Annotated in this window: 41 protein-coding genes (1 of these 41 only partly in view); 35 read left to right on the forward strand and 6 right to left on the reverse strand. The window is 65.8% G+C overall.

Features of this window, described 5'->3' with window-relative positions:
• The 4 genes from ACIPPQ_RS04815 to ACIPPQ_RS04830 form a co-directional block, all read left to right on the forward strand.
• Positions 1-113 carry the 3' end of a response regulator gene (locus tag ACIPPQ_RS04815; RefSeq protein WP_446543044.1) on the forward strand. The gene continues 610 nt to the left of window position 1, outside the view, so 113 of the gene's 723 nt are visible here — the last part of the coding sequence; its start codon lies off the left edge, out of view; its stop codon occupies positions 111-113.
• A 90-nt stretch (positions 114-203) separates the two neighbouring features.
• Positions 204-353 carry a hypothetical protein gene (locus ACIPPQ_RS04820; protein ID WP_446543045.1) on the forward strand — a complete coding sequence of 50 codons (150 nt, stop codon included), beginning with the start codon at positions 204-206 and terminating at the stop codon, positions 351-353.
• Positions 354-471: 118 nt separating this feature from the next.
• Positions 472-774 (forward strand): hypothetical protein, encoded by a 303-nt coding sequence (locus ACIPPQ_RS04825; RefSeq protein WP_446543046.1) that lies wholly within the window; start codon positions 472-474, stop codon positions 772-774.
• A 132-nt stretch (positions 775-906) separates the two neighbouring features.
• The gene (locus ACIPPQ_RS04830; protein WP_446543047.1) at positions 907-1,728 is read left to right on the forward strand and encodes a TorF family putative porin; all 822 of its coding nucleotides are present in this window, start codon (positions 907-909) and stop codon (positions 1,726-1,728) included.
• A 50-nt stretch (positions 1,729-1,778) separates the two neighbouring features.
• Here the strand turns inward: ACIPPQ_RS04830 and ACIPPQ_RS04835 are convergent, their stop codons facing one another.
• A complete protein-coding gene (locus tag ACIPPQ_RS04835; protein WP_446543048.1) occupies positions 1,779-2,261 on the reverse strand; it encodes an Lrp/AsnC family transcriptional regulator in 483 nt (160 codons plus the stop codon).
• 189 nt (positions 2,262-2,450) lie between these two features.
• Between ACIPPQ_RS04835 and phhA the strand changes: the two genes are divergently transcribed.
• From phhA to ACIPPQ_RS04980, 29 genes are all read left to right on the forward strand, one after another.
• Positions 2,451-3,332 (forward strand): phenylalanine 4-monooxygenase, encoded by an 882-nt coding sequence (gene phhA / locus ACIPPQ_RS04840; RefSeq protein WP_446543049.1) that lies wholly within the window; start codon positions 2,451-2,453, stop codon positions 3,330-3,332.
• Positions 3,329-4,234 carry a tryptophan 2,3-dioxygenase gene (locus tag ACIPPQ_RS04845; protein ID WP_446543050.1) on the forward strand — a complete coding sequence of 302 codons (906 nt, stop codon included), beginning with the start codon at positions 3,329-3,331 and terminating at the stop codon, positions 4,232-4,234. Before phhA ends, ACIPPQ_RS04845 begins: the two co-directional genes overlap by 4 nt.
• Entirely contained in the window at positions 4,231-4,860 is a 630-nt protein-coding gene (kynB, locus tag ACIPPQ_RS04850; RefSeq protein ID WP_446543051.1) for an arylformamidase, read from the forward strand. Before ACIPPQ_RS04845 ends, kynB begins: the two co-directional genes overlap by 4 nt.
• A complete protein-coding gene (gene kynU / locus ACIPPQ_RS04855) occupies positions 4,857-6,098 on the forward strand; it encodes a kynureninase (RefSeq protein WP_446543052.1) in 1,242 nt (413 codons plus the stop codon). Before kynB ends, kynU begins: the two co-directional genes overlap by 4 nt.
• Entirely contained in the window at positions 6,095-7,108 is a 1,014-nt protein-coding gene (locus tag ACIPPQ_RS04860; RefSeq protein WP_446543053.1) for a carbon-nitrogen hydrolase family protein, read from the forward strand. The genes kynU and ACIPPQ_RS04860 overlap by 4 nt, the downstream gene beginning before the upstream one ends.
• A complete protein-coding gene (locus tag ACIPPQ_RS04865; RefSeq protein WP_446543054.1) occupies positions 7,105-8,241 on the forward strand; it encodes a cupin domain-containing protein in 1,137 nt (378 codons plus the stop codon). Before ACIPPQ_RS04860 ends, ACIPPQ_RS04865 begins: the two co-directional genes overlap by 4 nt.
• Positions 8,242-8,260: 19 nt before the next feature.
• Positions 8,261-9,169 carry a fumarylacetoacetate hydrolase family protein gene (locus tag ACIPPQ_RS04870; protein ID WP_446543055.1) on the forward strand — a complete coding sequence of 303 codons (909 nt, stop codon included), beginning with the start codon at positions 8,261-8,263 and terminating at the stop codon, positions 9,167-9,169.
• Between the two features lie 10 nt (positions 9,170-9,179).
• Positions 9,180-9,932, forward strand: coding sequence for a maleate cis-trans isomerase family protein (locus tag ACIPPQ_RS04875; RefSeq protein ID WP_446543056.1), 753 nt, complete (start codon positions 9,180-9,182; stop codon positions 9,930-9,932).
• Positions 9,933-10,160: 228 nt separating this feature from the next.
• The gene (locus tag ACIPPQ_RS04880; RefSeq protein ID WP_446543057.1) at positions 10,161-13,139 is read left to right on the forward strand and encodes a DUF2339 domain-containing protein; all 2,979 of its coding nucleotides are present in this window, start codon (positions 10,161-10,163) and stop codon (positions 13,137-13,139) included.
• Positions 13,140-13,464: 325 nt separating this feature from the next.
• The gene (locus ACIPPQ_RS04885; RefSeq protein WP_446543058.1) at positions 13,465-15,525 is read left to right on the forward strand and encodes a phage tail sheath family protein; all 2,061 of its coding nucleotides are present in this window, start codon (positions 13,465-13,467) and stop codon (positions 15,523-15,525) included.
• A 16-nt stretch (positions 15,526-15,541) separates the two neighbouring features.
• Positions 15,542-16,063 (forward strand): phage tail protein, encoded by a 522-nt coding sequence (locus ACIPPQ_RS04890; RefSeq protein ID WP_327455554.1) that lies wholly within the window; start codon positions 15,542-15,544, stop codon positions 16,061-16,063.
• A 7-nt stretch (positions 16,064-16,070) separates the two neighbouring features.
• Positions 16,071-16,832 carry a hypothetical protein gene (locus ACIPPQ_RS04895; RefSeq protein ID WP_446543059.1) on the forward strand — a complete coding sequence of 254 codons (762 nt, stop codon included), beginning with the start codon at positions 16,071-16,073 and terminating at the stop codon, positions 16,830-16,832.
• A complete protein-coding gene (locus ACIPPQ_RS04900) occupies positions 16,829-17,632 on the forward strand; it encodes a hypothetical protein (RefSeq protein ID WP_446543060.1) in 804 nt (267 codons plus the stop codon). The genes ACIPPQ_RS04895 and ACIPPQ_RS04900 overlap by 4 nt, the downstream gene beginning before the upstream one ends.
• Positions 17,629-18,369, forward strand: a complete 741-nt coding sequence (locus ACIPPQ_RS04905; protein WP_446543061.1) for a DUF4255 domain-containing protein — start codon at positions 17,629-17,631, stop codon at positions 18,367-18,369. The genes ACIPPQ_RS04900 and ACIPPQ_RS04905 overlap by 4 nt, the downstream gene beginning before the upstream one ends.
• Positions 18,369-20,285 (forward strand): ATP-binding protein, encoded by a 1,917-nt coding sequence (locus ACIPPQ_RS04910; RefSeq protein WP_446543062.1) that lies wholly within the window; start codon positions 18,369-18,371, stop codon positions 20,283-20,285. The genes ACIPPQ_RS04905 and ACIPPQ_RS04910 overlap by 1 nt, the downstream gene beginning before the upstream one ends.
• Positions 20,282-20,521 carry a hypothetical protein gene (locus ACIPPQ_RS04915; RefSeq protein ID WP_446543063.1) on the forward strand — a complete coding sequence of 80 codons (240 nt, stop codon included), beginning with the start codon at positions 20,282-20,284 and terminating at the stop codon, positions 20,519-20,521. The genes ACIPPQ_RS04910 and ACIPPQ_RS04915 overlap by 4 nt, the downstream gene beginning before the upstream one ends.
• On the forward strand, positions 20,518-23,910 hold the full coding sequence (locus tag ACIPPQ_RS04920; protein WP_446543064.1) for an eCIS core domain-containing protein: 3,393 nt from the start codon (positions 20,518-20,520) through the stop codon (positions 23,908-23,910). The genes ACIPPQ_RS04915 and ACIPPQ_RS04920 overlap by 4 nt, the downstream gene beginning before the upstream one ends.
• 10 nt (positions 23,911-23,920) lie before the next feature.
• The gene (locus tag ACIPPQ_RS04925; RefSeq protein ID WP_446543065.1) at positions 23,921-24,577 is read left to right on the forward strand and encodes a hypothetical protein; all 657 of its coding nucleotides are present in this window, start codon (positions 23,921-23,923) and stop codon (positions 24,575-24,577) included.
• Positions 24,574-24,894: a hypothetical protein gene (locus tag ACIPPQ_RS04930; RefSeq protein WP_446543066.1), complete on the forward strand. Its 321-nt coding sequence runs from the start codon at positions 24,574-24,576 to the stop codon at positions 24,892-24,894. Before ACIPPQ_RS04925 ends, ACIPPQ_RS04930 begins: the two co-directional genes overlap by 4 nt.
• A complete protein-coding gene (locus ACIPPQ_RS04935) occupies positions 24,881-25,999 on the forward strand; it encodes a hypothetical protein (protein WP_446543067.1) in 1,119 nt (372 codons plus the stop codon). The genes ACIPPQ_RS04930 and ACIPPQ_RS04935 overlap by 14 nt, the downstream gene beginning before the upstream one ends.
• On the forward strand, positions 25,996-26,511 hold the full coding sequence (locus ACIPPQ_RS04940; RefSeq protein WP_446543068.1) for a phage baseplate assembly protein V: 516 nt from the start codon (positions 25,996-25,998) through the stop codon (positions 26,509-26,511). Before ACIPPQ_RS04935 ends, ACIPPQ_RS04940 begins: the two co-directional genes overlap by 4 nt.
• A 19-nt stretch (positions 26,512-26,530) precedes the next feature.
• Positions 26,531-26,866, forward strand: a complete 336-nt coding sequence (locus ACIPPQ_RS04945; RefSeq protein ID WP_446543069.1) for a hypothetical protein — start codon at positions 26,531-26,533, stop codon at positions 26,864-26,866.
• Positions 26,863-27,237, forward strand: coding sequence for a GPW/gp25 family protein (locus ACIPPQ_RS04950; protein ID WP_446543070.1), 375 nt, complete (start codon positions 26,863-26,865; stop codon positions 27,235-27,237). The genes ACIPPQ_RS04945 and ACIPPQ_RS04950 overlap by 4 nt, the downstream gene beginning before the upstream one ends.
• Entirely contained in the window at positions 27,234-29,714 is a 2,481-nt protein-coding gene (locus ACIPPQ_RS04955; protein WP_446543071.1) for a baseplate J/gp47 family protein, read from the forward strand. Before ACIPPQ_RS04950 ends, ACIPPQ_RS04955 begins: the two co-directional genes overlap by 4 nt.
• Positions 29,711-32,323 carry a baseplate J/gp47 family protein gene (locus tag ACIPPQ_RS04960; protein WP_446543072.1) on the forward strand — a complete coding sequence of 871 codons (2,613 nt, stop codon included), beginning with the start codon at positions 29,711-29,713 and terminating at the stop codon, positions 32,321-32,323. Before ACIPPQ_RS04955 ends, ACIPPQ_RS04960 begins: the two co-directional genes overlap by 4 nt.
• On the forward strand, positions 32,320-34,734 hold the full coding sequence (locus ACIPPQ_RS04965) for a hypothetical protein (RefSeq protein ID WP_446543073.1): 2,415 nt from the start codon (positions 32,320-32,322) through the stop codon (positions 34,732-34,734). The genes ACIPPQ_RS04960 and ACIPPQ_RS04965 overlap by 4 nt, the downstream gene beginning before the upstream one ends.
• Positions 34,731-38,294: a DUF6519 domain-containing protein gene (locus ACIPPQ_RS04970; protein ID WP_446543074.1), complete on the forward strand. Its 3,564-nt coding sequence runs from the start codon at positions 34,731-34,733 to the stop codon at positions 38,292-38,294. Before ACIPPQ_RS04965 ends, ACIPPQ_RS04970 begins: the two co-directional genes overlap by 4 nt.
• Positions 38,295-38,652: 358 nt before the next feature.
• Positions 38,653-39,321 (forward strand): helix-turn-helix domain-containing protein, encoded by a 669-nt coding sequence (locus ACIPPQ_RS04975; protein WP_446543075.1) that lies wholly within the window; start codon positions 38,653-38,655, stop codon positions 39,319-39,321.
• A gap of 114 nt (positions 39,322-39,435) precedes the next feature.
• Positions 39,436-39,876, forward strand: coding sequence for a hypothetical protein (locus tag ACIPPQ_RS04980; protein WP_446543076.1), 441 nt, complete (start codon positions 39,436-39,438; stop codon positions 39,874-39,876).
• A gap of 20 nt (positions 39,877-39,896) precedes the next feature.
• Here the strand turns inward: ACIPPQ_RS04980 and ACIPPQ_RS04985 are convergent, their stop codons facing one another.
• From ACIPPQ_RS04985 to ACIPPQ_RS05005, 5 genes are all read right to left on the reverse strand, one after another.
• Positions 39,897-40,853 carry a hypothetical protein gene (locus ACIPPQ_RS04985; protein ID WP_446543077.1) on the reverse strand — a complete coding sequence of 319 codons (957 nt, stop codon included), beginning with the start codon at positions 40,851-40,853 and terminating at the stop codon, positions 39,897-39,899.
• A complete protein-coding gene (locus tag ACIPPQ_RS04990) occupies positions 40,850-43,324 on the reverse strand; it encodes a fimbria/pilus outer membrane usher protein (protein WP_446543078.1) in 2,475 nt (824 codons plus the stop codon). Before ACIPPQ_RS04990 ends, ACIPPQ_RS04985 begins: the two co-directional genes overlap by 4 nt.
• Before the next feature lie 50 nt (positions 43,325-43,374).
• The gene (locus ACIPPQ_RS04995; protein WP_446543079.1) at positions 43,375-44,154 is read right to left on the reverse strand and encodes a molecular chaperone; all 780 of its coding nucleotides are present in this window, start codon (positions 44,152-44,154) and stop codon (positions 43,375-43,377) included.
• 57 nt (positions 44,155-44,211) lie between these two features.
• Positions 44,212-44,829 carry a hypothetical protein gene (locus tag ACIPPQ_RS05000; RefSeq protein ID WP_446543080.1) on the reverse strand — a complete coding sequence of 206 codons (618 nt, stop codon included), beginning with the start codon at positions 44,827-44,829 and terminating at the stop codon, positions 44,212-44,214.
• A gap of 163 nt (positions 44,830-44,992) precedes the next feature.
• Entirely contained in the window at positions 44,993-45,508 is a 516-nt protein-coding gene (locus tag ACIPPQ_RS05005; protein ID WP_446543081.1) for a hypothetical protein, read from the reverse strand.
• Between the two features lie 466 nt (positions 45,509-45,974).
• Between ACIPPQ_RS05005 and ACIPPQ_RS05010 the strand changes: the two genes are divergently transcribed.
• Both ACIPPQ_RS05010 and ACIPPQ_RS05015 read left to right on the forward strand, forming a co-directional pair.
• The gene (locus ACIPPQ_RS05010; protein WP_446543082.1) at positions 45,975-47,306 is read left to right on the forward strand and encodes a phosphotransferase family protein; all 1,332 of its coding nucleotides are present in this window, start codon (positions 45,975-45,977) and stop codon (positions 47,304-47,306) included.
• A gap of 19 nt (positions 47,307-47,325) precedes the next feature.
• On the forward strand, positions 47,326-47,977 hold a 652-nt coding region (locus ACIPPQ_RS05015), incomplete at its 3' end, for an acyl-CoA dehydrogenase family protein (protein ID WP_446543083.1).

Here is a 47,977-nt window from a genome sequence, read left to right on the forward strand (position 1 = left end):
AGAAGCTGGAAACCGACCCGCAGCAGCCGCGGATCATCTGCAACGAGCTGGGTATCGGCTATCGTTTGCGGCTCGGCGGCGACAGCCTCGTCGAAAGCGGCGAGGCGCACTGAGGGGTGATTGGCCCGAACATACGCAATTCCTATGCGAACGAACGTGTCCCGCTCTCGAATTCAAATGGCCGGCGCGCCTAAATACCGGCCATGATTCACAAGGATATCGAGCAACCGGCATCGCCGCGCGTGCGCGACCGCATCGTCGACTGGCTTGGCGCGCAGGGGCCGTCGATCCTCACCATCTATATGTGCGGCGCCGTCGCGCTGGTCGCGTTCGTCGCCGATACGATGCGCTGATGCCTGCCGTCTGCACGGCGTGCGCGATCATATGCAATCTCAATGTGGCGGCCCGGTTCCCGATCTCGATTTCCTATGCGCGGATGAATAGTTGAGCGGCCTCCTAAGGAGGTTTGAGATGAAGAAATGGCATGAAACGGCCGCCGCCAACCTCGGCTTGCGGGCCGGCGGCCTCGTCCTTCTCGCTATCTGCTGGTCGATCGTCGTCCGGCTTCACCCCGTGCCGCCGGGCGCGGCGGCGCGCGACGCGACGTCGCTGCTGATGCTGTTGTCGGCGATAGCCTTCCTCTGCGGCAGCGCCGGGAGCGCGCTCCTGTTGGTCGGGCCGGGCCTGTGGGAAACGGTCGAGGTTTCGGAACGCTGGCGGCGCCTGCCCGCGCAGGACCGCGAATGGCGGACGTCGCGCGAATGGGATCGGTAGAGGGCCGGCGGCCATAGTGCAAACACTATGCAATCGGGCCACTGCCCCTCTCGATTTTCAATGCGTTGCCGATCTAGTGGGGCCGCCTCGCGAGCCTCCGCCGTCCCGGCGAGGCGTTTTCAAGAGGATAATATGAAGAACATCATCTCGGCCGCCGCGCTCGCGGCAGGACTGTTGCCCGTCGCCGCCGCGGCGCAGGAAGAGGCCGACAAGCCGGCAGTCACTTTGTCGGGGTCGGCGACGCTGGCCTCGGACTATCGTTTTCGCGGGGTGTCGCAATCGGACAAGGAAATGGCAGCGCAGGGCGGCCTGACCGTGTCTCATGAAAGCGGCGCCTATGCCGGCGTCTGGGCGTCGAACCTTGCAGGCTGGGGCACTTTTGGCGGTGCCAATATGGAACTCGACCTGATCGCCGGCTACAAGGCCGCGCTTGCGGACAATGCGACCCTCGACGTCGGGCTCGTCTGGTATATGTATCCGGGCGGCGCCGATGAATCCGATTTTGCCGAGCCCTATGTCAAGCTGACCGGGACGACGGGACCCGCGACGCTGACCGCCGGCGTCGCCTATGCGCCCAAGCAATATGCGTTGGCCAATGTGTCGGCGGCACCGGACAGCCGCGGGCAGAGCGAGGACAATCTCTATCTCTGGGGCGACGGCGCGTTCGCGATCGGCGGTACTCCGTTCACTGCAAAGGCACATATCGGCTATTCGGACGGCAACCCCGGCCTTGGCCCCAACGGCACGAGCGTCGCGCCTACCGGCCGCTATTGGGACTGGTCGGTCGGCATGGATGCGACCTGGCGCAACCTCACGCTCAATATCTCCTACGTCGACACCGATATCGGCAAGGCGGAGGCCGCACGCCTGCAGCCCAACTTCAGCAAGGGGGGCGACGGCAGCGGCTCGATCGCCGACGCGGCGGTCGTCGCCAGCGTCACCGCGGCCTTCTGATCGCGGCCGGTCCGGGCAGTTTTCGCTGTCCGGGCCGGGGCCGCTTCGGGTCAGGCGAAGGGCGGCGCGCGGCCCTCGGTCGTGCGTCCCCATTCGGCGAGATGGCCGTGCCGCTTGATCGTCTTGAGGCACACCACCGTCTTCAACCGCTGGACGCCGGGCAGCTTCGACAGATTGTGGCGAAGCAATTCGTCGAGATGGTCGGCCGACCGGGCGAAAATCTTGAGCATATAGTCGCTCTCGCCCGCGGTCGTGTGGCATTCGACGACGGCCGGATGCGCGAGCACCGCCGCCTCGAATTCGGTGTGCGCATCGAAGCGGATCTGGACCTCGACGAAGCTTTGCACCGCGAGGCCGACCGCGATCGGGTCGATCCGCGCGGCATAGCCGTCGATGACGCCGCCCTCCTCGAGGTTCTTCACGCGCGACCAGCACGGCGACTTGGACAGGCCCACCTGTTCGCCAAGGTCGGCGTAGGATTGCCGCCCGTCGCGTTCGAGCGCGGCGACGATCTTCCAGTCGAGCTTGTCCATGCGTTCCGTCCTGAATCAGGTTTTTGCGAAAATACGATCCATGAACTCTAGTTGGAAGAACATTATTCTGCAAATTGATAATAGTGCAGAACGAATTAAGAAATCCGGCGCCTCGCCACTGCGAAATCCGCACAATGTTTGCGCGCGTCCGCGTTACATTCGTGGCCGAAGATTTGGAGAGAGAGACCGGTGGCGGCGACACATATTTTCGATGCACCGCCTGACGGTGTGGCGGCCGATTGGACGATGCCGCAAAACTGGCGTGCGTTCACCGCCGAACAGCATGAGACATGGCGAACCCTGTTCGACCAGCAGTCGGCGGCGATTACAGGCTATGCATGCCGGTCGTTCCTCGAAGGCCTCGACATTCTCCGCAAGCTGAAGCCGGGCGTCCCCGATTTTGCCGAACTTAACACGCTGCTGAAACCGGCGACCGGGTGGGAAGTCGTCGCCGTTCCCGGCTGGATCCCGAACGAGCCCTTTTTCGAGCATCTGGCGAACAAGCGTTTCCCGGCTGCCAATTTCGTCCGCCCGCCCGAGCAGGTCGCGTACAGCGAAGAGCCCGATATGTTTCATGACATATTCGGCCATATCCCGATGCTCACCGATCCGGCCTTTTCGGACTTTCTGGTGGCCTATGGTCAGGCGGGGCTGCGCGCAGAAAAGCTCGGCGCATCCGAATTTCTCGGACGGCTGTGGCTGTATACCGTCGAATTCGGCCTCGTCGTCGAGGACGGCGAACTGCGTGCGTTCGGCGGCGGGCTCATGTCGAGCTTCGCCGAAACGCTCTGCGCGCTGACCTCCCCCGAACCGCGCCGCATCTGGCTCGACATCGAGCGTGTGATGCGGACCAAATATCATTTCGACCAATATCAGCAGACCTATTTCGTCGTCGCGGGCTTCGAGGAATTGCTGCGCGCGACCGAGGAGACCGACTTCGCCAGCGTCTACCGGAAGATCGCGGGGGACACTGCGCTCGAACCCGGAGATGCCTGGCGCGGCGATGTCGTCTATGAAGGACGCCTGCCACCCGCGCGGCCGGGACCGGCAAATCGGGAGGCGGCACGATGATCAGGCAGACGCGCGACGGCGGCACCGACATTTTCGAGACCGAGATCGACGGCGAAACGATCCAGTGGGACAATGGCCTGACCTATGCGCGGCACCTGCAGACGGCGCAATTGCTGTCGGCGCAGGTGCCCGTGTCGGACAAGCCCGACGAGATGCTGTTCATCATCATGCACCAGACGATGGAGCTGTGGCTGAAGCTGGTGCTGCACGAGGGGCGGCTGGTCTATGACGCGATCAAGGCCGACCGGCTGGAGATAGCGGGGAAGGGGCTCGACCGCATCGCGACGATCCAGCGGCACATGATCCACAGCTGGGAAGTGCTCGCGACGCTGACCCCGCATGATTTCCTGACCTTTCGCGGTTTTCTGCGCCGCGCGTCGGGCTTCCAGTCGCAGCAATATCGCGAGCTTGAATATCTGCTCGGCAACAAGCGCGAGAATATGATGATCGTCCACAAAGACGACCCGCAAGCGACCGCGCGGCTGCGCGCAGCGTTTGAGGCGCCCTCGCTCTACGACGAACTGCTGAAGCTGCTTGCGCGGCGCGGCTTCGCCATTCCCGTCGATCATCTGGAGCGCGACTGGACCAAGCCTTATGAAGCGTCCGAAGCGGTCGAGAAGGCGTGGCTGAAAATCTACACAGACCCCGACCGGCATTGGGATCTCTACACGCTCGCTGAGAAGATCACCGCGCTCGAATATTATTTCCAGGAATGGCGCTTCAAGCACATGAAGACCGTCGCGCGCGTGATCGGGCACAAGCCGGGAACCGGCGGCTCGTCGGGGGTCAACTATCTGGTGAAAGCGCTGAGCCTCAGCTTCTTCCCCGAACTCTGGTCGATGCGGACCGAAATGGCCGCGCCACGCGAAGGCGGCGACTATGCCGAGGGGAAGGGCGCATGAGCCGGATCTGGGACATTTCGCAGCCGCTTCATGCCGCGGTACCGGTGTGGCCGGGCGAGCCGGCGTTCGCGCTCCACAGCCATGCGGTGATCGGCGACGGCTGCCCGGTCAATGTCGGCGGCATGTTCACGCCGCTCCATGCGGGGACGCACGGTGATGCGCCGCTGCACTATGCCAATGACGGGGCTTCGTCGGCCGACTGCAAGCTTGAAGCCTATATCGGGCCGTGCGTGTTGCTCGACATGCGTCATGCGCGCGGCCGGGTCGAGATTGCCGATGTGGACTGGACCGCGATCGAGGGTGCGACACGCGTACTCCTGCGCACCTATGAGCGCTTCCCGCACGAGCGGTGGGATAGCGATTTCACCGCCATCGCCAGCGATGTGATCGCGCGGCTTGGCAGTATGGGCGTGCGGCTGATCGGCACCGACGCCGCCTCGCTCGACCCCGAACAGTCGAAGACGCTCGACGCGCATCAGGCGGTCAAAGCCGCCGATATGCGGATATTGGAGGGGCTGGTGCTCGATGACGTGCCGCCCGGACGCTACGAACTTGTCGCACTGCCGCTCCGCATCGTCGGCGCCGATGCCAGCCCGGTGCGCGCTATCCTGAGGGAAATCGCATGACCGATACGATATTTGCCACCGATGTTTCGGCACTCGACGCCGCCGATCCGCTCGCGCCGTTCCGCGATCGCTTTCACCTGCGCGAAGGGCTGATCTATCTCGACGGCAATTCGCTCGGCGCGCTGCCCAGGGCGACGGGCGACCGGCTTGCCGAGGTTGTCGGCAGCGAGTGGGGCGAGGGGCTGATCACTTCGTGGCTCGGCGCCGAATGGTCGACCGCACCGCGGCGCATCGGTGACAAGATCGGGCGGCTGATCGGCGCAAACCCGGGCGAGATCGTCGCCACGGACTCGACGTCGGTCAATATCTTCAAGGCGTTGACGGCTGCACTTTCGTTGCGGCGTGAACGGTCGGTGATCCTGTCGGAAGCAACGAACTTCCCTACGGACGTCTATATGATGCAGGGCATTGAGGCTTTTTCGGGCGGGCGCGTGAAGGCGGTCACCGTGGCGCCCGACGATATCGTCGACGCCCTGAACGAAGATGTCGCTGTGCTGTTCCTCACGCAAGTTCACTATAAGTCGGGTCGCGTTCGCGACATGGCGGCGATCACGAAACGCGCGCACGAAGTTGGCGCGCTCGTCGTTTGGGACCTGAGCCACAGTGCGGGCGCGATCCCGGTCGACCTCAGCGGCGCCGACGCTGATTTCGCGATCGGCTGTGGCTATAAATTCCTCAACGGCGGCCCCGGCGCGCCCGCTTATCTGTTCGCCGCCGCGCGGCACCATGCCGCGACCCCCGTACTGTCGGGCTGGTTCGGCCACGCGCGGCCGTTCGCCTTCGAGGAGGATTATGACCCCGCTGCCGGGATCGAGCGTTTCCAGTGCGGCACCCCGCCGGTGCTTGGCCTGTCGGCACTCGAAGTCGGCGTTGACCTGATGCTCGAAGCCGACATGGCCGAAATCCGCCGCAAGTCGCTCGCGCTTGGCGACCTGTTTATCGAGCTTATGCAGCCCTTGTGCGACGCCTATGGCTTCGAACTCGTTACGACACAGGACCATGCGACACGCGGCAGCCAGGTCGCTTATGCCCATCCACAGGGTTATGCGATCGTGCAGGCGCTCAAGGAATTTGACGTCATCGCCGATTTCCGCGCGCCCGACATTTTGCGCTTCGGGCTGACGCCGCTTTACCTGCGCTATCAGGACATCGTTGAAACCGTCGAGCGGCTCGAAAAGGTCTGCGCGACGCGCGCGTGGGACAAGCCGCAATATCACCAGCGGGCGGCGGTGACATGAGCGACGTGTCGGCACCCTTCCTGCCCAAATCGCGCGTTGCCGCTGTGCAGGCCGCGCCGGTCTTCCTCGACACCGCGCGCACCGTCGACAAGGCGTGCGCGCTGATCGCCGAGGCCGCCGGAAACGGCGCGCAGCTTGTCGCTTTCCCCGAGGTCTTCGTTTCGGCCTATCCCTATTGGAACTGGCTGATGACGCCGGTCGAGGGTGCCGAGTGGCACGAGCGCCTGTACCGCGCGTCGCTCCTGATCGACGGGTCCGAGGTCGCTGCGCTCTGCGCCGCGGCGCGCGATCACGGCTGCATCGTCGTGATCGGGATCAACGAGCGCGACCCGGTCAGCGTCGGCACGCTCTACAACACCAACCTGATCATCGGCGCCGACGGCAGCCTGCTCGGGCGCCACCGCAAGCTGGTGCCGACCTGGGCCGAGAAGCTGACGTGGGCGGGCGGCGACGGCAGTTCGATCCGCGTCTATGACACGCCGGTCGGGCCGCTCGGCACGCTCGCATGCGGCGAGAATACCAATACGCTCGCGCGCTTCGCGCTGCTGTCGCAGGGCGAGCTCGTCCATGTCGCCAATTATATCGCGCTGCCCGTCGCACCCGCGTCGTACAATATGGCCGAGGCGATCAAGATTCGCGCGACAGCACACAGCTTCGAGGGCAAGGTGTTCACGATTGTCGCCTGTTCGGCGGTGAGCGACGAGATCATCGCAGCGATGTCCGAAGGGCGTCCGCAGAACCGCGACCTGTTGTCGCGCCCGAACAGCGCCTTTTCGGGCGTGATCGACCCGCATGGCAATCTGGTCGGTCAGGCGCTGATCGACGAAGAGGGCATCGTCTACGCCGACATCGATCTTGGCGACTGCATCCGCCCCAAGCTGATGCACGACATCATCGGCGGCTATAACCGCTTCGACATCTTCAACCTGACGGTCGACCGGACGCCACGCGCGTCGGCGCTGTTTGTCGACGAGCCGCAGCCCGTCGATCCCGACGAGGAGACGTCATGATGGCAGGCAATAGCACGATCATCGACCCGCGCGACGATGTGCTCGGGCGGTCGCGCGTCACCGACACGCCCGAACTCGAAGCCTTTTATCAGGAGCTTGCGGGACGTAATGCGGGCGCCTTCTGGAAGCGCGCGAATGCGATTGAGCCGTGGGAGCCCGAGACGCGCTATCGCCCGACGCTGTGGCGCTATGCCGACATGCGCGACATATGCCTGCGCGCGCTCGATCTGGTGAAGCCCGAAGAAGCAGGACGCCGCGTCGTCACCCTGCTCAACGACAGCGACGCTGGTCGCGAGAATGTCGCGGTGTGCGGCTGGCTGTTCAGCGGCATGCAGGCGATGCGCCCCGGCGAAATCACCCCCGCGCACCGCCACACCGCGTCGGCGCACCGCTTCATCATGGAGGGGAAGGGAGCCTATACGGTCGTCGACGGACACCACATCACCTTGGGTGCCAACGACTATGTGCTGACCCCGAACGGCGCTTGGCACGATCATGGCGTTGTTGCCGACGGCGAAGTGTCGATCTGGCAGGACGGGCTCGACATCCCGCTGATGAACAGCCTCGAGACCAATTTCTATGCGGTCTACGACCAGCCCGCGCAGACGGCGGCGTTTCCCGTGGACGACCTGCCCTTGAGCTATGGTGGCGCGGCGCTGCGCCCCGAGGGCGTGCCCGTGTGGGAGAAGCCCTACTCGCCGGTGATGGTCTACCGCTGGGAAGCGACGCGCGACGCGCTGTGGAACCTTGCCAAAGTGTCCGACGGCACGCCGTTTGACGGGCATATGGTGCGCTATTCGAACCCGCTGACCGGCAGTTGGGCGCTCCAGACGATGGGCGCGCATATGCAGATGCTGAAGCCCGGCTTCCGCGGCAAGGCGCACCGCCACACCGGCAATGTCGTCTATAATGTCGCGAGCGGGCGCGGATATTCGATCATCGGCGGCGAACGCTTCGACTGGGGCACGCACGACATTTTCTGCGTGCCTGCGTGGGTGTGGCACGAGCATGTCAATCTCGATCCTTCCGAAGAGGCCTTCCTTTTCTCGTTCAACGATTTCCCCGTGATGGAAGCGCTCGGCGTCCGGATCGAGGAGCCCTATTCCGAAAATGGCGGCCACCAACCCGCCTGACTTGCAGACAGGATAGATTATGCGTTTCGTGACATATCGCACGGTCGAGACCGAACCGCGGCTCGGCCTTCTCCATGACGGGCTTGTGATCGACGTCGAATATTTCGGCGATGCGATCGGCAATGACCTGCCGTCGACGATGCTCGATTTTATCGACCTGGGGCCGATCGCGCTGCGCTTCCTGCAGGAAGCCGTCGCGGCCGCGACCACCGCCGACCTGATCGGCACGTCGCTTCCCGAAGGCAATGTTACCCTGCTCGCGCCTATCCCGCGGCCGCGCAAGAATATCTTCGGGATCGGCCTCAACTATACCGAGCATGTTGCTGAATCGGCGCGCTCGCTCGACACGTCGAACGAATTGCCACAGCAGCCGGTGATCTTCTCTAAACCGCCGACCGCGGTCGTCGCTTGGAACGACCCGATCCGCCACAATGCGAAGGTGACGCAACAACTCGACTGGGAAACCGAACTCGCGGTGATCATCGGCAGCGCCGCGCGCCACGTCGCCGAGACCGACGCGCTGAACCATGTGTTCGGCTATACCGTCATCAATGATGTGTCGGCACGCGATTGCCGCCGCGCGGGTCAATGGATCGTGTCGAAGGGACAGGACAGCTTCGCGCCGATGGGGCCGTGCATCGTCACCGCCGACGAGATCGGCGATCCGCACAACCTCAACATCCTGACCCATGTGAACGGGGTCGAAAAGCAGAACAGCAATACGCGCTTCATGTTGTTCAACGTGCCGCAGCTGATCGCCGATATTTCGAGCGTGATGACGCTCGAACCCGGCGACATCATCGCGACCGGAACGCCCGCGGGGGTCGGCGCGGGACGTGATCCGCAGGAGTTCATGTGGCCGGGCGACGTCGTCGAATGCACCGTCGAGGGCATCGGCACGCTCCGCAACCCGATCATCGCAGTTTGAGGCGCTCAAGATGACACGCCCCATCCGAATCGGGCAGATCGTGCCCAGCTCGAACGTCACGATGGAGACCGAGATTCCGGCGCTGCTCCGTGCACGCGAGGCGATCGCGCCCGAACGCTTCACCTTCCACTCGTCGCGGATGCGGATGAAGAAGGTGACGAAGGAAGAACTCGCGGCGATGGACGCCGATTCCGATCGCTGCGCGCTCGAACTCTCCGACGCGGCGGTCGACGTGCTCGGCTATGCCTGCCTCGTCGCGATCATGAGCATGGGCGAAGGCTATCACCGCGTCTCGGAAGCGCGGCTACACCAGCGGACAGTCGAGAATGGCCGCGCCGCGCCCGTGGTCACCAGCGCCGGCGCGCTGGTCGAGGGGCTGGCAACACTGAAAGCCAAACGCATTGCGCTCGTCGCGCCCTATATGAAGCCGCTGACACAGATGGTCGTGTCCTATATTCAGAATGAAGGCGTCGAGGTAACCGACTGGCTTGCGCTAGAAATTCCCGACAATCTCGAAGTCGCGGCGCAGGATCCCGCCAATCTCCTCGACCATTACAAGCGGCTCGACCTGACCGGCATCGACGCGCTCGTGCTGTCGGCGTGCGTCCAGATGCCGTCGCTGCCGTCGGTACAAAAGATCGAGGATGCGATCGGCATTCCTGTTGTGTCGGCGGCGATCTGCACCGCGCACCAGATGCTGGCTCGGCTCGGGCTTTCGACCGAAATTCCCGGTGGCGGCGCCCTGCTTTCGGGCCGGCACTGACTTCTCCCGTGCGCCGGTCAACGGCGCGCGCGCAACCGAACGCGGAGCCGCTCGTTTGACCCTGTCTGCGGGCGGCTTTTGGCGTGCGCTATTGCGCCGCCCGACTTCGGGCATATGCTTGACGGTGAATCTAAAGGTCGTCTCGGCCTTGAGGGAATGGGAATGAAAAGCACACCGCTCGGAACAGGTGGGGGACCGATGATCCTGTCGGGTTCCGGGGCCGCATAGGTGTTCGAACTTTTCGCTTTCCTCGCCATCGTCATTCTCGGCGTGCTGTTGTCGGATACACGGACTCGGCTGAAACGCGCCGAAAAGATCCTCGCTGAAGCCGCCGGGAAGCTCGGCGCGGCCCAAGGTACCGCGAAGGCGCCGGTTGCCGCGGCTAAGCCGGTAGCCGAGCCCCAGAGCGAAACAACGGCGCCGATCTCGGCGCGAGCGGCCGCCAAGGACAGCGCACCATTGCCCGCGATGACGCAGAAGCAAGGCCAGGCGGCGTCTGCGCCAGCTGGTATCGAAGACCGACCATCGCCGCCACCGGCATCTGAGTCGAAAACTCCCGCCGCTCCGGCGAAGCCCGCTCCCCCTGCCAACCTGTCGGCGCGGTTCGAGGATCTGTTCGGCAAGACGCTGCCGATCTGGGCCGGCGGCATCACGCTGGCGATCGCCGGCGTGCTCATCGTGCGCTATGCGATCGACCTCGGCTTCTTTGCCCGGGTCTTCACGCCGGGGGTGCAGGTAGTTGCCGGCATCCTCTTCGGCCTCGGCCTTGTCGGCGGCGCCGAATATGCCTGGCGCAACGAAGCGCGGGTTCGCGACCTCCGCGTGCCGCAGGCGCTGTCGGGCGCCGGTATCGCGACGCTTTATGCCGCGATCATGGTCGCCGCGAACGTCTATGGGTTGATCGGTCCGCTGCTCGCCTTCTTCGGACTGGCGCTCGTCACCGCCGCCGCGCTCGCGCTGTCGCTCCGGTTCGGCCCGCCGAGCGCGCTCCTCGGGCTTGCAGGGGGCCTTGCCGCGCCGGCGCTGGTCGGCGCCCTCGAGCCGAATGTTCCGCTCATCGCCGTCTATCTTGCGCTGACGATCGGCGCGCTCACCGGGGTCGCGCGGATGCGTGGCTGGCCGTGGCTTGCGCTCGCTGCGCTTGCGGGCGGTGCGGGGTGGAGCGTGTGGATGATCTTCGTCGGCGGCGCGCTCGACACGCTCGGTTCGCTGTCGATCGGCGGTTATGTCCTGCTGCTCGGCATCGCCATTCCGCTCTTCGCCTATGAAGGCCCGCGCGCGGCGCTGCTGCGCGCGGCAGCGGCGATCGTCGGCGCGCTGCAACTCGCGCTGCTGGTCGCCTATGCGGGCTTCGCGCCGCTCCACTGGGGACTGTTCGCGCTCCTTGCCGCCGCCGGGCAGTGGCTCGCCTGGCGCGAGTCAAAGCTGGCGATCGTCCCGACAACCAGCCTTGCCCTCTCGGTCCTCCTGATCGCGCTGTGGCCCGACCCGACGCTCTTCTGGCTGACGCTCATTGGCGTTGCGCTGGTACTGATCCACGCGCTGCCGTTGCTCGCGCGACAGTGGACCCCGCCGGCCGAGCTACGCCACACACTGGAACTCTGTTTCCTCGCGATCGCGTTTCCGCTGCTCGCCAAGTGGCAGCTACCAGATATGCGCGACGGTGTGCTTGCGCTCGTTGCGCTCGCGGGCGCGGCGCTCCCGGCGACCGGACTCGCGCGGGGCTGGCGTATCGAAGGCCGCGCCGCCGACCGCCGCTTCGCATGGCTGACCGGAACTGCCGCTGCGCTTGTCGCGCTTGCGCTCGCGCTACTCCTGCCGTTCTGGCTGGCGGCGGTCGCTATTGCCGCCGTCGCGGTGGCGCTGTTGCCGTTCGGCAAGGCGGCGGGCGATCGCAGGATCGAATGGATCGCGGCAGGGTTTTTTGGCGTCGCGCTCGCCGCGCTGATAGCCACGCCGCGCGCGCTCGACGAATTGCCGCGTCTCGCCTTGGGGACGGAGGCGGCGGCTGCGGAAGCTTTCTTGCGCTGGGCAGCGTTCGCGGCGGGCGCGCTGGTCTTCGCGCTCCGCGCCGAACGACCCGTCGTGCTTCGTCTGGGGCAGGCTTTTGCGGCGGCGCTCGCTTATGGCGCCGCTGCGCAGCTGCTTCCGGCTTCGCTGCTCGTCTTCGTGCCCGCGCTTGGCGTCGCGGCGCTGTTGCTTGCGGCGCCGCGCTTCGGCCTCGGCCGGATCGGTGCCGGTGCGGGCGTGTTTGCGGCGATCGCGCTCGGCTGGACGGCGATGCCCGTCGCGATCTGGGTGGGCAAGGCGATGCTCTCGCTCGCCGGCGTGCCGATGGTGATCGACGGCGATTTGCTCGCGGTGGGCGAACTGATCCGCCGCCTCGCGCTTCCCGCGCTGCTGTGCGGCGTTCCGCTCTGGCTGCTCCGCGGAAAATTGCCGCGCTGGCTTCTGGTCGGCGGGATGACGATCGCCGGGGCGATCGGGGTGATTGCGGTCCACGCGCTCTACCGTCTCGGCTTTGCCGCGCTCGCCGGCGGCGATTTCGTGACGACCGGAATTGTGCAGCGCTTCGTCTGGGAGGTGCTGCTGATCGGGCTCGGCTGGCTGCTCTGGCGCCGCGGCATCGTCACCGGCGCGCGCGTGCTGATTGTCGCCGGGACGGCGCATGCCCTCGTCTATGGCCTCATCCTCCACAACCCGCTGTGGGCGGAACAGGCGGTCGGCGGCTGGCCGCTCGTCAATCTGCTCATACCGCTGTTCCTGCTGCCGTGGGTCGGCTTGCGGCTGACGGGCAAGGTCTTCGCGCCCGTTCCAGCGCTGCTTGATCGCTGCGTCCAGTTGCTTACGATGCTGCTCGTCGCGACCTTTGCCTGGGCCAGCCTGCGCCAGCTTTTCCACGGCAGCCTGCTCGTCGAACCCGGCGTCGCGCCGTCGGAGAATATCCTGCGTTCGCTCCTCATCCTACTGCTGGCGATCGGCTTCCTTCTGTGGGGAATCCGCGGACATCGCCGCGACTGGCGGATCGCGTCGCTCGTGCTCATGCTGGGCGCCGTTGGGAAGGTGTTCGTCTTCGATGCGTCGGGGCTGGAAGGACTGCTCCGTATCGGCTCTTTCGTTGCGCTCGGCTTCAGCCTGATCGGGATTGGATGGCTCTATAGCCGACAGCTTCGCGCATCGGGGCCAACGCCGGAGGCCGGAGACTAGGCGCGAAAAACCGGCAATCGGCGGGCGCGTTCGCGCCGTTTCCGGCCATGAATGAGACAAGAATAGGGGCGAAAGTCCCGGTCCGATTGGCGCGGGCCGAAATGTTCCGGGCTTGCGGTCAGGCGCCTTGACTCGTTCGCGGAACGCGTGGCAGCTTCGCCTCCGGCCATGGGACCGCACGAGTCGGGAACATCCGACTGGGCCTAAAAACACAAGTCGCACTCTACCGCGTTGAAGCTGGGTCGCCGTTTTCGGCAGCTCGCAGGTGTCGGTCCGTGCGCTCTGTTTCACGATGCATCGACGCCCTTTTGGGGAGATCAGGTCGATGCTTCAATATAAACATCCGGGTGTCTATACACAGGAATTGCCTAGCGGGGTCCGTACGATTTCCGGCGCGGCGACATCGGTCGCGCTGTTCGTCGGGCCGACGCTGACCGGCATCGACAATCGCGCGATCCGCATCCAGAACTTCGGCGATTTCGAACGCCAGTTCGGCGGCCTGACGCAGACGAGCAGCCTGTCCTATTCGGTGCTCCATTTCTTCGCCAACGGCGGGTCCGAAGCATTTGTGTGGCGCGTCCCGGTGGCAGGCGCTGCAGCGGCGCAATCGGCGCTCAAGCGTGACGTGCCTGGCAACGACGCCTCGCTGACCGTGACCGCCCTGTCAGCCGGACAAGCGAGCAGCGAACTCTATTTGGAGATCGATAGTTTCGATATCGATGGCAAGCCGTTTACTTCGGTGAAAGCGGAGAGGCGCGCCTTCACGCTGACGATCACCGACCGGCTGACCGGGCGCGTCGAGCGTTTTCTGCGCCTGACGACGGCGTCGTCGAGCGCGCGCTTCGCCGAAGCGGTGGTCAACGATCCCGCGACGGGATCGAAGCTGGTCAAGGTCAAGGTCAACGGCATCGACGCGGAGCGGCCGGTCACGACAGGCACAGCGTATAAATTGGCCGACCTGCCCGCGGCGGGGACATTCGGCGCGCCGATCAACACCAATGTACGGATCGCCGTGCGCGACGCGGCGGGTGATGTCGACAATGCGCTATCGCTCACCCTGACCGACGTCGCGGTATTCCCGAACGGCGCGGCGAAGCCTGCCAGTTTGCAGGAAGCCGCAGCCCGTCTGGAAGCCGCGATCAACCTGCATATCCGCCAGACCCCCGCAGCGGATCAGGCAATGCAGGGCGTCGGCGTCATCGTTTCGCTGGCCGAGGGCGGCAAATATCTGCGACTGCGTACCAGCGCCCCCGTCGCCGGCCAGTTCGGCCGCCGCCTGTTCGACGCGACGGTGACGCTCGCCAATCCCGGGACCGGCACCTCCTTCGCCAGCGAGTTCATCATTGGAAGCGCGGCGGTCGCCAATGTGTCGCGTTATGCGCTCGGTGCGCCCTATACGCCCGCCTCCAGCGAACAGATCGTCGGCCCGCCCAGCCTGATTGCGGGTGTCGACGGCAATGCGGCGGCGGCGGGACAGCCCCAAACGACCGCATTCCAGGATGCAGTGCTCGCGCTCGAAGGTCGCGATCCCTTTTTCAACCTGCTCTGCCTGCCCGACCTCGTCCGCCCGGCGGCCGGCAATCCCAAGGGGCTTCACCATCAAACCGCGATGTCGATCTATGGCGAGGCCGCGCGCATCTGCAAGCTCAAGCACGCGTTCCTGCTGATCGACCCGCCGCCCTATGTCGAGGATGTCGGGACAGCCGAAGCGTTCAAGACCAGCGGCATCAGCTTCGCGTCGAGCCATTCCGCAACCTATTTCCCGAATATCCGCGTCGACGATCCGCTGGAGGCAGGCGTGATCCGCAGCCACCCGCCGTCGGGCGCCATGGCAGGGCTCTTCGCGCGCACCGATGGCCAGTTCGGCGTATGGCAGGCGCCCGCCGGGACCGACGCCGTTCTGTCGGGAGTCTATGCGCCGTCGGTCGATCTGTCGGACGCCGATCATGGCGTGCTCAACCCGCTCGGGCTCAACTGCATTCGCAAATTCCCCGTCTATGGCACCGTCAGTTTCGGGTCGCGGACGGTCGATGGCGCAAACGCGCTCGCCAGCGAATGGAAATATGTCCCGGTTCGCCGGACAGCGTCCTATATTTTGCGCAGCCTGAGCGAAGGGCTGCGCTGGGCGGTGCACAAGCCCAATGGCGAACAACTCTGGTCGCAGCTGCGGCTGAACAGCACGGCATTCATGCATGGCCTGTTCCGGCAGGGCGCGTTCAAGGGCGTGTCGGCGCGCGAGGCCTATTTCGTGCAGTGTGACGCCTCCACCACCACCGCCACCGACATCGATCAGGGCGTCGTCAACATTATCGTCGGCTTTGCGCCGCTGAAGCCGGCGGAATTCGTCGTCATCAGCCTGCGCCAAATCGTCCAGCCGCTGGTTTGAGGGAAGGGAGCGTCACATGGGACAGTTTTCAGTCAACGCGCAGCGGTTCGATCCCTACAAGAACTTCAAATTCCGCGTGAAATGGGACGGCCGCTATGTCGCGGGCATTTCCAAGGTGTCGATGCTGAAGCGCACGACCGAGATGATCAAGCATCGCTCGGGCGGTGATCCGTCGACCAGTTCCAAATCGCCTGGCCGCACCGAATATGAAGCGGTGACGCTCGAACGCGGCGTGACCCACGACGTCGATTTCGAACAATGGGCCAACAAGGTCTGGAACTATGGTTCGATTGCCGGGGGCGAAGTGTCGCTCGCCGATTTCCGCAAGGACATCATCATCGAAATGCTCAACGAAGCGGGGCAGACGGTGATCGCCTATAACCTCTATCGCTGCTGGGTGTCCGAATATCAGGCGCTGCCCGATCTCGATTCCAACGCCAATGCGGTGGCGATCGCCAAGCTGAAGCTCGAGATCGAGGGATGGGAGCGCGACTATGCGGTCGTCGAACCCAAGGAACCAAGTTTCGTAGAACCTTGAGCGAGCCATGGAGTCCCGCGACCTCTTGACGCTGCTCGATCATTGGTCGGTCGAGCCCGGCCCGGCCGCCCATGGCCGGCTAGCCGCGCTGCTGGTCGCGCGCGGCGCCGACGAACCTGCGCTGGCAAAGGAAAGCCTGGGCGAGCGCAACCGGCGGCTGATCGCACTGCACGACGATTGGGCGGCGGGCGAGATCGAGGCGCGCGTCGCCTGTACCGCCTGCACAACCGCGAACAGCTTTTCGGTGCCCAAGGCCGCGATGCGCGCGCTGCCGCCGCCGCCGCCCGATGCGGGGATTTCGGTGGAACATGGCGGGCGGTCGCTACGCTATCGCCTGCCGACGATGGCCGATATCGCGGTGGTCGCGGGGATCGGTGACATGTCCGCGATGCGCGCGGCAATGATCGACCGCTGCGCCCTCGACAGCGACGGCGTGCCGGCATCGCAGCTCGACGCGGCGACGATCGACGCGATCGAGGCGGAGTTCGACCGGCTCGATCCGCTCGCCAGCATCGTCGTCGAAAGCGCCTGTTCGGATTGCGGAGCTGCGATTGCCGCGCGCGTCGATCTGGCGGCCTTTGTCGCCGCCGATGTCGATCGCATCCATGCCGCGCTGCTCCGCGATATCGATGCGATCGCGTCGGCCTATGGCTGGACCGAGGCGACGATCGTCGCGCTGCCTGCCGACCGGCGCGCGCGCTATGTCGCGATGATCGCCGACCGCCGTGCGGGACAAGCGCAGCGGACGCGAAGGGTGGCGCTGCGATGAGCGGTTACTGGTCCGCACTCGCGGCCGCAGCGCGCGGCGGAGCGGACGGGCAGGCGGATGCCGCGCCGGTTACCGCGCCGCCGGTCTTCGATGGTGAAGCGGGCGATGACGGCGAAGATTGGGGCGCGCTGGATATCGAAGAGGCCGCGCCTGCGCCCTCCACGGTTCGGCGAACGTCGCGAACAGCCTCCGCCGAACCGGAGCCGCCGCCCTCGAAGGCGGACGGCAACGTCCTGCCACCGACCCTCGAGAAGGACGAGGCATCCGCGCCGGTCTCGCGCACCGCGGTCGACGACGCGCCGCCGGAATTATCCGAAGCGCATCCCGTCGTCCCGGCGCCGCAGCCGGATGCCGATGTCGCGCACCCCCTTGCGGCGCCCATCATCCCCCTCGTGGTGGAGTCGGCTGGATCCCCCGTAGCGCGCGCCACTGAAGAATCGCCGGCATGCTTCGTGACGATGGAGACCGGCAGCGCGGATGGCACGGCGGCGCCGGTCGATAGCGCGCCGGTGGCCGGCGCGCCGGCCACCCAACCGGTCCACGCCGATATTCCTGTCGCCGATCCGGTGGACGCGACGCCGGTCGTCCAGCTCGCCGCAATTGGCGACCTGCAGCTTGGGGAACCCGCGACCACGATGACGGACGACGCTATCCATCCGATCCACGTCCATATCGACCGGATCGATATCCGGCTGGACGTCGCCCCCGGCGCGCCGGTCGTTGATCCGCGCCGGCGCGCGGCGGCACCCGTTGTCGCCCTCGACGATTTCCTGCGGCGCCCGTCGGAGCGCGGCCAATGAGCGCGCGCTTTGCCATCCCGGCAACCAGCTTCGTGTTGAAGGCATTGATCGATGTCGACCTCGCGGTTGCCTATGCGGGGTTCGCGGCGCCCAAGGTTTCGATTGCGCCGCCGCCGCGTCCCTCGGCGACGCCTGCCCCGGCGGCGGCGGGCGCTGGCGCTCAGCCCGAAGCGGCCATGCTCTATCTGTTCCTGCACCATGTGACGCCGAACGCTGCCTATCGTTCGGCCTCGCTCGCCTATGTCGAGAACAGCGGGGAGCTGTCGGTGAAAATGCCGCTCGTGCTCGACCTCCACTATATGCTCGCCGCGACGGGCGCCGACCTTGAGCGCGAGACGCTGCTTGGGGTCGGGATGGCGGCGCTGCACCGCCATGCCATCGTCGAGCGGACCAAGGTCGCGAGCCTGCTCGGTGCGGTGACGATCCCGCCCAGTCCCACGAAGTTGATGGAGCGATTGACCAGCGAGCCGCTCGCCAACCCCGCGCATCATCCCGAACAGATCAAGGTCAGCCAGCACCCGCTCGACATCGACATGTCGACCAAGCTGTGGTCCGCGCTGCAATCGCCGATCCGCCCGAGCGCCTATTATCTCGTCACCACAACTTTCCTCGAAACCGACGAAAGCCGGATCGACGGTCGCGCAGTATCCGACGTTGTCATCGCGGGCCGCCCCAACGCCAACCCGGCGTCGGATGACGGCGAGGACGCGGTGATCGTCGTGAGCGACGCGCCGTGATGCGCGCCGGTGCCCCCTTGCTCGCGCTGGCCGAGGCAGCAGCGCTGGCGGCATTCGCGGGCGAGGACGCGGATGGGTTTGGGGCGTTGCTGCCCGCGCTCGCCCTCCAATCGCCTGACCATGCCCTGCTGCGTATCGCCGATGGCTTCGCGCTTGACGATGGCGAGGCGCAATTGATCATGCTGCTCTATGCGGCGGCCCAGTCCGAGGCTGTCGCGACCGCGGTACATGATACGGCGCGCACCGACCGGCGCGGTATGCCGCTGTGGCTGGCGCTACGGCTTTTGCCCGCACTCCGCCCTCACCATATGACGGCGTCGGCTCCTCTGATGCGCTTCGGCTTTATCGGGCGCGAGGCCGATACGCCGCCGATCGATGCCCGGATCTGGCTCGACCAAGCGGTGATCGACCGGCTGGCCGGCGGTGCGCCGCGCGATGCGGCGATCGCGGCGCGCTTTGCAGAGATGGTCCCTGGCGGCGAGGCGGTTTCGCCCGCGTTGCCCGCAGCGATGCACGACGCGCTGGCCGCGCGCGGACCCGACAATCTGTCGCCGCTTCTGGTCGGGATGTCCGATGGCGATGTGCTCGCCGGCGGCTTCGCGGCATTGGGTTTGCGCCCCTTTCGCCTGCGTGCGGCGGACATTCCCGCCGATCCCGAGGCGCGCGACCGGCTGGCACAGGCGTGGAGCCGTGAAGCCGCGCTCGACGGCGCCGCGCTGATCCTGTCGGTCGACGAAATGCACGCCGTCGATGCGGCCGCCTTCGCCGAAGCGGTCGCCGGGCATGTGGCGATCGCCGGATCGGTACCGTTGCCGCCGATGCGCCGCGCGCAGCGGGCGCTCGCGACGACGGCAACACCGCGCGACGCCGCGCTCGGTCGCTGGCGGCATGCGCTCGGCGACGTGCGTGCCGCGCGTCTGGGTACCGGCGTTGCACGCGTCGCGGCGCAGTTCCGGCTTTCGGCGGCGGAGATCGACGCGGTTGCCGCGCGCACCGCGCCGCTGATCGACGCGGCCGCCGATGCGGACGCGGCGATGCGCATCCTGTGGCATCATGCCGGTCGCGCCGGGCTGGCGACTCCCGTGCCCGGGGTCACGATCGTCGAGCCGGTTTACGACTGGGACGACATCATCCTGCCGCCGCCTGCCGAACAGGCGCTGCGCCGGATCGAAAGCCATGTCCGCCATGCCGCGCAAGTGTTCGACCAATGGGGTTTCTCGCGCGCGATGGGCGCGCGCGGGCGCGGGGTGGTCGCGCTGTTCGCCGGTCCCAGCGGCACCGGCAAGACGATGGCGGCAGAGGTGCTCGCGAGTTCGCTCGACCTTAGGATGATGCTGATCGACTTCAGCCAGATCATCAGCAAATATGTCGGTGAAACGCCGAAGAATATCGCCGCCGCCTTCGACGCGGCCGAGCGGTCGGGTGCGGTGATGGTGTGGAACGAGGGCGACGCCGTCTGGGGCGCGCGCGGCAGCGTCGGCCACGCAACCGATCGCCACGTCAATGCCGAGGTCGGCGACCTGCTCCAGCGGATCGAGGCGTTCGACGGGTTCACGATCGTGACCACCAATATGCGGCACGCGATCGACCCCGCGTTCCTGCGCCGCTTCCGCTTTTCGATCGATTTCCCGATGCCGGCGGCCGCCGAGCGCGTCCGCCTGTGGCAGCGGGCCTTTCCCAGCGAGGCGCCGGTCGAGGCAATCGACTGGCGGGCGCTCGCGGACCTGCCGCTGTCGGGCGGCAGCATCCGCGGCATCGCGCTGGGCGCCGCTTTCCTGGCCGCCGAGCGCGGCACCGCGATCGACGCCTCGCTGATCGAGGCCGAACTGGCCGAGGAGATGCGCAAGCAGGACCAGCCGATGCCTGCGATCGACTGGGCGGGGCAGATCGCCGCCGGGCCGGGGACGGTGCAATGACCGGCGGCGGCTTCCGGGATGTGCCCGCGAGCCTGTCGATCGGGCGCCTGACGATCACCGCGGCATCGCGCATCGAGGCGCGGCGGCTGGCCGACGCCCTTCCCGATGCGATCGCGCGCGCGGTAGAGCGGGAACGTGGCGGGGCGGCCGATACTTCGCTTCGCGCGGCGCCGGTCGATCATGTTACCGCCGAAATCCTGCGCGCGATCGCGCCGCGACTGGAGCGCGAACGATGAGGGCGCTGGCGCAGCAGGACTTGGTGATGCGCCCGGCGCCGCTGCCGGTTCCGCAGCGCACGCGTCCGGGGACGGTGCTCGCGCAGGCGAAATCGACCCTCGGTTCGGGCGCATCGACGCTCTCGGCCCCGCCGATCGTCGATGCGGGGCGCCCGCTCGATCAAGGGACGCGGAGCAGCATGGAAAGCGGTTTCGGACGGGATTTTTCGCATATCCGCGTGCACGACGACGCACGCGCGCACGACAATGCTCGTGCATTGGGCGCGCGCGCTTATGCCGCGGGCGACAATATCGTCTTTGGCGAGGGCGCCTACCGTCCCGAAAGCAGCAGCGGCCGCGCCCTGATCGCGCACGAACTGGCGCACAGCGTCCAGCAGGGCGGGGTACAGATGAAGGCCGACGGTCCGATGCCCCCGGCCGCCGACGCCGAACTCGAGGCGCAGGCGGATCGCGCGGCCGCGGCGGTCACCGCGGGACGCGCCGCTCCGGCGCTGTCGCGGATCGGAACGCCTGCCGTTTTCCGGGCCAAAATCGACGACCCCGCACCCTCGGGATCGGCCGCCAGGGCCGACGCTGGTCCGGCGGCGGGCTTGCCGAGCGGCTGGACGATCATCGAGCCGAAGCCCGCCAACCCGGGCACCGACCGGCTGGTCGTGGCGGTATCGGGCTTCACGCTCCCCGAAGTGAAGGGGCGCGGCCCGTGGGTGCAGCAGGTCTATGACATGCACAAGCCAGACCGGCTGATTTTCAGCCCGATATTCAAGGGCAAGGGTGCCACCGTCGACACATATGACAATGTCGCGGCCTATAAGGAGGGAAGCGAGAAATATAAGACGATCTGGCTGAACAAATATGGCTTCACGACGCTGAAATCGCTTGCCGCGGGGTTCAAGACTGCGGCGGCAAACAATGCCGACCTGAAAACGAAAATCGAAAAAAAGGAAGTTGCGGGCATCCTCAAGGGCTTTGGCAAGGAACGCCTGACTGACGCCAAATGCGACATCGACCATATCGTCGAAAAGCAGCTCCAGGGAACGAGTTCGCCGGCCAATCTGCAACTGCTGGGCTCGGCGAAGAACCAGGCATCGGGGCGCGAAACCTATCAGCAGCTGGTCGGTCTTGTCGGCATGCTGAAGGGGACGGATTATGGCCATGTTCGCGAATTGCAGCTGCGTTTCGTCGATGGCATCTCCGTCAAGCCCGACACCGATCCAAGCGACGGCAGCCAGATTATCGAAGAGGCGCTGCGCAACAAGATCGTGACCGGGACCGACGTGGTCCCGGCCAATGTCGAGGGCGATCCCGTCACGATGACGGCAGGCGGGGCGCCCGAAACCATGAAGGTCCGGCCGACGGGGCCAACTCCCATCGATTTCAATTTCAAGCGCATCGTTCCGGGAATGCGGCTGACGAGCTACAGCCGTACCAAGAAAAAGGGGGCGGGCCTCCCCGACGACATCGAGGCGGTACTCGACGGCAAGCTGGTCAAGACGACGGGCAAGACGAGTGAACTCGTCCAGCTCGACGCCATTCTTCAGAAAGAAACGCCGGCCGTCGCGGCCAAACCATCCGATGGTGCGGAAGAGGGCAAGGAGGCCAACGAGCGGCGGGTCGTGAAGCTGCGCAAGACGAAGCAGAATGAAAAGATCGAGTTTCACTACCCCTATCTGAGTCCCGGCTGGATCAAGCCCGAAATCGATGATGCCGGAAATGTCCGGGGCACCGGGGTGATCAAATCGTCGATCCCGATGCTGGGCGACGTGGGTATCAATTTCGGCCCCGACCTGCTCGAAGCGCGCGTTCCGATCCAGGCATCGAAACTGAAGTCGCCGATTCCCGGCCTGCGCTTCACCGAGGGCGCCTTCGCGCTCCAGCTGTCGCCGAATTTCGTTCCCAGCGGGACCGTGAAATTCGAAATCGGCCCGAAGGGCAAACCGATCATTCTGGGTGACGTGACCGCAAAGATCGCTGGCGGCGCCTTCTTGGCCGAAGGAACGATCGTCCCCGGTGTCGGGATTCCCGGCGTCAAGGAAGCCAGTGGCAAGGTCCGCTTCCATTCCGAGCAGGGCTGGTCGGGCGAGCTCAAGATCAACAGCACGTCCGTGCCGAACACGGTGATCGATGTGCGCGTGCTGATGGCGCAAAAGGGCGACAAGCTCGACATCGAGGCGGAGGGCGGCGCCAAGGTCACCGTCAACGACAAGACGTTCGACCTAACCGCCAAATGGGCCGACGGCAGCATCACCTATCGCGGTGCCGCGCGCTGGGAAAAACCTTTCAAGATCATCGATGCGATCGAGGCGAAATTTTACTACCGCGATGGGTATCTGAAGGTCACCGGAGGCGGGGCCTTTACCTTCCGCAACCAGTGGAAGGGCGACATCACGCTCACTTACGAGCGCTTCTCGGGCGGCGGCGTCAAGGTCGAGGGCGTCGCTAATGTCGATGTCGAAACGAAGGACAAGAAGGGCAAGGGATCGCTCAAGGGCGGGATTGACGAACGCGGCCGGCTGTTTGGTACCGGCACGATAATCTATCAGCTCACGCCGACGATCCAGCCCAAGCTGACCGTCGAGCTCAGCAGGGAAAATCACCTCAGGATCACGGGCGCGGTGACGCTCGGCCCGTACAAGATATTCGACCGGTACCCGAAGGACGGCAAGGGCGAGCGCGATCTGTTCAAGATCACGACCCCCGGATTCTCGATCCCGACGCCGATCCCGGCGGTCCGGGCCTATGTCAAATTTTACGCGGGCGTCGGCTACAGCGTTTTCTTCGGCCCCGGGATGGTCGAAAGCGTCAAGATCAGCGGTTCGTTCGACCCGCTGGAGGAAAATCCCAACATCACTGCCGACCTGAACGCGCGCTTCGTCTGCGAAGCGGGATTCGGGCTGAAGGGCGAATTCGGAGCGATCCTTGGAGTAGACGTCCTGTTCGGCGCCGGCGATGTCCATGGCACGATCAAGGTGATCCCCCGGATTACGGCGACCACCAAAGCCGATGTCGAAGCCAAGGGCCATTATGAGAAAGGCAATTTCACCGTCGGGATAAAGCCCGAGTTCAGCATGAGTCTCGACGCGTCGCTCGGCATCGGCGGCGCGGTGACCATCTCGGCGCTGTGGGGCCTGCTCAGCCACACCTGGGATTTCGATATCGCAAGTTTTACAGTCAATCTTGGCAAGAAGACCGTCAATTTCGGCGAGTTTTCGACGAGTTTCGGAAGCGGCAAGGAAATGCCCGACGCGACCGAAAAGGCCAAGCTGTCCGATGTCGACCCGATGGGCGTGATCAAGGACATTCTGGCGCGGCGGAACGCCAAGAGCGCGGCGAATCCCAATTACGATCCCGATGCCCGGCCGCCCCGTGACCATATCGGCAACAAGGTATGAGGTGCGCGCGATGACCAGCTTCCCCGGATCCCCGCGCACCCTGAAGGGCGGCTTTGTGCTGATGGATGCCGACGGCAAGGCGGTGCTTCGTACCGTTGCGTTCCAGTATAATCCCGACAGCCTGTCGCGCACCTTGACCCCGCGCGGTGCCAAGGTCGACGCCGGCGACCGGCTCGAAGGACTGCGGCTCGTCGGCCCCCCGATCGAAACGATCAAGATCGAGATCGAGATCGATGCGACCGACCGGCTGGAACATCCCGCGTCGAACGCCGATACCGTCGCGAACGGCATCGCGGCCGAGCTCGCGGAGCTCGAGATGATCATATCGCCCGCGCCCGACGATATCGCCGCCGCCGACGGCCTTGCGCGCAGCGGGACGCTGGAGGTGCTGCCGCTGCCGTCGCCTCTGGTGCTGCTGGCGCTCGGGCGCAACCGGCTGATTCCGGTGCGGATCACCGAATTGAGCATTGTCGAAGAGGCGTTCGATACGCAGCTCAATCCGATCCGTGCGCGCGTGTCGCTGGGTCTGCGGGCGTTGTCGATCGACGATCTCGCCTTCGGCAGCAAGGGCGCCGAATTGTTCATGGTGGCGGCGCGGCGCCGCGACCGGATGGCGAAACGCCGCCCGCCGAACATGCAGGCGCTGGGCCTGACGGGGGTACCATGACCGATTACTACGCCCCCAACAGCCGCTATCGCGGACTGGCCTTTCGCAGCGTGACGAAGGGCGACGGTACGACGGTTGAATTCGTCGGGCGGCGGATCATCCCCGCGCTGTCGCGTTACCGCGCGCTCACCCGCCACCGCGCCAGTGGCGACGAGCGCATCGACATGGTTGCGGCCGAAGCCTTTGGCGATCCCGAACTTTACTGGCGGATCTGCGATGCCAATGGCGACGCCGACCCCGGCGCCGCCGCGAAGCCCGCAGGCCGCCTGATCGTGATTCCCCTGCCGCTGGAGATTGCCGACGATGGCGACGCTTAGGGGAATCCAGCTCACCCTCCTGATGGGGCCGATCGCCGTCGCGCCGGTGCCGGTGGCGGTCATCGACGCGCTCGAAAGCGCGCAGGTCACATCGGCGGTCGGGCAGCGTTCGGGTTTCCAGATCAGCTTCACCTATTCGAAAACCTCGCCGATCGCGACGACGCTGATCCCCGCGGGCTATTTCGACCCGATGGTCCGCGTGATCCTCGTCGCGACGATCAACGGGATGCCAAAGGTGCTCGCCGACGGCCCGATCAAGCGGCAGGACGTCGTCGCATCGTCGCAGCCGGGCGAAAACCGGCTGACGATCACCGGCGAGGATGTCTCCGGCTATATGGACGTGATCGACTTTTCGGGTTTTCCCTTTCCCGGGATGCCGACGGTCGCCCGCGTCGCGGCGCTGATCGCCAAATATGCGCCGCTGGGTATCATCCCGCTGCCCATCCCCGAAATCTTCACCTCGATATCGCTTCCGACCGAAGCGATCCCGCACCAGCAGGGCACCGACTATCAATATCTGAACAAGATGGCGGCGGAGGCGGGCTATGAATTCTATATCACGCCGGGCCCCGCGCCGGGGACGAACACCGCTTATTGGGGGCCGCAGGTGCGGATCGGCCTGCCGCAACCGGCGCTGACCGTCGACATGGATCATGCCAGCAATATCGACAGCCTGTCGTTCAGTGCCGACGGCGCCGCGGCGGTCCTGCCCTATGGTTTCGTCAAGGCGGGCGGCTTCTCGATCCCCGTTCCGGTTCCCAACATCTCGTTGCTCGCGCCTCCGTTGGCTGTACGTCCGCTGATCCCGACGAAGACGAAGTTGATCGATACCGAACGGCACAAAATGCCCAAGGTCATGTCGCTGCTGCTCGCGCAGCGAGCGGCGACCGACCCGGTCACGGCAAGCGGCAGTTTCGATCTTGCACGTTATGGCAAACCGCTCGACGCGCGCAGCCTTGTCGGCGTGCGCGGGGCGGGGCTCGCCCACGACGGGCTCTATTATGTCCGCTCGGTCACGCACACGCTCGGCCGCGGAAGCTGGAAGCAATCGTTCCAGATGTCGCGCGATGGCTTGATCAGCAATTTGCCCGTGGTGCCGACATGAACGCCGGCCCCCGCTATTTTGGCAAGTATCGCGCGACGGTGCTCAACAATCTGGATGCCCAGAACCAGGGGCGCATCCAGGTCCAGCTCGGCGATCGTTATGGTCCCTTTCCCTCGACATGGGCGCTTCCGTGCTTGCCGCTTGCCGGTCGGATGTCGGCGTCGATGGTGTCCTTGCCCGCGGTCGGATCGATGGTCTGGATCGAGTTTGAGGCAGGCGATCCCGATTTCCCGATCTGGAGCGGCGGTTTCTGGCCCGACCCAGCGGGTTTCCCGATGGAGGCACTGCTCGGCGCAACACCCGCCAATCCCAATATCCACCTTCAGACGACATCGGGAACGACGGTCACCCTGTCGGACAATCCGATGCAGCAGGTAATGATCAAGACGGTTTCGGGGGCGATGATCAGCATCGGCGGGACGGGCGTCGTCATTTCCAATGGGCAGGGTGCGACGATCGCAATGACCGGGAAATCGGTCATCATCAACGAGGGTGCCCTGATCATCACTTGAGGAGGGGAAGGAGACAAAGATGCCAGGACCGGTTCTGCACACGGGCGCTTCCGCCACCTGTCCCCATGGGGGATCGCTGAACATCGTCGCCGCGAGCCCGCGGGTAAAGGTTTCGGGAATGCCGGTCGCCGTCTTGACCGACCAAGGCGTCGTCGCGGGCTGCGCTTTCACCGTTCCGGGCCCCAAGCCGCAACCCTGCGTGACGACCAAGTGGACGGTCGGGGCGACGCGCGTGACGGCGAACGGCCAACCGCTGCTGATCAATCCCTGCGTTGCCATCTGCCAGAGCGCCGAACAGATTCCCGGCGGCCCGCCGATCATTTCCAGTTCGCAGACGCGGGTCGTCGCGACATGAGCCGGCTGGCCTTCCCCTTTGCTCCGGCGCGCGACGGGCGCGCGGCAACCGTCGCTTACGGCAGCAGCGCGCATGTGCGCCAGATGCTCGAACTGCTGATCCTGACGATGGCGGGCGAACGGGTGATGCGCCCCGACCTCGGCAGCCCGGTACGCCAGCTGTTGTTCGGGGCGGGCGAGGGTGCGACGGCGATCGCGCTGGAAGCGGCCTTGCAGGCGACAATCAATCAATGGCTCGGCGATATGTTGACCCTCCACGAACTGACGGTCGATTTCGACGGCGCCGAAGCGATCCTCGAAATTCAGGTGGCCTATGAGGTCCACTCGACGCGGACCGACGACCGGTTCAGCATCCGGAAGGAGCTGACATGACGGTCGATCGGTATATCTGCTGCAACGACCAGCGCCGCACGCTGCTGACCAAACCGCCCGCCGATGCGGCCTTTACCGGGATCGATTATATCGAGGTGCGCTCCGGGGAATCGACGCTCGATCCGGTTTTCATCGACATTGTGCTCGTCAATGCTGTGCCCGCCGGATCGCCGCCTTTGACGACCGCCAACTTCGCGTTGAGCGGCGGCATACGCCACCCCGTGCCGCAGGATTTTGCGCTTGATCCGCTGGCGGGCGATGATCGGCATTTCACATTGCGGATCGCCAGCGGGCAGCTGACCGATTTTTCCAGCTACCGGCTTTCGGTGGTGCGAAGCGCCGACAATGCCGCCCCGCCGACCTTCTTCGACCCGCGCCTCGCCGCAGTCGACTTCTCGTTCAAGATCGGCTGCGCGAGCGATTATGATTGTGCCCCCGATTGCGGCGAGAATGACGATGCGCTGCCCGCGGATCCCTCCTTCGATTATCGCGTTCGCGACTATCAGGGTTTTCGCCGGCTGATGCTCGACCGGCTCGCGACGCTGGTGCCGGGCTTTCGTTCCGACGATCCGGTGGATTTCACGACCACACTGGTCGAAGCGCTGGCCTATCGCGCGGATCAGCTCAGTTACAAGCTCGACTGGGTCGGCACCGAGGCATTCCTGTCGACGGCGCGCAGCCGGACCTCGATCGCGCGCCACGCCCGCCTCGTCGATTATGTCGTCGGCGAAGGCGCCAGCGCGCGGTTGTTCGCGCGCTTCACGCTCGCCGACGCCGCCGACGATGGGTTTGAGCTGCCCGCCGCTACGCCGCTCTTGCTCGGCGAGGCCGGGGAACGCAGCGTCATCAAGGCGTCGGACTATGCCCGGCGCGTCGGCAATCCCCCTATCATATTCGAAACGGTCGCGGCGCTGCAGCTGTGGAGCTGGCGAGACAGCATGACCGTCCATAGCTGGGCCGCGGACGAATGCCGTCTTCCGCAAGGCGCGCTGGCGATCACGCTGGTCGACGGCAGCCAGGGCAGTGGCGCGCTGACACCGGGCGATTTCCTGCTGCTTGCCGAGGCCCGGTCGCCCGTAAATGGCCAAGCGGAGGATGCCGACCCGGCGCACCGGCATATCGTCCGCCTGACCCGCGTGACGCCGGTGACCGACGTGCTCCAGCCGCTCTTGAAACTGGTGACGGTCGAATGGGACGAGGCCGACGCCTTGCCGTTCGACCTGGTTATTCAGGCAAAGATAGAGCGCGATCCCGTCTCGACGGCGCCTTTTGCGGAGGTGGCGGCGAATATCATGCTCGCCGATCATGGCGCCTCGCTGCCTCCGTCGCCCGAGCTGGCTTTAACGCCGGCCGAAACAAGGGCGGTGCGGCCCGAATTGATGCCCGATGAGCCGCCTGACGAGGGAATATGGCGCCCGGTGCTCGATCGCGGCGATGTGGCGCGCATCGCACCGCTCGACCTCGACGATGCGGACGCGTCGGTGCCCGCCGCGCGGCTGGCGATCGCTACCCCGGGTACTCATGCGGCCGCCTTGCAACTCGACGATGATTTCCGATCATGGACGGCGCGGCCGGACCTTTTGGAAAGTACCCGCTATTCGCGCGACTTCGTCGTCGAACAGACGATCGACGGGCGCGTGGCGCTGCGTCCCGGCGACGACGTCCATGGCCTGCGTCCGACGGTCGGAATGCGTTTCAGCGTCAGCGGCCGGTTCGGTCGCGGGACCAAGGGTAATATCGGGGCGGATGCGATTGGCCAGCTGGTGCTGAAGGATGCCGAGGCGGACAGACGGATCGCGGTGACCAATCCGCTGGCCGCGCGCGGCGGGGCGGATCCTGAACCGGTCAACGAGATCAGGATCAACGCCCCGGTCGCCTTCCGCCGCCAGGAACGCGCTGTGGTCGCCGACGACTATGCGTATGTCGCCCGCCAGCATCCCGGCGTCGCCGACGCGGCGGCGGTGCCGATGTGGACGGGGGCGTGGCAAACGATCATGCTCTATATCGATCGCAAGGGCGGTGCCGCGGTCGATGCGGCGTTCCGGGCCGACCTGCTGCGCCATATGGAAAATTATCGCCTGATCGGTTTCGATATCGCGGTCAGGGCGGCGCGGCTGGTGCCGCTCGATATCGAACTGATGGTGTGCGTCGCCCCGCACGCGCTGCGCAGCCATGTCGCGGCAGAGCTTCGCACGGTGCTGCGGCCCGGCAGCAGCGACCGGCCGGGCTTTTTCCATCCCGACAAATTCGATTTCGGCGCGCCGCTCTATCTGTCGCGGCTCGTCGCCGCTGCGATGGCGGTGGAGGGGGTCGAAAGCGTCACGGCGCGCAAGTTCCAGCGTTTCGGCCGGATCGCCGATGGCGAGATCGCCGCGGGGGTCATCAAGCCCGGCGCGCTCGAAGTGCTCCAGCTTTCGGACGATCCGAGCTTTCCCGAACAGGGCAGGCTTGGACTGGTGATGGGAGGCGGGCGATGAGCAGCGAAGCGGCCTGCGCGTGCGGCACCTGTGCAAGCTGTGGCGGCGCCGCCGCAGTTTCGCGCGCCGCGGTCGGCGACGCGCATCTTTTTCGCCAGGCGGCGATCCGGCAAAGGATGATGCGCAGCATCGCCGGCACGCGCATCGACCATGGCCGGCCGCTTGCCGGCTTGACGACGCGGGGGGGCGACGATCCGGCGATCGCGCTGATCGATGCCCATGCGGCGAGCCTGCACATCCTTGCCTGGTACAGCGCGCGGCTGGCGGCCGACGGATCGATCCTTTCGGGGCAGGATCGCGATGCGCTGGCGCGGTTGACCGGCCTTGTCGGCTATGTGCCGCGCCCGGCGCTGTCCGCGACGACGACGCTGGCCTTCACGGTCGACACGATGGCGGGATCGCCCGAAAAAGTCCGCGTCGTAAAGGGCAGCAAGGTCGCATCGGTGCCGGGGCAGGACGAAATGCCCCAGATATTCGAAACCGATGCCGAACTGACCGCGGTTGGCGCGTGGAACGCGTTGCGCCCGCACCAGGCGAGAGCTCCAGTAACGACCGACACGGATATGCTGTGCCTTGAAGGTGTGGGAAGCGCGGCCGCGATCGGCGATCTGGTGGCGGCGCCGCTGACCGCGACGGGGCAGGTGCGGTGGCGCGTCGGGCGCATCGCCGCGCTTGAACGCATATCCGACCCGTCGGTCGACGGCGCGCCGTTCACCTGCCTGCACCTGGCACAGCTGCGGACGATTTCGGGGAGCCCGGCGGCGGCGCAAGCCTATGCCGGGCGGGTCGTCATCCTTGGGCAAGCGGCATCGCCGTTCGGGGCGACCGCGCCCGACATCCGCGCGATGACCGACGAGATCAAATGCGCGTTTGGCGATGTGGGGGCATCGGGCGGTGAAACCGCCGAAGAGCTGCACCGGATGTGCAATCCCGATGCTGTGACCGAATGGGCCAACTTTTTCGTGGGGACGGGAGGTAGCTTCGGCAGCAAGAAGGGTGCCGAAACGAGGAAGCTCGATCTCGACGCTGTCTATCCCGGAGCGGTTGCGGGGCGCATCTGCATTTTTACGCCGCCAAGGATTGCCCGGACCGAAGAAGTGCCGATCGAGGAAACTCTGGCCCGGATCGACTATGTCGAGGAGCGAGCGCGCAGCGACTTCCTGATCTCGGCCAAGGTGAGCCAGATTACGCTCGACAAGATCGAACTCGATCCCGCCGCGGGCAATAGTTTCGCATGGTTCGTCCGCTCGCTTGCGATCAATATCGAGACCGAGGTGCAGCGGCTCTATCGCCCGCCCGTCGATGCCGCGCTTCCCGGCACTGCCGACAGGCTCGAGATCGAAGGGGCGGCGCTGCTGCCGGTAGGACGCCGCGTCGTTCTGACCGGACAGCGATGGATGAATGAGGCGGGCAGGGAGGGCGAGATCGTCAGCGAGGTTGCGACGATCGCCGAAGCCACCATATCGAATGGCCGCACCATGCTGCGGTTCGAGCGTCCGGTGAAGATGCGCTTCCGGTCGACGACGCTTCGTCTGCTCGGCAATTGTATCGGCGCATCGCATGGCGAAACCCCCGTGCAGGGCGCCGAGATCATCGGTTCGGGCGATGCCGGGCGCCGCAACCAGCGCTTCGCCTTGAAAGGCAAGCCGCTCAGCCATGTGCCCGCGGCGACCGCACGCGGCTATGCCCCGGCCATCGAGGCGCGCGTGGACGGACGGCGGTGGCACCATGTGGCGACATTGGCAGGACACGGCAGCGACGATCATGCCTTTACCCTGCGCACCGACGGCGAGGGGGCGAGCGTCCTGCAATTCGGGGGCAGCCTGCCGAGCGGCCTGCACAATGTCACGGCGCTGTATCGCACGGGGGCAGGCCGCGCGGGCAATCTGGCCGCCGGGCGGCTGACGATGGCAATGGCGCCCGTCGCGGGCATCTCGAAGATCGACAATCCGGTGCTTTCCGAAGGGGGAAGCGACCCCGAGGCGATCGACGTGCTGCGCCATGCGGCGCCGCAGTCGGTGCGGACGCTCGACCGCGTCGTCAGCCTGTCCGACCATGCGGCCTTTGCCGCGGCCTATCGCGGGGTCGGCAAGGCGCTGGCGACCGAGCTGTACCAGGGGATGCGCTCGTTCGTCTGCCTGACGATCGCGACCAGCGACCTCGCTTCGCCGGCACCCGATTCGGACATCGTGACCGGCCTCGCCGATGAGTTGAAGCGAGTGACGGTCCCCGGACGCCAGGTCCGGATCGAAGGGTTCGACCTGATCCACCCAACCATCGCGATTGCCCTGGCGACCGACCCCGACCTCGTCCGCGCCGATGTCGAGACGGCGGCACGCGCGACGCTTGCCGAACGTTTCGGTGCCGATCGCAGGCCGTTCGGCCGCGGACTGCATCGCAGCGAGATATTGGCCGCCGTCCAGGCGGTTCCGGGCGTCGAGGCGGCGCAAATCAGGGCCTTCACACTTGGCACCGGGCATCCGGCGGAAAGCGAAGGCCGACTGTTGTGCCCGGCACCGTCGATTGATCCCGATACTGGCGCGCTGCTGCGCGCCGGCCTGCTCGCGCTCGATCCAGCGCGCCTCGCCTTTGAGGAGCTTGTCCTATGACCGAGCCGGCTGGCAGCGCGCGGATCAAGGCGGAGGGCCAGCGTCTGTTCGCGCTGTTGCCTACGCATATCCAGACCGTCGATGCGGCACAGGGTTATCCGCTGCGCGCTTTGCTCCAGGTTCTGGCGTCGGGGGTGGTCGAGGTCGAAGGCGAAATCGACGCCCTCTATGACAGCATGTTTGCCGAAACCGCGCCCGAAGCGATGCTGCCCGATATTGCGGCGCTGATCGCGGCCGAGCCGCTACAGCCATTGCCCCCGGGGACCGGACAGAGCATGCGCGCCTATATCGCCAACACGATGCGCTATCGGCGGGGCAAGGGGACGGCGAGGGTGATCGAGGCGCTGGCCAGCGATGCCGGCGGTTTCGGCGCGGTGGCGGTCGAATATTATGCGCGGCTGGCGCGCCTTGCGCATATGGCGGACATCCGCCCCGATCGTCCGGGGGCAGCATCGCTGATCGCGGGCGGCACGGCGGCCGCCACCGCGACCGCGTTCGACCAGCTTCCCCGTCTCGTCGACGTGCGGTCGATCGCGCGAACCGGCGGACGGCACCATGTCCCAAATGTCGGCGTCCACTTGTTGCGCCCCGTCGCGCCGACGTTCGACGCGGCGAAAGGAGTGGGTCCCTACAGCGAGGCCGATCTCGCGGCGGTTCCGCTGGCACGGCCGTGGCGGATCGGCGGGCAGGCGCCCGCCGGATATTTCCAGCTCGCCCCGGTCGACGGCGAACGGTTGCGCCTGTTCAATCCCGACCGGCGCTCGCAGGACGCGAATGGCCGCGTCGTCGAAAGCGATCTCGCCGACCGGCTGCGCCGGCTTCCTCTCCATCTGGAAACCGAGGAACTGCGGGAGAGCGCGCTCGAAGGCCGCGATCCGCGCCTAGCATCGTCGCCGTGGTTCGACGGGCTGGCGCGTCCCTTTGCCATTTACCTCGGCCGCGAAGTGGGCGGCGCGATGCAATATCGCCGCGTCCCCCCGGCCGAAATCCTGATTGCCAACCTAGACGACCCGCCAGCCAATCTGGGCGACCGGCCCGCCGCAGAGCGCGCGCATCGCTGGTTCACCGGCGACGCGGCAGGGCCGCAGCAGCATGATGGGAACAGTGCCATCGCGTGCGGCTTCGATCCGGTGACCGGCCGGCTGATCGTTGCAAACACGGCACCGGGATATGCGGTCGAAGCGGTGCGGATCGCCTATGCAACCGGGACCGGACGCGAAATTGGCGCGGGGCCGCACGATCGCAACGACGCCGACGTCCCTTTCGAGGTGATCGACAAACCGTCGGGGAGCACGCTCGTCTGGCTGGTCGGCGCGTCCGACGATCCCCCGCCCGCCGGGGTGAATGTGGCGGCGTCGCTCGCGGCGGCGCTGACCGCATGGAACGGACAGGACCGCACCGGAAAGCGCGGATTGATTGTGCTGCACAATTGCGGACGCGCGATGGGCGGGAGCTGGTCGATCAAGCTTCCGAAGGGCAGCGAATTGCATATCGTGGCGGCGCGCTGGGTCAGCCCGCAGGTTCGCCCGGGCATTGATCCGGACGCCGCCCGGCTGGGGTATGTGGTGCGGCAGGCGCGGCAGTTCGCGGTCGAGGCACGACTGCGCGTGAAGACGCAGACCGGAGGTGCCGGGCGGCTGGTCCTCGACGGGCTTATCCTCACCGCAGGACTCGAACTTGAGGCCGACAGCGTGTCGGACCTGCTGGTCCGCCACTCGACGCTGCGCGCACCGGGCAGCTCGGCGCTGAAGTCGGTCGGCAGCCTTGCCGGCGCGTCGATCGGGATCGACCATTGCATCACCGGAAAGATCGAACTCGACGGCAGCCAGGGCGGGCGGCTGTCGGTGCACGACAGTATCGTCAGCAGCGACGGTGCCCTTGGTATGGCGATTGCCGCCAAAGGGATCGACGCCGATTTCGCCAACCTGACGCTGATCGGCCCGGCGCATGTGAAATCCGTCGAGGCCACCAACGGCCTGTTCGTGGGTCCGGTGACCGCCGAGCGGACGCAGGCGGGATGCGTTCGCTATAGCTGGACAGCCGACGGCTCCTCGCTTCCGCGCCGCTTCCGCTGCCAGCCCGACCTCGCGCTCGCTGCGGCCGCGGAGCGGAAGGGCGACGCGCTCACCGACGAAGAAAAGGCCGACATCCGCCTCGCGGCTGCGCCGACCCTGCTCGACACCGCGCTCGACGAGCCGACGCTCGCCATGCTCCATCCGATGACCGGCGATGCGATCGCGCGGGGCGGCGAGGGCGAAAGCGAGATGGGCGCCTTCTCGCGCTCCGCAACCGCGCTCCGCATGGCGAATGTGCGCAGCCTTTTCGACGACTATCTGCCGTTCGGCAATGAAGCCGGACTGATCGACGACACGCGTTCAAGCGCGGTCAGTATGCGAAGGAACCGGCCATGACGATACGCAGCGACGCCACAAGACTGCGGATTCCGCAGCGCGACGCCCGTCAGTTGCGCGCCGTCGTGGCGCGGCAGGGGCAGGTGCTGCTCGACGCCGATATCAACGGGCAGGCCGAAACGCTGCTCGCGCGCATCGAAGAGGAAGCGCGCGATACGATGGGGTCGCCCGGCCGGCTGGTCGTGCCCGCGGGCACCGGCGCCTTCGCCGCGACGATCGCTGGGTCGCCCGCAGTCGTCTCGATCGGTGCGGGGGATGCCTATCTCGACGGCTGGCGCGTCGAGAATATCGCGGCGTGCACTCTCGCCGGTCAACCGCACCCCTATACGGGAAATGTCGGCGCCACTGCGGCGCTGGTCCTGAAGGCGCTCGTCCGCCATGTCGACCCGGTCGAGGACAGCAACTTTGCCGACAGCGCATTAGGCGATGCGCAAGCGTCGGGGCGATCGATCAACGACTGGCGCGTTTTCCCGCTGACCCCGGCCAATAGCGCGGCGACGTGCGACACGATCCTGTCAGACGACAATTGGCGCGCGATGGCGCTGCCGTCGTCGGGCAAGCTAGCCTTCATCAAAAAGACCGGTGGATCGTCGACCGATCCCTGCTCGCTGACGCCCGGGGGCGGCTATACGCGCCTCGAAAACCTGCTCTACCGCGTCGAGGTGCACGGCGGGAACGCGCTCGAGCAGACCGCCGACGGGCCGCGTTTCGGCCTCGACGGGCTGAAGCTGAAACTGTCGCGCCGCAACGCCAGCCTGATGGTGCAGGTGAGCGAGGTCAACGGACGACGCCTGACGGTGACGCCGCCTTCGCTGGATCCGCGCAACTGGTTCGCGCCGGGCACCTATGCCGAAATCCTGTCGATCCACGACGACCTCGACGCCGCCCCGGCGGTCACGCCCGAACGGTTGTTCCAAGTGGCGCTGGCGAACGACGACAGTGTCACGCTTGTCGAGCCGGCGAGCGGCGCGGTCGCCAACACCGGCGTCAGCGACGACGGCACGTGGTTCCTGCGCCTGTGGGATGCCATCCCCGCCGGAACGAACGGCACGCCGGTCGGGATGGCCGCGGCCGCGCTGGCGCCGAACGGCAGCGATTCCGCCGTGATCGATCTGGGCGACGGGCTGACGATCCAGCTCACCGGCGGGGCGGCCGCGCGCTTCCGCCGCGGCGATTACTGGACCTGTGCGGTGCGCGCCGACGGGTCGATCGCGTGGGACAGCGGCAATCTGGCCGACATCGCCGAAACGCCGCATGGGCCGGTGGTTCGCTACGCGCCGCTCGCGATGATCAAGGCGGCTGAGATCGAGGATTGCCGTATCCCGCTCGCAACACTGACCGACCGGGCGCTGCTCTATCGCGGCGGCGACGGGCAGAGCGTGTCGGCTGAAAATGCGGCGGGGCACGTCCCGCTGCCAGCCAAGCTGCGCGTCGCGGTGATGCGTGGGCAGACGCCGGTCGATGGCGAGCGCGTCAAATGGGAATTCCTTGGCCCGGCCGGTCGGACCGGGAAACTGGAAGCCGGGCCGAACGGCCATGTCGCGGCGTTCGAGCAGGTGACCGGACCCGACGGGCTGGCCGAAGTCAGATGGTCGCTCGATCCCGCCGCGGCCGACGAGACCCACCAGGTACAGGCCAGCCTTGTCGGCGGCCTCGCGCCCGGAACCCCGCCGATCATCTTCTCGGCGCGCTTCCACACGGACGGCGATCATGGCGGCTGTTCGACCTATGTGATCGAGGAGGGGAGCAATTGGGTCGAGACATTGCGGTTCATCGACTATGACGAGGATGTCGCGATCTGTTTCCAGCGCGGGACCTTTTCGACCTCGCTGTTCGTCGAACTGAACGGCAAGGGCAATGTCCGCATGTCGGGGGCGGGAGACGGGACGCGCATCGTCGCCAAAAGGGGCGAATGTGCGATCCTGTTCGACGGCTTCGCCAGCGTGACGCTGCGCGACCTGCGCGTCGAAACGCTCGATACACCGCACGCGCCGACCCCGCCGAAGTCCGATGTCGAGGCGTATGAAAAAATCGACGCGATCAGGCAGGATCGCAAGGGCTCGATCACGATCCGCAACACCGCGATCGTCGATGTCAGCGACATGACGCTGCGCTGCGGCGGGGATATCGAGACCGGGCGGACGTGCCTGACCGTCGCCGGAGATAAGGCGAAGCCCAGCCCGCTGGTCCGCGTCATGCGCAACCGGCTGATCACCGGCTATCTCCAGGACGGCATTTTGGTCACCGACGCCATCAACACGATCGTCGCGCAGAACGAACTGGTTGTCGGCGGGCGCGGCAGCAAGCTCAACGACAATCGGCTGATCCACAGCAAGGCGTGGGCGAAAGCGGTCGCGAAGGCGCTGGTGCGGCGGGTTCGGGGGGGCGACGCCGACACGCGCCGCGACCCCGACGACCGCCGCATCCTGTCGTTCGGCGATTTGCAGGCGGTCTTCCCGTCGTCGGTGCCGCAGGCCGAATGGGATCTGATGCTCCGCGCCAATCCGCTCGTCGGCGATACGACCCCGGCTGCAATCACCGCGCATGTCGAAAGCCTCGCGCGCCGCGCGGCCGAGTTCGAGACGGGGACCCCGACGGTGCGGCGCTTTGTCGCGCAGGGGCGGCGGCGCACCGCGACGCTTGCCGACGGCGCCCGCGAAGAGGCGCTGCTGTCGGCGCTGCTGCCGGGCGGCGTCGAGGTCGCGACCGGGCGGGCCGCCCGTCCGACGCGCCGGCCGCCGCGCCGGACCCGGAACGGACCGCTGGTGGTCGAAGGCGACTATCTGATCTACGGTAGCGTCACCGCGCTGCTCGACACGCCCATCGCGCTGGAGGACTGGCAGGCGCTGTTTGCCGACGACGCGGTCTATACGCTGAACGAACCGCGCGACATCGACGGCTTTGCCGAACGCCTGATGGCGGTCGCCTATGTGATGGCGACCGACAACCGGCTGCGTGCGCGCCACCGAAATGTCGACCAATGGTTCCGGGCGCACGCGATGCCGGCCACCGCGGCGGCGCGGCAGGGCATAACATGCGGCGGCGGGCATCTGGGCGAGGTGACCATCGAGGGCAATCGGATTTGGGGTTTCCTGCAGGGCGTCCACGTCGGCGTCAGCGCGAATGACGACAAGAAGCAGATCGCGCAGAATGTCCGCGTCAGCGACAACGCGCTCTATCTGCGCGCTCCGTCGCGGGCGCATGAACGTTCGTCGGGGCTTTTCGTCGGCAACGTCGCCACATTGCGCATCGAACGCAACCTGCTCGACTGGGCCGACGATCAACCCGATGCCGACACCCGCTTTCGGTTTGGCATCCGCGTCCACGGGCATCTGGGGCATTTCATCATCATTGCGCAGAACCGCATCGGAATTACCGACATGGAAAAGCAAGAGGGTGGCTTCGCCTTCGTCGGAATCCGGGTACACAGCGTCGACCGGATTGATAAAGCTGGCGGTTATCTCTGGCTCGCCGCCGAGAATCTGGTCGCCGGGGTGCCGCCGCACAATGTCGTGCACGGCGATCCGCCGATGCGAAAACGCGACAATGTGCCGGCTTGAGCCGCTATTGCCGCTTTGTCCGCCGGCTCGCCTGTGCTATAAATGCGGAAGCGGCGCTATGCGTGGCCATCCAGCATGACAATTTGTCCGGCTGGAACGGTGGCCGGTCTGGTCGAGTCCGTTAGCGACGTGGGGGGTCAGGTTTAGAGCCGCCCCCCCACAGTCTTCCTTCACCCGCTCCTGTCGCCGACACGCAACAGCGCGTCCTGCCGCCCGCGCCGCGCGACCGGACGATGATGCACCGCATTGAAGCGGCGCATTGCCGCCTTTATGGTGGCGCGGCAGCATCCGCTGCCTTTCGCAATAACGGTCTGTTAACTGATGGCGGTTGACTAAGTGCCTATTTGAAAGCGCACAAATGGTCATAACCGCATATCTTGACGATCAGGAACCGCAGGGCGGAAAGCGGCGGAATGCACGGCGAAACCTGCGCCTCCAGACCCAGGGTATCAGCGCCGCGCGCGGTGCGACCGAAGTCCTTATTCACAATATATCGGCGTCGGGCCTGCTGCTTGAAAGCGAGGCCGCGTTGGCGCCGGGCGAGGAAATCGCCATCGAGCTGCCCCATGCAGGGACGACGGCGGCGCGCGTCGTGTGGGCGAGCGGCCGGCTTTACGGCTGCGAATTCGACGTTGCCCTCTCTGCCGGCGCGCTGAGCGCGGTCGAACTGCGCAGCACGGTCAGCCGCGATATCGCCTCGTCCGACAAGCAGCTGGCTTCGCCGCCGGCGGAGGATTTCGGTCACCGCCTGAAACAATTGCGCAAGGCGAAGGGGCTGACGCAGGCCCAGATGGCGTCGCAACTCGGGGTCAGCATGCCCGCGATCTGCGCGTGGGAAACCGGCAAGGCGCGCCCGCGCGATGCCCGGATGAAGGCGCTGGCGAATGCGCTGGGAATTCCCATGTCCGAACTGTTCGGACCCGATGTTCCCGAAATGCTTGAAGATCTGCTCGCCCGAAGCCGCGAACAAATTGCCCGGGTCGTCGGGACGACGCCGGACAAGATACGGATCATGATCGAAATATAGGAAGTGATGCCTGCCTTTGGGACCTGCCCGGCAAGGTTAAGATATTTAACCATGGCGATTAAACACAACTTTAGACGGGCGGTCTAGAGCGGTTCCTGAAACAGGAGGCTAGCTATGCCAAGGGCAGGATTTAACCGGAGCGCCGCAGTGCTCGTCGCGATCGCAGCGGTGGCAACGCCTGCTTCGGCGTCGGACGGGGCGTCGCTCACGATCTTCGCGCGCGTGCCGACGGTGTGCCAGGTCAGCGTGGCCGCCAGCCCGGCACAGCCGTTCCGCGCCGGGACGAACAACCTTGGCGTCATGACCGAGCTTTGCAACAGCATGGCGGGCTATACGGTGACGCTGAACCACCCGGCCGGGCTGACCGACGCCTGGGTCGAGGTCGGCAATGCCCGGGTTCCGCTTTCCGCCACGGCGACGCACACGATCATCGTCGACGCGGCGTCGGCGGAGTTTCGCGAACGGCCGCTGCGGCTGGTCCTCTCCGAAGACGACACGCTCGACGGGGATATCGCCTTCAGTCTCGATGCCCAGCCCAAAGGGCTCGTTTTCTAGAAGGTCGCTAATCGAGGCTGTCAGCCCCGCGTGGCCGAACATCCTTCGCCGCCCGAAAGGCCAAGACGCGGCGCAAAGGTCAGCGTGACGATATCGCTGTAGGCGCCCGCCGGCGCCTTGCGCAAATCGTCACCGTTGAGCTCGACTTGCAGGGTGTGGCCGCGCCCGCCGGGCGCCGGCGTGCGGTCGCAAACGATGCGTGAGCGGTCGGACACCGCGAAACCCGACAGTTTCAGGCCATAGGGCACCGCCGCGTCGTCGCGGTCCGATCGCTTCAACGCGCCGCGCTCGGTGTCGACGCGGATATCGTAGGGAATGGTCGATTGCGCCGTCACGGTCAGACCGCGAATCTGGTTTCCGCCGGTCGCATCGATCTCACCGAAGTCGATACGGCCGCGTCGAATTCCGGGCGAACCGACAAAAGTCGAAATCCGTTCGGGTACCCGCAGGTTCACGGCGACCTGCCCACCCGTCTGGATGCTGCGGTCGATTTCGTCGCGGCCGGTATAACAGATGAAGCGAAGCTCGAGCGGCTGGTAATAGTCGCCGGCGCCGATGCCCTGGCCCGCCGGGACCTGGATGCGAAATGTCTCGTTGACGCTATCCCCCGACCGCGACGGGCCGAACTGGATCAGCGCGCCGTTGGTCGCGTTGGGCTGCTCGGCGCCGGAAACGAAAACGATCCGCCCGCTGTCGCGTGTCCAGCGAATATCGTATCGAACCGCATCGCCGCGACCGAGCGCCGCGCCGCGTTCGATACGGCCGGGATCGGCCAGAACGACGCGTACCGCGGTAATGTCGGGATCGAGGCGCCGGGTGCGCAGCGTGAAGGTCCGCTCGACGCCTGCGGGGCTGAACGGGTCATATTGGAGGCTGAGTTCGCTCGACGATGCGCGAAAATCGGCGCAACTGGCCAATGCGGCCTGCGGCACCGTGCCGGCGGCGGCCGCGATCAGGATCATTGCTGGCGTTTTCATTTCCGTTCCTCAGGTTCCAGGACGCCGCCGCGTTCCATTCCGGTGCTGGCTGCGGGAATTTCGATGCGATAGATCGCGGTGCCGTTCGGCGTCGGCATTTCGATACGCCAGCGGCCCGGGCGAAGCCCCTGGACGGCGAAGCGGCCCGACCGGTTGGTGAACATACCAACCGGTTCGCGATCGGGCAACGCATCCTCATAGGCATAACCCGCGACCAGGCTGAGCGGCTCGCCGCGGCCGTCGAGCAACTGGCCCATATAGCTGATGAAATAGTCCGAACCGATCTCGACGACATGGCCCGACCGATAGGGCGGCTGGAATTGCAGGATGCCTGCCCCCAGATCATAACCGGCCTGCGCTTCGGGAACATCATAGCTGAGCAGCCGCGGCGTATGGGCGTTCAGTTCGGGCATCACCGCGCCACCGAAAGCCCCCGATCGCGCAGTATATTCGTTCCTGCGCGGGTCGAGGTAGATGGCCGTCTTGCCCAGCGATTCGTGCTTTTTGACGATCGCAAAGCTGTCGTAGATCGGCCGCGAGAGGGCGACGGTTCCGTCGGCAAAGGCCAGCGAGAAGGCGCTGCGAAGCGATGTGCGCTGGTCGATGATTCGCCCGCTGTTCGAGAAGGAGGTCAGATGCGATGCACCGACTTCGGCTCGGTTCGCGATCATGCTGAAGTTGGCGTTGGCGCCGACCGAATCTTCCACACGATCGATATTCACCGAACCATTATAGGATCCGACGCCCGTGCCGCTCGACCGCTGATAGCCGACTCGTGCGCGTTCGCGGCGCGTATCAAAATCCGCCGTTGCGCTGGACTTGCGGTCGAAGCGATAGGTGAGCGAGAACCGCAGGCCGAAACCGGAGCGCTGCTGGCGATCTTCGTACGACGCCTCGGTCGTGAGCAACAGCCGCTGATTGGGCCGCCAGCCATGGGTCGCGCGGAACGACGACTGATTGGGATTGGCGCCGCGGCCAACCGAATAAAAGGCGTCGGCGCTCACATAATGTTTTGCGCCGAGCGATTGCGAAAAGGTTGCGCCAAACTCGTAAGCGAAGGGATTGTTCGCGACAATTGCGCCCGGCGTTGCGAATTTACGGCTGATCGTCTGGAAAGTCGCGGTCAGCGAGCGCGAATTGTTGTTCGACCCCAGCTGCGTGAATTCATATCCGACGTTAGCGGCATAGCCGCTGCCGATCCCCTCGTTCTTCGATCCGGCAAGATTGAACGCCAGCGTTCCCAATGGTGCTGCCCAGACGATTTCAGCCCCGCCGACGCCGCCCTTGTTGGTCAGCTGGAAATTGCCGCCCGCGGTCAATTCGTCGGTCAGGCCGCGGCGATAAAAGCCTGAAAAAACGGGCCTGTCGCTATAGCGGCGCCCGTTCAGGCTGAAGGGCGCCTCGACACCTGCATAGAGACCGAATTCGGTCAATCCGGCGGCGAGAAGGGTGCGATCGAAGTTCAGCGAAAAGGACACGACCTCTTCGCGTCCCGTGTCGTCGCGAATGATCAGCCGGACGTCGTTCGACCCCTGCGCGAAGGGGAAATCGCCGATGTCGTATGTGCCGGGGTTCAGGCGCGTCTGCTGGACCGTTTGCCCGTTGACGATCGTCTCGATCGTCGACGGGCGGGTTAGGGTGAAGGACCGCTGCCCGCGCGGCTGGATGTTCCGCTGCGGCTCGAGGTCGGCATAGACGCGCACGATCGAAGCGCCCGCCATGGGCGACGCGCCCGAGAATCCGCGCGAGATCGGTTGCAGGTCGCCGGCGGTGTAGCGTGCCGTGCGGCGCAGGTCGTCATAGACGAGGCGTGTGCCCTCGCGCCGGAACCGCCGCTGGATGCTGGCTTCGTTTTCCAGCACGAAACCACCGAGGCGCGCCGCGCTGTCGAGGATGATATTGGGCGTGGAAAGACCAGTATCCTCGCCTTTGTGGACATAATCCGCATTGATGGCCGCGGTCACATAGGCCGAGAAATTCGCCGGCGCCACGATGGGCCCCGACAAGGGATCGATCGTGCCGGACACGCTGATCATCTGTCGCGGCCGGAGCGCCGGGTCGACGTCCAGCCGCAAGCCGAAGTTCGACGGGTCGTAAGTCAGGCGGACGCCGAGGCCGGCCAGTTCGGTCGTTGGGATCGTGTAGCGATCGCCGATCGCCACGGTCAGTTGTTCCAGCGCTTCCGGAGTCAACACGCGTTGCAGCATCGGCAACAGCATTTTTGCGTCGATGAGGATCCGGTCATCGGTCGTTAGCGTGTATGAGATGTCGCCGAGGATAAACTCATTGTCCAGCAACGGCCCGCCCATCGGGATGTCGCGGCCGGTCGGGTTCAGCCGCTGTGTCGGTTGCTGGGCGGCGGCCGCGATGCCGAGTGGGGCGGCGCCGGCCATGCCCGCGGGCAGCGGGCCCGGCGCATTGGCTCCGGGCGCGATATCCCCGGCCGCCAGTCCCGCCACGGGGTGGGACAATATAAGCCCTCCCAGGGCCATCAGGCTGGAACGGGAACGGCGCACGGTCTTCAGTTGCTTCCGGCCAGTGCCAGTTCGATCGACAGGGTTCCGGCCGCTTGCGGCAGTTCAACATTGACGGGCAGGATGCGGCTCTGGCCGGACGGGACAAGGCCCATCCCCATGCGCTGGCTGATCTCGTCGGGTTCAAAGGTTTTGCGGAAGACCTCTTCGCCACCGGCGCCACGCTGGACGATCGTCATGCGCCGCTGGCCGACATAGGCATAGGTGGTCCCGTCATTCCTGATCGTCAGGACGGGGCGCGGCTTGCCATTGGCATCGAGATCGATGCGCGCTTCGGCGACATGCAGTTCCGACGTTGCCGAAGCAGCGCCAACGCTGACGAGGATCTTGAAACGATGCAGGACCTGGATCGCATTCTGGTTTTCGGACAGCGCGACCGGCAATTGGGCTGCGGTCACATAGAAATGCTTGCTTTCCTTGAGGTCGGGTTCGCCGACCCACTGGACGCGAAATGCCTGTGTCTGGCCGCCGGGAATGGTCGCCTGGGCCGGGAAGATCAGCAGGTCTTCGGCCTCTTCATCCTCGATTTCCTGCAGCTCGCCATTCACGATGCGAATGGGATGCGCCGTCAGTTCCACGGGGACGGTTTCGGGAAATGTGTTCTGCAGGCTGATGATCGCCGACGCGCGTCGGCCCGCCGACTGCAGGTCGACGATAACGGGCTGCACGTTGATCGCTACCACCGGCACGACAAGTGCCAGCAACAGGAGGACGGCGATGACGCAAGCCGCCCAAGGGCGCGAGAGACGCGGAAGAGTGAAGGTCATATTTTTGGATTCGCGAAAATATCCGGGGGCAGGGCGAACCCTGCCCCCGGAAAAATGTTACGACGCCGGCGTCAGTTCGATGGTGACATAGCCGGTGTAGTTTCCAGCGATCAGCCGACGATCGGTGAGCGACGACCAGTTGGTTGCAACCGGGCTGGTGCCGTTCGACGAAGCGACGGCGTCGCCCTGCGATGCTGCCTTCACGAATTTGATGTGCGTGTTGGCGTCGCCGGCGCTCGTGTGGCCGCCGAAGGGCACGCCAACGGTCGAGGCACCCGCGACCGACGTCGTGTCGAGCGGCAGGCCGTTGATCGACGTGTCGAGGTTGTAGCGGACATGCTGGGCATAGCCGCCGGTCGTCGTGCTGGTGCCGCTGAAGCCAACGAGCGAAAGCACGGCGCGCTCGACCTTAACCTGGCTGCCTGCCTTGTTGCAGAAGGGGATGACCTTCGCCTGGTTCAGCTTCGACGCGATTTCTTCGGTCACGTTCGAACGGACCTTGGCATCGGTGCCGGTGATGTCTTCGAGCGAGATCAGCGACGACGAGGCCGAGATGCCGCACTTGCTGGCGACTTCGGCGTTGATGTTGATCGTTGCGGTTTCAGCAGCCGATGCAGCGCCGGCAGTCGCGGCGAAAACGACGGCCGTGCTGGCCGCAAGGATGATACGCTTCATAATATTCAACTCCTCTTAAGTTAAATGACGTCCAGGAATGTGGACGCGGGTAAATCGAGGCCGGCAGATGGCCCCATCGGCTTCGCCGGTGCCCGCGAAGGGCTTGTCCGGCGTGTCAGCGACGCGTCGACCCGCGCGCCGCACTTCGTGGAGTGGGTCCGCATTATCCGCGAGGCCCCACCACCAGAATCAATGTGTCCTTGTATCGGCCGGCGGCGAGCCGGCGCGGGAGTGTCGACTGGGCGGGCCAGTCGATCGTGATGATCGCGTCGCGGCCGACGCTGATCCCGCGGCCCGACTTCAGACCCTTGCCCGCGCGCGAGGCGGCAAAATCGCAATTGCCGTCGCGCGACAGTTCGCCCGACCGGCACCGCTCGCTGCGGACGATGCCGCGGTCGGTTTCCAGAGCAATCGCAACACGATAGGATTTGCTGAAGGCGTAGCCCGAGCCGTCATCCCTGGCGTCGAGGTTGACGAGCGCGCCATTTTCGGACGTCACGCCCACGGCATAGGGGGTGTTGCAGTCGAGGCCGACCTTGATCGACAGGCTGGCGGCATCCTCGAGGTCGCGCGGTGCATCGACGCTCGCCGGGCCCTTGGCGGTGAAGCCGCAGCGCTCCTTGATCTCGGCGGTGACATCGATCGCGACGGAATCGGGGTGGGCCTGTGCAGGCGCCATCGTGGCCAGCAACCCGGTAGCGATACACGCAATTCGAATTGCGGACAGACCGAGCCTGCCCCCCCAAAGCATTTGCATCATTTCCCCCAACCACATGTGTGGCGAACCCCCCGGCTCGCTTCACAGACGCGGACGCCGCGACGGACGTTTTGGCTCTTCAGTGGGGCACCTTCTAAAAAGTTAAGAAAACTTAAGCAAATTGAAAGTTTGATTAATATTCTAAGTGCCCGTTTTGGGACACCCGGACGGCCGCATGTTAATCCCGGCGCCGCGCCCGGAATTTGCCGTCATCGCTCGCTGCCGGATCGGGAGGTCGGGCACCGTCATCTCTCTGCTTGCCCATGATGGCGTCGATCGATATAGTTAGCATACTAAGGAATCGGTTCGGCCGACGGGTCTGGCGAGTGCGGGGAATGTTTCGGAAAATGCGAGTTGAGCGAAATGCGTGCGCGCGGCGGAGGGACGCATGACGTCTTTCTCTGAACTCTTATCGTCATTGATGGCGCGTGTTTCGGGTGTTGGCGTGTTGTCGGGGCTGTCGCGCTTGTCCGGCGGTGCGAACATGGAGAGTTTTGCGTTCGACTGGGCGGGGAGTGGCTATGTCCTGCGTCGCGCGCCGTCGGCGGCGTATATGGCGGACCGCCCGTTCGGGCATGTCGACGAGGCGGCGCTGGTGCGGGCGGCGTTCGATGCGGGGGTGAAGGCGCCCGAAGTCGTCGGCGTGCTGGAGGATGGCGACGGGCTGGGCACGGGCTATGTGATGCGCCGCGTGATGGCGGAGGTGTCGCCGGCGAAGATCTTGGCGGACCCGCCGCCGTCGCTGCTCGCCGACCTGGGGCGCGAGCTCGCGCGCATCCATGCGATCCCGATGGACCGCGTGCCCGATGCGATCCCGCTGATGGATACGGGCGCGGCGCTCGCCGAGCTTCGCTCGCGCTTCCTGTCGTACGGCGGCGACCGGCCGGTGATCGCGCTGGCGATCAAATGGTGCGAGGATCATCTGCCCGAGGCGGCCCCGCCGGTGCTCGTCCACGGCGACTACCGCATGGGCAATGTGATGGTGGATAGCGAAGGGCTTGCCGCGGTGCTCGACTGGGAGCTCGCGCACCGCGGCGACGCGCATGAGGACCTCGCGTTCGGCTGCATGACCGTGTGGCGCTTCGGCCAGCTCGACAAGCCGGCGTTCGGGGTCGGGAGCCTCGACGATTACTTCGCCGCTTATGAAGCCGCCGGGGGCTCCCCGGTCGACCGCGACCGCTTCCGCTTCTGGCTGGTCTACCGGACCTTGTGGTGGGCGCTCGGCTGCCTGCAGATGGGGCAGATGTGGCGCAGCGGCGCCGACAAAACCGTCGAGCGCGTCGTGATCGGGCGGCGCACCGCCGAGCAGGAGCTCGACCTCGTGCGGCTGCTCGAAGCGGAGGCGCCCGAAGCCGAGCAGGCCGCCGCCTTGCCTCCGTCGAAGCCGGTCGTACCGGAACCCGCAGGCGAGCCGACGAACCGCGAGATCGTCGAGGCGGTGCGCGACTGGATCGAAGGCTCGATCAAGCCCGGGGCGCAAGGCCACGCCAAGTTCGAGGCGGTGGTCGCGATGAATGCGCTCGGCATCGTGCTGCGCGACCTCGATGTCGGGGTGCGCGCCGAGGATGCGGCGCTGGCCGATGCCTTGCTGTCGGGCACCGCGACGCTTGCCGAGCCGGGGCTGCTCGCGAAGCTGCGGCGCGCCGTGCTCGACAAATGCGCGGTCGACAGCCCCAAATATGCCGCACTCGCGGCGGCGCGCGCCGACTGGCGCGGATAACAGGACAAGGGAGAGAGACATGGATTTTGCGGTTCCGGCCGACTTGCAGGCGTACCTTGCCGAACTCGACGCGTTTATCGACGCCGAGATCAAACCGCTCGAGCTCGAAGGCGACAATATCCGCTTCTTCGACCACCGGCGTGAACATGCGCGCACCGACTGGGACAATCAGGGGCTGCCGCGCCACGAGTGGGAGGAACTGCTCAAGGCGGCGACGCGCAAGGCCGATGCCGCGGGGCACTGGCGCTTCTCGGCGCCGAAGAAGTACGGCGGCAAGGACGGATCGAACCTCTGGATGGCGGTGATCCGCGAGCATCTCGCGGCGAAGGGGCTGGGCCTCCACAACGACCTCCAGAACGAGCACAGCATCGTCGGCAACTTCCCGTTCGTCGAGATGTTCGAGCAGTTCGCGACGAGCGACGAACAGAAGCGGGAGTTCATCCTCGGCGGGTTCGAAGGCAAGCGGCGCACGGCGTTCGGGCTCACCGAGCCCGACCATGGATCGGACGCGACGTTTATGGAGACGCGCGCGGTCAGGGAGACCCGCGACGGCGTCGACGGCTGGCTGATCAACGGCGAGAAGATGTGGACGACGGGGATGCATGTCGCGACGCACTGCGCGACCTTCTGCCGCACCAGCGGCGACGACGGCAGCGCGAAGGGCATCACCT

The sequence above is a fragment of the Sphingopyxis sp. LARHCG72 genome (genome assembly GCF_052871675.1).

What these genes read in the sequence shown, in the direction of transcription:
- ACIPPQ_RS04820 (WP_446543045.1), top strand. Translation starts at nt 204, where the DNA reads ATGATTCACAAGGATATCGAGCAACCGGCATCGCCGCGCGTGCGCGAC.
- ACIPPQ_RS04825 (WP_446543046.1), top strand. Translation starts at nt 472, where the DNA reads ATGAAGAAATGGCATGAAACGGCCGCCGCCAACCTCGGCTTGCGGGCC.
- ACIPPQ_RS04830 (WP_446543047.1), top strand. Translation starts at nt 907, where the DNA reads ATGAAGAACATCATCTCGGCCGCCGCGCTCGCGGCAGGACTGTTGCCC.
- ACIPPQ_RS04835 (WP_446543048.1), bottom strand. Translation starts at nt 2,261, where the DNA reads ATGGACAAGCTCGACTGGAAGATCGTCGCCGCGCTCGAACGCGACGGG.
- ACIPPQ_RS04845 (WP_446543050.1), top strand. Translation starts at nt 3,329, where the DNA reads ATGATCAGGCAGACGCGCGACGGCGGCACCGACATTTTCGAGACCGAG.
- kynB (WP_446543051.1), top strand. Translation starts at nt 4,231, where the DNA reads ATGAGCCGGATCTGGGACATTTCGCAGCCGCTTCATGCCGCGGTACCG.
- kynU (WP_446543052.1), top strand. Translation starts at nt 4,857, where the DNA reads ATGACCGATACGATATTTGCCACCGATGTTTCGGCACTCGACGCCGCC.
- ACIPPQ_RS04860 (WP_446543053.1), top strand. Translation starts at nt 6,095, where the DNA reads ATGAGCGACGTGTCGGCACCCTTCCTGCCCAAATCGCGCGTTGCCGCT.
- ACIPPQ_RS04865 (WP_446543054.1), top strand. Translation starts at nt 7,105, where the DNA reads ATGATGGCAGGCAATAGCACGATCATCGACCCGCGCGACGATGTGCTC.
- ACIPPQ_RS04870 (WP_446543055.1), top strand. Translation starts at nt 8,261, where the DNA reads ATGCGTTTCGTGACATATCGCACGGTCGAGACCGAACCGCGGCTCGGC.
- ACIPPQ_RS04875 (WP_446543056.1), top strand. Translation starts at nt 9,180, where the DNA reads ATGACACGCCCCATCCGAATCGGGCAGATCGTGCCCAGCTCGAACGTC.
- ACIPPQ_RS04885 (WP_446543058.1), top strand. Translation starts at nt 13,465, where the DNA reads ATGCTTCAATATAAACATCCGGGTGTCTATACACAGGAATTGCCTAGC.
- ACIPPQ_RS04890 (WP_327455554.1), top strand. Translation starts at nt 15,542, where the DNA reads ATGGGACAGTTTTCAGTCAACGCGCAGCGGTTCGATCCCTACAAGAAC.
- ACIPPQ_RS04895 (WP_446543059.1), top strand. Translation starts at nt 16,071, where the DNA reads ATGGAGTCCCGCGACCTCTTGACGCTGCTCGATCATTGGTCGGTCGAG.
- ACIPPQ_RS04900 (WP_446543060.1), top strand. Translation starts at nt 16,829, where the DNA reads ATGAGCGGTTACTGGTCCGCACTCGCGGCCGCAGCGCGCGGCGGAGCG.
- ACIPPQ_RS04905 (WP_446543061.1), top strand. Translation starts at nt 17,629, where the DNA reads ATGAGCGCGCGCTTTGCCATCCCGGCAACCAGCTTCGTGTTGAAGGCA.
- ACIPPQ_RS04910 (WP_446543062.1), top strand. Translation starts at nt 18,369, where the DNA reads ATGCGCGCCGGTGCCCCCTTGCTCGCGCTGGCCGAGGCAGCAGCGCTG.
- ACIPPQ_RS04915 (WP_446543063.1), top strand. Translation starts at nt 20,282, where the DNA reads ATGACCGGCGGCGGCTTCCGGGATGTGCCCGCGAGCCTGTCGATCGGG.
- ACIPPQ_RS04920 (WP_446543064.1), top strand. Translation starts at nt 20,518, where the DNA reads ATGAGGGCGCTGGCGCAGCAGGACTTGGTGATGCGCCCGGCGCCGCTG.
- ACIPPQ_RS04925 (WP_446543065.1), top strand. Translation starts at nt 23,921, where the DNA reads ATGACCAGCTTCCCCGGATCCCCGCGCACCCTGAAGGGCGGCTTTGTG.
- ACIPPQ_RS04930 (WP_446543066.1), top strand. Translation starts at nt 24,574, where the DNA reads ATGACCGATTACTACGCCCCCAACAGCCGCTATCGCGGACTGGCCTTT.
- ACIPPQ_RS04935 (WP_446543067.1), top strand. Translation starts at nt 24,881, where the DNA reads ATGGCGACGCTTAGGGGAATCCAGCTCACCCTCCTGATGGGGCCGATC.
- ACIPPQ_RS04940 (WP_446543068.1), top strand. Translation starts at nt 25,996, where the DNA reads ATGAACGCCGGCCCCCGCTATTTTGGCAAGTATCGCGCGACGGTGCTC.
- ACIPPQ_RS04945 (WP_446543069.1), top strand. Translation starts at nt 26,531, where the DNA reads ATGCCAGGACCGGTTCTGCACACGGGCGCTTCCGCCACCTGTCCCCAT.
- ACIPPQ_RS04950 (WP_446543070.1), top strand. Translation starts at nt 26,863, where the DNA reads ATGAGCCGGCTGGCCTTCCCCTTTGCTCCGGCGCGCGACGGGCGCGCG.
- ACIPPQ_RS04955 (WP_446543071.1), top strand. Translation starts at nt 27,234, where the DNA reads ATGACGGTCGATCGGTATATCTGCTGCAACGACCAGCGCCGCACGCTG.
- ACIPPQ_RS04960 (WP_446543072.1), top strand. Translation starts at nt 29,711, where the DNA reads ATGAGCAGCGAAGCGGCCTGCGCGTGCGGCACCTGTGCAAGCTGTGGC.
- ACIPPQ_RS04965 (WP_446543073.1), top strand. Translation starts at nt 32,320, where the DNA reads ATGACCGAGCCGGCTGGCAGCGCGCGGATCAAGGCGGAGGGCCAGCGT.
- ACIPPQ_RS04970 (WP_446543074.1), top strand. Translation starts at nt 34,731, where the DNA reads ATGACGATACGCAGCGACGCCACAAGACTGCGGATTCCGCAGCGCGAC.
- ACIPPQ_RS04975 (WP_446543075.1), top strand. Translation starts at nt 38,653, where the DNA reads ATGGTCATAACCGCATATCTTGACGATCAGGAACCGCAGGGCGGAAAG.
- ACIPPQ_RS04980 (WP_446543076.1), top strand. Translation starts at nt 39,436, where the DNA reads ATGCCAAGGGCAGGATTTAACCGGAGCGCCGCAGTGCTCGTCGCGATC.
- ACIPPQ_RS04985 (WP_446543077.1), bottom strand. Translation starts at nt 40,853, where the DNA reads ATGAAAACGCCAGCAATGATCCTGATCGCGGCCGCCGCCGGCACGGTG.
- ACIPPQ_RS04995 (WP_446543079.1), bottom strand. Translation starts at nt 44,154, where the DNA reads ATGACCTTCACTCTTCCGCGTCTCTCGCGCCCTTGGGCGGCTTGCGTC.
- ACIPPQ_RS05000 (WP_446543080.1), bottom strand. Translation starts at nt 44,829, where the DNA reads ATGAAGCGTATCATCCTTGCGGCCAGCACGGCCGTCGTTTTCGCCGCG.
- ACIPPQ_RS05005 (WP_446543081.1), bottom strand. Translation starts at nt 45,508, where the DNA reads ATGGCGCCTGCACAGGCCCACCCCGATTCCGTCGCGATCGATGTCACC.
- ACIPPQ_RS05010 (WP_446543082.1), top strand. Translation starts at nt 45,975, where the DNA reads ATGACGTCTTTCTCTGAACTCTTATCGTCATTGATGGCGCGTGTTTCG.